The sequence below is a fragment of the Pseudomonas sp. LG1E9 genome, from assembly GCF_003290225.1.
Taxonomy (GTDB): Bacteria; Pseudomonadota; Gammaproteobacteria; order Pseudomonadales; family Pseudomonadaceae; genus Aquipseudomonas; species Aquipseudomonas cyclaminis.
This window is the reverse complement of record NZ_CP029983.1, coordinates 1079722-1137392: the sequence shown is the minus strand read 5'-3', so window position 1 is coordinate 1137392 and position 57671 is coordinate 1079722. Positions and strand designations below refer to the sequence as shown.

Here is a 57671-nt window from a genome sequence, read left to right as displayed (position 1 = left end):
GGCGTCGCTTCCATCAGGCGCACCAGGCTGGTCAGGCATTCGCCGCTCATCACGGAGTCCGCGTCGAGCACGACCATGTACTTATAGTCACCGCCCCAGCGACGGCAGAAGTCGTCGAGGTTGCCGCTCTTGCGCTTTACGCGGCGGCGACGGCGGCGATAGAAGATCTTGCCGAAGCCACTGGCTTCGCGGCACACGTCGAGCCAGGCTTGCTGTTCGGCGATGCAGATGTCGGCGTCATTACTGTCGCTGAGCACGAAGAAGTCGAAGCGGTCCAGGTCACCGGTAGCGGCCACCGATTCGAACGTCGCACGTAAACCGGCGAATACACGCGGCACGTCTTCGTTACAGATCGGCATTACCAGCGCGGTACGGGCGTCTTTCGGAATCGGCTCATCACCGGCACTTTTACCGGAGATCCGGTATTTATCGTGACCGGTAAGCAGCTCCAGGAAGCCCATCAACGCCGTCCAGAAACCGGCCGACACCCAGCAGAACAAGATGCCGAACATGATCAGGATGCTGGTTTGCAGAGCGTAAGGCAGTACTTGGGTGGCGGTTTGCAGCAGGGTCTGGTTGCGGATTTCGTCGAAGTCGACCAGCGACCAGCCTTGGTACGGCATGATGCCTTTCATGTACCAGCCGGCAACGATGGTCTGGCCGAGCATCAGCACCAGCAGGATGTAACGACGGATCGAACCCACGGTACGCCAGCGTGCAGCCGGCAATACGCGTTCATCCTTCGGCGGCGCCGGCGGGTTGCTGCGGCCAGTAATACGGCGCCAGCCGCGCACCAGGATATTGGTACGCCACGGCTCCGGCACCACGCGGGTGCGGCGGATCGGCGGCGTGGCCTTGAGGCACACGCGACCGCTGGCGTCGAGCGCCAGCATTTCGGCGTCTTGCAGCTCTTCGGCGGTGCTCAGGGTCAAGCGGCGGCCAACCGACGCCTGGGCGGCATCGACGGGCGCGTCAAAGGTTGCGGACGACAAACGCTCGTGCAACTCGGTGAAGGATGTGCAGCCCGCCAGTTCGGCGCGCTGCTCAGCGGTCATCGGGAGATGCGCCAGATACTCGGACAGAGTCTCTGGCGTGACTTGAGAATTACTCATCGGCAGGCAACTGATAGCTCCAGGTTTCGGTCAGGACTTGCTCGGTCTTGATCGGCTCCGGCGTGGCTGGGGCAGCTTCTGGCTGCTTGGCTTCCTTGTCCTTGGCGTCTTTCTTGGCCTGTTTCTCGTGTTGCTTGGCCAGGACCTTGTCAGCCTTGAGCACTTGGCTCGACACCTTCTCGGGCTCAGCCTGCGGGATGTCCTGGACCAGGGCCGCACGCATTTCGGTCGGCTTGCCCGCGTCCTTGATCTTCATGCGCAGGGTCAGGCGCCAGCCTTTGGTGTGTTCGTTGTAACGCACGCTGTTTTCTACCAGTTCAGCGTTGTCACCCACGCTCACCTGGCTGCGCACCGGGGCGTCCGGCAGCAGTTTCTTCAGGGACGGACCTTCGAAATCCACCAGATAGGCAACGCTGCCATCGGGCTGACGGATCAGGTTGGATTGCTTCACGTCACCCGTGGAACGCAGGGTCTGCTTGACCCAGGCGCTGTCCGGCGAGTGGAACGCGGCGTCGTCCAGGGTCCAGTGCAGGCGGTAGGCGACTTCCAGCGGCTCGCCGACTTTCGGCAATTCAGCCGGGCTCCAGAAGGCAACAATGTTGTCGTTGGTTTCATCGGCGGTCGGGATCTCGACCAGATCGACGGAACCCTTGCCCCAGTCACCTTCAGGCTCGATCCAGGCGCTTGGGCGCTTGTCGTAGTTGTCGTCCAGGTCTTCGTAATGGCTGAAGTTGCGACCGCGTTGCAGCAGACCGAAACCACGCGGGTTCTCTACGGTGAAGTTGCTGACCGACAGGTGTTTAGGGTTGTTCAGTGGGCGCCAGATCCACTCGCCGTTGCCGGCATGGATCGACAGACCGCTGGAGTCGTGCAGTTCGCGACGGTAGTTGAGCACCTTGGACGGCTGGTTCGCGCCAAACAGGAACATGCTGGTCAGCGGGGCAACGCCCAGTTTGCTGACCTTGTCGCGCAGGAACATCTGGGATTTCACGTCGACTACAGTGTCGGTGCCCGGACGCAGGATCAGGCGATAGGCGCCGGTCGCACGTGGGGAATCGAGCAGGGCGAAGATCACCAGGTGCTTGTCACCCGGTTTTGGACGCTCGATCCAGAACTCGGTGAAACGCGGGAACTCTTCACCAGACGGCAGCGCGGTGTCGATCGCCATGCCACGGGCAGACAGGCCATACACCTGGTCCTTGCCGACGACACGGAAATAGCTCGCGCCGAGCATGGTCATGATTTCGTCTTGCTTGTCGCTCTTGTTGATCGGGAACAAGACACGGAAACCGGCATAACCCAGTTGTTCGGTGGCTTTAGGATCAAATTTCACATCGCCGAAATCGAAACGCGACGGGTCGTATTTGATTTCCTGGACGCTGTCAGCCGTGACTTCGTTGATTTTCACCGGTGTATCGAAGTGCATACCCTGGTGATAGAAGGACAGCTTGAACGGGGTGTTCTGATCGGCCCACTCGGCTTTTTCATTGCGGAAACGAATCTTCTGGTAGTCCGCGAATTTCATCTCGCGGAATTCGTTCGGCAGATTGCTGCGCGGAGCTTCGTATTTCTGCCCGGCCAGCTCTTTTGCCTTGGCCGACACATCATCCAGACTGAATGCCCACAGTTGACCCGCGCCGAACAGGCAAAACAGGGCAGAGCCCGTTACCAGTGCGTTTCGTAACCGTTTGGCAGACAATTTTGGTGCATTACAGGGACTAACAATCACGAGCAACCCTCGCCGAAAACAGATCAAAAAACCAACGGCCAGCTATCTATATGCCAGGTTGGCGAGCATTGTTCCGACTCCCCTGGGTCAAAATGATTCCCCAATGGATGTCGGACAAGTCTGTACCTAAGTCAAAAATGGACCAAACAACGCTGATCCCCGTAGCGCGCGATTATCTAGTAGCCCGCGACACAACGCATCAGGGGCAGCGAAGTATTTGTAGCGAAATCCTGCGTTTTTAGGCATTAAGCGTCGTTTTTAATACATTCACACCTGTAACAAAAATGTCACAGGGCCATCATTGACTAAATGCACCTGCATGTCGGCGCCAAAACGCCCCGACGCCACCTTGTCATGCAATTGTTGCGCTTGTAACAGCAAGTGATCAAAAAGCGCCGCTCCCAGGGCCGGCGGGGCCGCTGTGGAGAAGCTTGGCCGCAGCCCGCTCTTGGTATCCGCCGCCAACGTAAACTGCGACACCAGCAGCAAACCGCCGCCGATATCCTTGAGAGACAGGTTCATCTTGCCTTCGTCGTCGCTGAATACCCGGTAGTTGAGCAATTTGTGCAGCAACTTATCGGCGCTCTCCGGCGTATCTGAAGGCTCAACGGCCACCAGCACCAGCAAGCCCTGGTCGATGGCGCCGACAACCTCGCCCGCCACCTCGACACGGGCGCCACGCACCCGTTGCAACAAGCCCTTCATGCTTCTTCTGGCGGCAGATCAAGCAGGCGCCGTGCCATCTCGCCGGTCGCGCGGACCAACGCATCGGTAATGCCGGGCTCGGACGCCGCATGACCCGCTTCGCGAATCACCTGCAATTCACTGTTGGGCCAAGCCTGATGCAACTCCCACGCGTTATCCAACGTGCAGATCATATCGTAGCGGCCATGGATGATTACGCCAGGCAGATGGGCGATCTTGTGCATGTCGCGAATCAGTTGGTTGGGTTCCAGGAAGGAATTGTTGGTGAAGTAGTGGCACTCGATCCGGGCGATGGACAAGGCGCGCTGCGGTTCGGAAAAACGCTCCACATGCTGCGGGCTTGGGCACAGGCCCAGCATGCGCCCTTCCCAGCCGGACCAGGCTTTGGCCGCGTGCATCTGGGCGATCTGGTCGTTGCCGGTCAGGCGCTTGTGATAGGCGGCGATCATGTCGTGACGCTCGTCCGCGGGGATCGGCGCAAGGTAGTCCTGCCAGTAGTCCGGGAACAAGCGGCTGGCGCCAGCCTGGTAGAACCATTCGATGTCCTGCGGACGCGCCAGGAAAATGCCGCGCACGATCAGGCCATGCACACGCTCAGGGTGGGTTTGCGCGTAGGCCAGAGCCAACGTGGAGCCCCAGGAGCCGCCAAACAGCACCCATTTTTCTATACCCAAGTGCTCGCGGATACGCTCAAGGTCGGCGACCAGATCCCAGGTCGTATTGTTTTCCAGGCTGGCGCGGGGCGTGGAGCGCCCGCAACCGCGCTGGTCGAAGGTGACGATGTGGTAGAGATTGGGATCGAAATAGCAGCGACTCTGGGCGTCGCAACCGGAACCAGGGCCACCGTGAATGAAGACGACAGGCAGGCCTTCGGGGGAGCCACTTTCATCGACATACAGGGTGTGGGTGTCATCGACTGCCAGATCGTGCCGGGCGTAGGGTTTGATCTGCGGGTACCAAGTCTGCATTGCGCGCTCCGTAGGGGGTCGGGTTCATCCCTGGGGGGACGTCTTTTATTGTGCCGTCTGGCACTATAAACCCGAATTGTGCAATGAGCATGTCCTTGAGCGCTTAGACCTGTGTCAGTCGTTCGCCACGTACACAAAACCTGTAGGAACGGGCTTGCTCCCACATTGGTTTTGTGGAGTGTCCAGGTTCAGCTGTAGCGCTTTTTCCCCCAGTTCAGCAGACCTTCCAGCAGTTGCTTCAACACCACCCGCGTCGGCTCAGCCAGATCCGCGCGATACCTAAACGGCTCGACCTCTTCCATATAAGTGCTCTGGCATAACTCCAACTGCACCGCATGGATATCCTGCGCCGGGTTGCCGTAATGCCGGGTGATATGCCCGCCCTTGAAACGCCCGTTCAACACATGGCTGTACTGCGGATACTGCGCGCAGATGACTTCCAGTTGGCTGGCCAGTTTCGGGTCACAGGCGGCGCCGTTGAAGGTGCCGAGGTTGAAGTCCGGCAGTTTGCCGTCGAACAGGTGCGGGATTACCGAGCGGATCGAGTGCGCATCGAACAGCAGCGCGTAGCCGAACTCGGCCTTGAGCCGTGCCAGTTCCTCTTGCAGCGCCCGGTGATACGGGCCCCAGATTTTTTGCAGGTAGCTGGCGCGCTCTGCCTCGCTCGGCTCCAGGCCTTCACGGAACAACGGCACACCCTCGAACAGCGTGGCAGGGTACAGGCCGGTGGTGGCGCCGGCGTACAGGGGTTTGTCGTCGGACGGCCGGTTGAGGTCGATGACAAAGCGCGAGTACTGCGCCGAGAGCGTGCTGGCGCCCAGTTCCTCGGCAAAGTCGTACAGCGCGGGGATATGCCAGTCGGTGTCCGGCAAGCTTTTTGCCTCGTCGATCAACCCGGCTTCCACCGCAGGCGTCAGGCGCAGGCCGGCGTGGGGCATGCTGATCAGCAGCGGCGTGCGGCCTTGTTTGAAGTTCAGAACCTTATCCACAACAGCACTCCTTACACAGTGACATCGACGCCATGGCGCACGACGCGTTTATCCAGATCGCCGCCCAGCCAGTAGGCCAGGTCGGCGGGTCGATCGATCTGCCACGCCACAAAATCCGCCACCTTGCCCACTTCCAGCGAGCCATGGGTCTCGCCCATGCCCAGCGCAGTGGCCGCATGTTGGGTGGCGCCGGCCAAGGCTTCTTCGGGGGTCATGCGGAACAGGGTGCAGGCCATGTTCAGCATCAGGCGCACCGAGAGTGCCGGCGAGGTGCCGGGGTTGAGGTCGCTGGCGATGGCGATTTTCACGCCGTGTTTGCGCAGGGCGTCCATCGGCGGCAGTTGGGTTTCGCGCAGGAAGTAGAACGCCCCCGGCAGCAGCACGGCGACAGTGCCCGACGCAGCCATGGCGATGGCATCTGCTTCGGTCATGAACTCCAGATGGTCCGCCGACAACGCGTGATAACGCGCCGCCAGGCTGGAGCCATGCAGCGACGACAGCTGCTCGGCATGCAGCTTTACTGGAAGGCCGAGTTGCTGAGCGACCTTGAACACCCGCTCCACCTGCTCGGTGGAAAACGCCAGGTATTCGCAAAAAGCATCCACGGCGTCTACCAACCCTTCGGCTGCCAGCTTCGGTAGCATCTCGCTGCAGATATGCTCGATGTAATCGTCGGCGCGGTCCTTGTACTCCGGCGGCAGGGCATGGGCCGCCAGGCAGGTGGCGCGCACGCTGACCGGCAGTTCGCCGCCGAGGCGCCGGGCCACCCGCAGCATCTTGCGTTCGTTGGCCAGGTCCAGGCCGTAACCGGACTTGATCTCCACCGTGGTCACGCCGTCGCGCAGCAGGCTGCGCAGGCGTTTTTCAGCACTGGCAAACAGTTCATCTTCTGTCGCAGCGCGGGTGGCGCGCACGGTGCTGGCGATACCACCGCCCTTGGCCGCAATCTCGGCATAGCTCACGCCCTCAAGGCGCTGCTCGAATTCGCCACTGCGATTGCCACCAAACACCGTGTGGGTGTGGCAGTCGATCAGCCCGGGGGTGACCCACGCGCCTTGCAGGTCATGCACCTGGGCGTAGTCCGCCGTCGGCACTTGGCTGCGCGGGCCGATCCACTCGATGAGTGAGCCGGCAGTGACCAAGGCAGCATCCTCGATGATCGAGTAGTGACCACCAGCCATGGTTGCAACGTGGCAGTGTTGCCAAAGGGTTTTCATCAACGCCTCCCTAAGTTATCGATGAGACACAGCCGGGTCGTAATGGACCTTGGCCGCTTGCCCGGCGGCGGGCTTGACCCACAGCAGGTAGGCAACGACCAGCAGCACGATCCACACGGCGCCGACCAACAAGGCTGCCTGGGTGTCCGGGAAGTAACCCAGCACACCAAATACAAACAGCATGAAGACGATGGCCGCCGCTGGCGCATAGGGCCAGAACGGCACCGGGAATTTCAGCTCGGCGACCTGTTCTTTGGTCATCGAGCGACGCATCGCGACCTGGGTGAACAGAATCATCAGCCATACCCACACCGTAGCGAAGGTCGCAATCGAGGCAATCACCAGGAACACGTTTTCCGGGATCAGGTAGTTGAGCAGCACGCCGCCGAGCAGCGCTGCGCCCATCACCACCACGGTCATCCACGGCACGCCCTGCCTGGACAGCTGGGCAAACCCCTTTGGCGCCTGCCCTTGTTGAGCCAGGCCGTACATCATGCGCCCGGCGCCGAAGATGTCACTGTTGATCGCCGAAACTGCCGCCGAGATCACCACAATGTTGAGGATGGTCGCCGCCGAGCCGATGCCCAGGTTGCTGAAGATCTGCACGAACGGGCTGCCCTGGCTGCCGATCTGCGGCCATGGGTAGATGGCCATCAGCACAAACAGAGTCAGCACGTAGAACAGCAGGATGCGCAGCGGCACAGCGTTGATCGCCTTGGGGATCACGCGCTGCGGGTCTTTGGCCTCACCGGCGGTGATGCCGATGATTTCGATACCGCCGAACGCGAACATCACCACCGCGAACGAGGCGATCAGGCCACCGACGCCGTTGGGCATAAAGCCGCCGTGGGCCCAAAGATTGCTAAGCCCGCTGGCCTGGGTCTCGCCTGCCGAGTGGATGCCGAACAGCATGATGCCGAAACCGCCGAGGATCATCGCCACGATGGCGCCAACCTTGAGCAGCGACAGCCAGAACTCCATCTCGCCAAACACTTTGACGTTGCACAGGTTCAGGCCGCCGATCAAAAACACGATGCCAAGCACCCAGACCCAGCGCGCCACCTCGGGAAACCAGAAGCCCATATAAATGCCGAACGCGGTGACGTCGGCAAGGCAGACGATGATCATTTCAAACGCGTAGGTCCAGCCGAGGATAAACCCGGCCATTGGGCCCAGGTAGGTGCTGGCGTACTGGCCGAAAGAGCCGGACACCGGATTGTGCACGGCCATTTCACCGAGGGCGCGCATCACCATGAAGACCGCGGCGCCGCCAATCAGGTAGGCCAGCAGCACGGCGGGGCCGGCCATCTGGATGGCTGACGCGGAGCCGTAGAACAGCCCGGTGCCGATGGCCGACCCCAGTGCCATGAAGCGAATATGTCGGGCGCTGAGGCCGCGTTTCAAACCCTTTTCTTGCTGGTGCATTTCTCGTCCTTAATTATTTTTATCCTGAGAAAATTAAAATCCGCGCTCGGTACAACTGCTTTTTTGTGGTGAGCGGGCTTGCCCGCTCACCACAGAGAGCGAGTGTCGCTTACAGGCTCGGCAACAACTTCGCCGGCACCAGCTCATTCAGACAGCGGCTGGCGAGCAGTTCGCTGGCGGCGATGATGTCCGGGGCGAAGAAACGGTCCTTGTCGTAGAACGCCACTTTGGCGCGCAGAATGCCCCGCGCTTTTTCCAGCTTTGGCGAGGTCTTCAGGCCTTCGCGCAGGTCCAGGCCCTGGCACGCGGCCAGCCACTCGACGGCGAGGATGCCACGGGTGTTCTCGGCCATTTCCCAGAGGCGCTTGCCCGCAGCGGGGGCCATGGACACGTGGTCTTCCTGGTTGGCGGACGTCGGGATGCTGTCGACGCTATGGGGATGGGCCAGCGCCTTGTTTTCGCTGGCGAGCGCAGCGGCCGTCACCTGGGCGATCATGAAGCCTGAGTTCACGCCGCCATTGCCCACCAAAAACGGCGGCAGTTGCGACATGTGCTTATCCATCATCAACGAGATACGGCGCTCACTGAGCGAGCCGATTTCGGCGATGGCCAACGCCATGTTGTCGGCGGCCATGGCGACCGGTTCGGCATGGAAGTTACCGCCGGAAATCACATCGCCTTCAGCCGCGAACACCAGCGGGTTGTCCGACACGGCGTTGGCTTCGACCACCAACACGTCGGCGGCCTGGCGGAATTGGGTCAGGCACGCGCCCATCACTTGTGGCTGGCAGCGCAGGGAATACGGGTCTTGCACCTTGTCGCAGTTCTGGTGCGACTGGGACACCTGGCTACTGTCGCCGAGCAGGTCGCGGTAAGCGGCAGCCGAATCAATCTGCCCGCGTTGGCCGCGAGCGGCGTGAATGCGGGCGTCGAACGGCGAGCGCGAGCCCAGCACCGCCTCTACAGTCAGGCCGCCACAGGCCAGGGCGCCGGCGAACAGATCTTCACCTTCGAACAGGCCGCGCAGGGCATAAGCGGTGGACACCTGGGTGCCGTTGAGCAACGCCAGGCCTTCTTTGGCGGCGAGGGTCAGCGGCGTGAGGCCGGCAACTTTCAGCGCTTCGGTGGCTTCCAGCCATTCGCCTTTGTAGCGCGCCTTGCCTTCGCCCAGCAGCACCAGGGACATATGGGCCAGCGGCGCCAAGTCACCGGACGCACCGACCGAGCCTTTCAACGGAATATGCGGATAAACCTCGGCGTTGATCAGCGCGATCAGCGCGTCGATCACTTGCCGACGAATCCCGGAGAACCCACGGCTCAGGCTGTTGACCTTGAGCACCATGACCAGCCGCACCAGCGCATCGCTGATCGGCTCACCGACACCGGCGGCGTGTGACAGCACCAGCGAACGCTGGAGGTTTTCCAGGTCTTCGCTGGCGATGCGGGTCGAGGCCAGCAGGCCGAAACCGGTGTTGATGCCATAGGCGGTGCGGTTCTCGGCGAGAATCTGCTCCACGCAGGCCACACTGGCTTCGATCTGGGCCGAGGCACTGTCATCCAGACTGAGCGTCACCGGCTGCTGGTAGATGGCCCGCAGTTGGGCAAGGCTCAGTTGGCCTGGAATCAGATTTAGCGCAGTCACGTTCGTACTCCTTGTAAATTATTTTTCGAATAAATAGGTGTTCAGTGCAAATTGGGTAACACGGTGTCTTTGAGCAGCTTGGCGGCGGCTTCGATGTCCGGTGCCAGCCAGCGGTCCTGCTCGTAAGCCGGGACCACTTCACGCAGCAATCGCCAGGCGCGGTTGGTGCCTGCGCCGAAACGCTGGTCCTTCAGGAATTCAAATGCCTGGGCCGCCAACAAGTATTCGATGGCGAGGATCTGGGTAACGTTGGCCAACAGTTGATGCAGCTTGAGCGCGGCGTTGGTGCCCATACTCAAGTGGTCTTCCTGCAGGCCCGAGGTGACAAAGTTGTCGAGCACCGCCGGCTGCGCCAGCTGACGGTTTTGCCCACACAGCGATGCGGCGACGTATTGCACGATCATCATCCCGGAGTTGACGCCTGGGTTGCTCACCAGGAAGGCCGGCAAGCCACTGACGTGGGGGTTGATCAAACGGTCGAGGCGGCGCTCGGCCACCGAGCCGATCTCGGCCATGGCGATGGCGAGCAGGTCAGCGGCCAAGGCGACGGACTGGCCGTGCGGGTTGGCCTGGGATACCACGCGGTAGCTGTCCGGCGTGCCGAGCAGCAACGGGTTGTCAGTGGCGCTGTTGAGCTCGGTCTCGATCTGGCGGGTGGCGTGCTCCACTTGGTCCCGCGCCGCGCCGTGGATCTGCGGGATCGAGCGGATGCTCAGGGCGTCCTGGGTGCGAATGCCTTTGCTGCTGGCGATCACTTCACTGCCGTCGAGCAACGCACGCAGGTTGAGGCCAACGCGCTGCATGCCGGGGTGCGGCTTGAGGGCGATGATTTCTTCATCGAAGGCGTCGATCTGACCGCGCTGGGCTTCGAAACTCATGGCACCGATCACATCGGCCCATTGCAGCAGGTGATGGGCATCAGCCAGGGCCAGGCAGCTCAGGCCGGTCATGCACGGCGTGCCGTTGACCAGGCACAGGCCGTCTTTGGCGCCAAGCACTACGGGTTGCAAGCCTTCAGCCTGCAAGGCGGCTTGTGCGGTCACGATCTGGCCGCGATAGCTCACTGTGCCGACACCCAACAACGTCACGCCGACATGAGCCATATGGGTCAGGTAACCCACCGAACCCTGGGACGGCACTTGCGGCGTAATGCCGTGATTGAGCAGCGCCAGCAACGCCTGCACTACCTGCGGGTGCAGGCCGGACTTGCCGTGGCTGTAGTTGATGATGGCCGCGCAGATGATTGCGCGGGTCTGCTCATCGCTGAGCACCGGGCCGACACCGCAGGCGTGGCTCAGCAGGGTATTGCGCGACAGTTGGCTGAGTTGCTCGCCCGCAAGCGACACATTGCACAGCGCGCCCAGGCCGGTGTTCACGCCATAGGCGCGTTCGCCGCTGGTAACGATGCGCTGCACGATGGCCTGGGCATTGTCGATCCGCGCCCAGGCCTGGCCGGAGAGTTCGAGGACGGCGCCGTGGCGGGCGACGGCGACGACGTCCTGCCAGTGCAGGAGGGTGTCGGCGATGGTGATTTTTGTTGCCTGGGACATCTTCATACCTTCTTTAATGCTTGTGCAGGCTTACCGGCCCTATCGGGGGCAAGCCCCCTCCCACATTTGGAATGCGATCCCCTGTGGGAGGGGGCTTGCCCCCGATAGGGCCAGCAGCCTCACCACCAAACCCGGATCAGACCACCGCCGCGCGCCGCTGAACAAACCGGTCCACATACTCATCCGCCGGCGAATGCAGGATTTCCCGAGGCGTGCCGACCTGGATCAGCTTGCCGTCCTTGAGGATCGCGATGCGGTTGCCAATGCGCACCGCTTCGTCGAGGTCGTGGGTGATGAACACGATGGTCTTGTGCAGGGTCTTTTGCAGCTCCAGCAACTGGTCCTGCATCTCGGCACGGATCAGCGGGTCGAGGGCGCTGAAGGCTTCGTCCATCAGGATGATGTCGGTGTCGGCCGCCAAGGCGCGGGCCAGGCCCACACGTTGGCGCATGCCGCCGGAGAGCTGGTGCGGGTATTTGTTTTCGTAGCCCTTGAGGCCCACGGTTTCGATCCAGTGCAGTGCACGTTCGGCGCACACCTGCTTGGTTTCGCCACGCACCTTGAGGCCGTAGGCGACGTTGTCGAGCACGCTTTTGTGGGGCAGCAGGCCGAAGCTCTGGAACACCATGCTGATCTTGTGCCGACGGAATTGACGCAGCGCGTCCATGTCCAGTTGCAGGATGTCTTCGCCGTCCACCAGGATCGCGCCGCTGGTGGGGTCGATCAGGCGGTTGAAGTGGCGCACCAGGGTCGACTTGCCGGAGCCCGACAGGCCCATGATCACGAAGATCTCACCGGTGCCGATGCTCAGCGACAGGTCGTTCACGCCGACCACGCAACCGGTCTCGGCCAGCACCTGGTCCTTGGTCTTGCCCTGCCCGACCATCGCCAGCGCGTCCTTGGAGCGGGTGCCGAAGATCTTGAAGACGTTTTTGACTTCGATTTTGCTGACAGTCGTCATTTGCTCGCCTCATGCCGTGGACGGCCATAGGCCTGGGTAATGCGGTCGATGACCACTGCAAGAATCACAATCGCCAGCCCCGCTTCAAGGCCACGGCCAACGTTGAGGGTCTGGATGCCGACCAGCACGTCTTCGCCCAAGCCACGGGCGCCGATCATCGAGGCAATCACCACCATCGACAACGCCATCATCGTGGTCTGGTTGATACCAGCCATGATGCTCGGCAGCGCCAACGGCAATTGCACACCAAACAGTTGCTGCCAGCGGTTGGCGCCGAAGGCGTTGATGGCTTCCATGACTTCGCCGTCAACCTGGCGAATGCCCAAGTCAGTCAGGCGAATCAGCGGCGGCGCGGCGTAGATCACTGTGGCGAAAATCGCCGGCACCTTGCCCAGGCCGAACAGCATCAGCACCGGGATCAGGTACACGAAGCTGGGCATGGTTTGCATGATGTCGAGCAGCGGCATCAACACCGAACGCAGGCGATTGCTGCGTGCCGAGAGGATACCCAACGGAATGCCGATCAGCACCGAGATCACCGTGGCAACCATCATCAAGGCCAGGGTCTGCATCAGCTTGTCCCACAGGCCAACCGCGCCCACCAGGAACAGCAAACCGACGATTACCGCCGTGGTCACTACCTTGCGCGTGGCGTGCCAGGCGACCGCGCCGACGATCGCCAGCATCAGCCACCAGGGTGCTGCGCGCAGCAGGCCTTCGAGGTTGACGATGGCCCACAGCAGCGTGTCGGAAATCTGCCGGAACACATCACCGTAGTTGGTGACCAGTGAATCCACCCAACCGTTGACCCAGTCGGCAATGGAAAACGTAAAACTCTCAGGAAACATAGCGTGCTCTCGATCCAATGGGTTGTGGCCAGTCGCCCGGCCACCCCTGAGGGTAGCCGGGCACACTTGACCTACAAGGCCGCGTCGATTTTCTTGGCTGCGTCTTCGCTTACCCAGGCGTGCCAGACTTCAGGATGTTCCTTGAGGAAGATCTTCGCCAGTTTCGGCGACTCAATGCGTTCCTTGGCCATGCGCCCCAGGTTCTGGTTCAGCAGGTCGATGGGCAGGTTGACCTTTTCCAGCACAGCCACCAGTTCCGGGGCTTGTTCGTGGAAGGTCTTGGACAGGCCGACCTTGATGCTCACGCTTTTATCCACACCGGGTTTTTCTTCGAGCTTGACCAGGTCGACCTGGCCCATCAGCGGCGTCGGCGACCAGTAGTAGAACAGGATCGGCTCGCCGCGCTTGTAGCTCGACAGCACCGCCGCATCCAGCGCCGGGCCGGTGCCTGGGCGGAAGTTGGTGTAGGTGCTTTCCAGGCCGTAGCTTTTGAGCATTTCGCTGTTGTCCAGCTCACAGGTCCAGCCGGCCGGGCAGTTGTAGAAGCGGCCTTTGGACGGCTCTTCCTGGTCCTTGAACACCGAGGCGTACTTGGCCAGGTCGGCGATGTGCTTGAGGTCCGGCGCTTTGGCTTCCAGCTTGCGCTTGGCGTCACCTTCGATCACATAGCGCGGCACGTACCAACCCTCGATGGCACCCACTACAGGTGCGCCGACGCCGACGACTTTGCCGGCCTTCTCGGCCTTGTTCCAGACTTCGCTGCGGCCGACCCATTCTTCGGCAAACACTTGGATGTCGTTGCTGCTCAGGGCGTTTTCCATGGTGATGGAGTTGCCTGGCAGGCTGTCGGTTTTGCAGTCGTAGCCTTTTTCCAGGACGGTTTGCAGGATGTCGGTGAGCAACATGCCGCTTTCCCAGTTCAGGCCTGCGAATTTCACCGGTTTACCCGACTCACACCAACCGGCCGCCTGGGCGCCAGCGCTGGCCAACAAGCCTGCAGAGAACAACGTGGTCAGCAGGGTCTTATGCATTTTCATTGTGTGACGCTCCCAATCATGAAATGGATTACGGCAGTCAAAAGGCGTCCTGCCTTGTCCACGTCCCATCAGGCCTGTGCAGCCAGCCCGGTTGTTGTTGGTGTAGCGCCCTGCTCTACCGGCAGGATCAATTGATCGGGCACCGTGCCGTGCCATTTTTTCGCACACAGGTAATACAGCGCGGCGGGCAGTACCAGGCCGATGATCCAGGAGATATCCACACCCCCAAGGGCGCTCACCAGCGGGCCGGTGTAGAACTTGGTGGCGATAAATGGCATCTGCACCAGCACACCGAAGACATAGACGCTGATACCCAGTGGGTTCCAGCGCCCGTAGCGACCCTTTGGATCAGCCAGTGCTGGCACGTCATAGCGCTCGCGCGTGATGCAGTAGTAATCCACCAGGTTGATCGCGCTCCAGGGCGTAAAGAACGCCAGCAGGAACAGAATGAAAGACTTGAACGCACCGAGGAACGAATGCTGGCCGAGCAACGCGATCAGGGTCGCCGTACCGACGATGGCCACCACGAACACCAGACGCTGCAGACGCGTAACCTCCAGGCGACCGCGAAAGCCGCTGATGATAGTCGCGATGCACATGAAGCTGCCGTAGGAGTTCAGCGTGGAGATGGTGACCTTGCCGAACGCGATGCTGAAATACAGCAACGCAGCGGTAGCGCCACTGCCGCCCAGGCCGACGATGTACGCCACCTCGTGACCGGCGAATTGCCCGTTGGCCATGGCCGCGGCAAACACGCCGAGAATCATCGCCACCTGTGCGCCAATCACTGAACCTGCGCCGGCGGCAAGAAAGGTTTTCACCGAAGACGTGCTGCTCGGCAGATAGCGCGAGTAGTCCGCCACGTAAGGCCCGAATGCGATCTGCCAGGAGGCGGCGAGGGATACCGCGAGCAAGAAACTGCTCCAGCTGAAATGGCGGATTTGCAGCAATGCACCAATGTCAGCCTGGCCCATCAGGCGACTGAACAGGTAAACGAAGGCAATCACACCAATGACGCTGGCGACGCGCCCGATGAAGTGGATCACCCGATAACCCAGCACCGTGACCAGCACGATGACACTGGCGAAAAGCAGGATGCCGATGCTGTCGCTGACCCCGAACAACTGGCCCAGCGCCTGACCGGACAGAACGGTGCCGGTTGCGGTGAAACCCAGGTACATCAGGCACACCAACACGATCGGAATGGCCGCGCCATACACACCAAACTGCACGCGGCTGGAGATCATCTGCGGCAGGCCCAGTTTGGGCCCTTGCGCCGCATGCAACGCCATGACGCCACCGCCGATCAGTTGACCAATCAACAGACCGATCAACGACCAGAACACATCACCGCCCAGCACCACGGCCAAGGCCCCGGTAACGATGGCCGTGATTTGCAGGTTGGCACCCAGCCACAGGGTGAACTGGCTCAAGAGACGACCGTGTCTTTCCGCTTCCGGGATGTAGTCGATCGAACGTTTCTCGATCAACGGGGTGGTGTCGTTTGCAGCCATGTCGATTCAACCTCTGATGGATTGTTTTGGTGTGCAATACCGTTCAAATGTGGGAGGGGCTTGCCCCCTCCCACATGGGGTTATTTGATCATCGGGAGATTGAGGCCCTGCTCCTTGGCGCAGTCGATGGCGATCTGGTAACCGGCGTCTGCGTGACGCATCACGCCGGTGGCCGGGTCGTTGTGCAGCACGCGGGCAATCCGCTCGGCGGCTTCGTCGGTGCCGTCGCAGACGATCACCATGCCCGAATGCTGGGAGAAGCCCATGCCGACGCCGCCACCGTGGTGCAGCGAGACCCAGGTCGCACCGCTGGCGGTGTTGAGCAAGGCATTGAGCAGCGGCCAGTCGGACACGGCGTCGGAACCGTCCTGCATAGATTCGGTTTCGCGGTTGGGGCTTGCCACCGAGCCGGAGTCGAGGTGGTCACGGCCGATTACCACCGGCGCCGACAGCTCGCCGCTGCGCACCATTTCGTTGAAGGCCAGACCGAGCTTGGCGCGCTGGCCCAGGCCGACCCAGCAGATACGCGCCGGCAGGCCCTGGAAGCTGATGCGTTCGCGGGCCATGTCCAGCCAGTTGTGCAGGTGGGCGTCGTCCGGGATCAGCTCTTTGACCTTGGCGTCGGTCTTGTAGATGTCTTGCGGGTCGCCCGACAGCGCAGCCCAGCGGAACGGGCCGATGCCACGGCAGAACAGCGGGCGAATGTACGCCGGTACGAAACCTGGGAAGTCGAACGCGTTTTCCACGCCTTCTTCCTGGGCCATCTGGCGGATGTTGTTGCCGTAGTCGAAGGTCGGGATACCTTGCTTCTGGAACTCCAGCATGGCTTTGACGTGGGCGGCCATCGACTGCTTGGCGGCCTTGATCACGGCAGCCGGCTCGGTCTTGGCGCGGGCGCGGTATTCGTCCCAGGTCCAGCCAGCGGGCAGGTAGCCGTTGAGCGGGTCGTGGGCGCTGGTCTGGTCGGTGACCATGTCCGGGCGCACGCCGCGCTTGACCAGTTCAGGCAGAATTTCTGCCGCGTTACCCAGCAGGGCGATGGAAATCGCTTTGCCTTCCTGGGTGTATTTGGCGATACGGGCCAGGGCGTCGTCGAGGTCAGTGGCTTGCTCGTCGACATAACGGCTGGCCAGACGGAAATCGATGCTGACCTGCTGGCACTCGATGTTCAGCGAGCACGCGCCGGCCAGTGTTGCGGCCAGCGGCTGTGCGCCGCCCATGCCGCCGAGGCCGGCAGTCAGGACCCAACGGCCCTTGAGGTTACTGTCGTAATGTTGGCGACCGGCTTCGACGAAGGTTTCGTAGGTACCTTGGACGATGCCCTGGCTGCCGATGTAGATCCAGCTGCCGGCGGTCATCTGGCCGTACATGGCCAGGCCCTTGGCATCCAGTTCGTTGAAGTGTTCCCAACTGGCCCAGTGCGGCACCAGGTTGGAGTTGGCGATCAACACACGCGGGGCGTTGCTGTGGGTCTTGAACACGCCGACCGGCTTGCCGGATTGCACCAGCAGTGTTTCGTCGTCGTTCAGGTTCGTGAGGCTCTCGACGATCTGGTCGTAGCACTCCCAGTTACGCGCAGCACGGCCAATACCGCCGTATACCACCAGTTCTTTCGGGTTCTCGGCCACTTGCGGGTCGAGGTTGTTCATCAGCATGCGCAGCGGCGCTTCGGTCAGCCAGCTTTTGGCGGTGAGCGTGTTACCGCGGGCGGCGCGGATTTCGACGTCACGGTATTTTGTAGGCCTAGTTTTCGAAAAATCGGTCACTGCTGGACTCCTCGGCATGGTGCGCGGACAGTGATGGTGCGAAGGAGAGTCTTACGCACACATCTTTACTTGTATGTACAAGCATATGCAATCGAGCGGCCAACTTGACGGGAGAGGTGTTGAGATTTTTTTAAAAAGCGCGTGCAAGCCTTGGAAATTAAGGCTTCGGGGCGTGTTGAAATTTCTTGCAGGGGGCTTTGGCAGCGAGGGCGGTTTGTCACGAGAGCATGGTTTTGCGCCACGCTGGGGCATTCGGTAACAAATTGGTGCGAGGGTTGGAAACAGATTTATGAGCGACACAAAAACAGATGTGGGAGGGGGCTTGCCCCCCTCCCATACTTTCTAACCGCGTGCGGTCAGTTCAATGATGCAACTGCGGCCACTGACCGAGATATCCAAAAGCCCAGTGTTACCGTCCACCTGCAGACAATCATGATGCCCGAGCTTCTCGCCCAGCACCCTCACCTCATCGGCAACACTGAACACCAACACCGTCTGCGCCGAACTGAAAAACCGCTGCACACCATCCACCCACTGCAAACGGGCGTGGTAACGCTCAGGCGAATAGATCAGGTTGAAATCGCGAATCGGCCCGGTGATCAATCGGCACGACACCTGGCTGTCACCCTTGAACGCGAACGGTTGCAGCGGTAACAGGCCGCGCTGCTCTTCACCGTCCACCGTCAACACCATGCCCGCGCCCTTGATTACGGTGATCACGCGCTGGTAGCCGGCGAAGGTCGAGAAGCCACCGGACTCGGCGATATCGGCAATCGACAGGCGCCAGCCGAAGCCATCCAAGCCGTCGCCGGCATCACGGCTGATTTCTTCGGTGCTGCCACCGCCGTTTTTCCACGGCATGCGGACGTAATCGGCGGCGCGCCAGACGGTGACTGCACTCATTTGCTGAACCGTCCTTCGAGGCTGTGACGGGAACCGGGGTGAATCAACCGTGCGGCAGTCACCGGCTGGCGACCGGACCAGGTACGGCGGCGAATCAACAAGCAAGGTTCATTGGGTTCGATCTGCAACAGCTGACATTCGGCAGCGTCAGCCAGGATCGCTTCAACCACGTGCTCGCCCTCGGTCAGCGGTGCGACCTGGTTGAGGTAGGCGTAGGGCGTTTGCTGGGTGAAATCCTGTTGCAGGTATTCCGGCGCGACCAGGGCGTTGACGAAACGGTCCTCGATTTGCACGGGAATGTCGTTCTCGAAATGCACGATCAACGAGTGGAACACGCGCCCGCCTTCACGCATTTCCAAGGCGACGGCGCGCTCGGAACCGGCGGCCTCTTCGCCCAGGTGGATGACTTGGCAAGTGTGTCGATGACCGCGGGAGGCGATCTCATCGGCAATGTTGTGCACTTCAAACAGCGCCGACTGGCTCTTGGGCTCGGCGACGAAGGTGCCGACGCCCTGCATGCGCACCAGCAAACCTTCTGCAGTCAGCTCGCGCAGGGCGCGGTTGATGGTCATGCGGCTGAAGCCCAGTTGGCTGACCAGTTCGCTCTCCGACGGCACGCGGTAATGGGGTGGCCAGTTGCCGTTGAGGATCTGCTGGCTGATCATCTGTTTGACACGGGCATACAAGGGCGCCGGACTTTCGTCCATGTGGGCAGCCAGCGAAGACTTGGCGGGCGGAGTCGGCACAGGGAATCCTTGCAGGGGGAAAAGATGCATAGATTGCCGGAGTTTACCGAGCAGGCAAACGTCTGTATATGTATATACAAATAAACACACGACCGGAGTGCTCTGAACATGTCCGCTTTTTTTGCCGAACGCGCACTGCTGCCTAATGGATGGGCCAACGATGTACGTCTTGAAGTCGGCGCCGATGGCCTGCTGACACAGGTGGTGGCCAATGCCAATGCAGAGGGTGCCGAACGGCTGAAAGGCCCGGTGTTGGCGGGCATGCCCAACCTGCACTCCCATGCATTCCAACGCGCCATGGCGGGTTTGGCCGAAGTGGCCGGCAACCCGAACGATAGCTTCTGGACCTGGCGTGAGCTGATGTACCGCATGGTTGGCAAGATCAGCCCGGAGCAACTGCACGTCATCGCACGCCAGCTGTATATCGAGATGCTCAAGGCCGGTTACACCTCGGTGGCCGAATTTCACTATGTGCATCACGCTGTCAGCGGCCAGCCTTATGCTGACCCCACGGAGTTGTCGCGGCAGATCAGCCTTGCGGCGGCCAGCAGCGGGATAGGCCTGACGCTGTTGCCGGTGCTTTACACCCACTCCGGTTTCGGCGGACAGGCGCCGAATGAAGGCCAGCGGCGCTTTATCAACAGCACCGAAAACTATCTGGACCTGCAAGCGCGCCTCAGCCCCATTCTGGCGACGCAGCCGGCGCAGCAACTGGGCCTGTGCTTCCACTCACTGCGCGCCGTGACGCCGCAACAAATCAATCAAGTATTGGCCGCCAGCGACAAGGCTTGCCCGATCCATATCCACATCGCCGAACAGCAAAAGGAAGTCGACGACTGCCTGGCCTGGAGTGGCAAGCGTCCGCTGCAATGGCTGTATGACAATGTCGACGTGGATGAGCGCTGGTGCCTGGTGCACGCCACTCACGCGGATGCGCAGGAGGTCACGCGCATGGCGGAAAGCCGGGCAATTGCCGGCTTGTGCCTGACTACCGAAGCCAACCTGGGCGACGGGATTTTCCCGGCGGTGGATTTCCTCGCCCAAGGCGGGCGCATGGGCATTGGCTCCGACAGCCATGTGTCACTGAGCGTGGTGGAAGAACTGCGCTGGCTGGAATACGGGCAGCGCCTGCGCGATCAACGGCGTAACCGCTTGTATCGCAATGACCAGCCGATGGTTGGCCGTACGCTGTTCGATGCGGCGCTGGACGGTGGAGCCCAGGCGCTTGGGCAGCCGATTGGTCGGCTGGAAGTGGGTAAGCGTGCGGATTGGATTGTGCTCGACGGCACAGATCCATACCTGGCCACGGCCAGCGAGGACGGCATTCTCAATCGCTGGTTGTTTGCCGGCGGTGATCGGCAGGTGCGGGATGCGTTGGTGAACGGTAAGTGGGTGGTGCGGGATGGGCATCATGCTGGCGAGGAAGAAAGCAGCCGGGCGTTTACGCAGGTCTTAAGGGATCTGCTAGGTTAAAAAATGTGGGAGGGGGGCAAGCCCCCTCCCACATTTCTAACAGTGGCGATCCTGGATTACTGCGAAGTCTTCGCCATCTGCTTGTCCGACGTCCGGTAGATCAACCGCGTGGTGTCATAGCCCTGCTGTCGCGCCCTGCTCAGCAGGTCTTCGCGGGTGTCAGCGCTGACCGTTGGCGTGCGCGACAGGATCCACATGTAGCGCCGGCTCGGGCTGCCGACAATGGCGGTCTTGTAGTCATCGCTGACGTACAGCACCCAGTAATCGCCCTTGGCGACGCCCGGAAGCAGTGACGTGAACCAGTTGTTGAATTCCACCCAGAGCTTGTCAGTCTTGCCAGCTACTTGCGGCGTGGCTGTGCCCTTGGCTTCTTCCCACTTCCAATCAGTGGTCAGGCAGCGGTTGAACACCGACATGTCGCCATCGGGCAGCAAGCTGTAGCGGGCTTCGGACTGCGCGCAGTTGCGCTGAAAGTACATCGGCAATCGGGCCAACTCATACCAGGTGCCCTGGTAACGCTTGAGGTTGACGCTGCCGGCGGTCTTGGGTTGCAGATCATCGCCAGAATGGCTGGCACAGCCCGCCAAAAACAGGCTGGCACAAAGGCACAAAACAAAACGCATCATTCTTCTTCTCCCGCAGGCTCTCGCCCCGGTTTACTTCAGGCCTTGCCCGGAAAACATCAGAACTTTGTCACCGGCATATTGAACGCTGATAAAGCTGGTTTTATCGCCCCAGGTGCAGCTGGACATGCCCAGTGCGCCGGAACAATCGGTCGGTTTGCCCAACAACGATTCCACATCGGCCTTGGCCATGCCGGCCGACAACTTCGCGTAATTTTCCTGGTTGACCTTGCTGCAAGCGGCCAACAGCACGCAAAAAGCCAGCAAAGCGAGACGGCGTAACGACATGGAATAACTCCTGGAGGGACAAGGCAGCGTGGGTATCTGCCAGAAGCTTAGAAGGGAAAACAGGTGTCTGGTTCCCGACGAGCAAAAACAAAAAAGCCCCGAAAACGCTGAAACGTTTCGGGGCTTCTTTAAGGGTGAACCGGCTCACAACAACGCCGATCACTTATCGCCGCAACTTACTTCTTGTGATAGGCCGTGACGCGCTCAACTTCTTCCTTCGAACCCAGGAACACCGCCACACGCTGGTGCAGGCCTTCCGGCTGGATGTCGAGGATACGCTGGTGGCCGTCGGTGGACGCGCCGCCCGCTTGTTCAACCAGGAACGACATCGGGTTGGCTTCGTACATCAAGCGCAGTTTGCCCGGCTTGGATGGCTCGCGGCTGTCACGTGGGTACATGAACAAGCCACCACGGGTCAGGATACGGTGCACGTCGGCAACCATCGCGGCAACCCAGCGCATGTTGAAGTTTTTCTTCAACGGGCCTTCTTCACCGGCCATCAACTCGCCCACGTAGCGGGTCACCGGCTCTTCCCAGTGACGCTGGTTGGACATATTGATCGCGAATTCCTGGGTCGATGCAGGAATGGTGATGTCTTCGTGGGTCAGTACGAAGCTGCCCATTTCGCGGTCCAGGGTGAAACCCTTGACGCCGTCGCCCAGGGTCAGCACCAGCATGGTCTGCGGGCCGTAGATCGCGTAACCGGCAGCGACCTGCTCGGTACCTGGCTGCAGGAAGGCCTTTTCGTTCAGGGCTTCGTTCTGGCTCAGGTATTCGTTCGGGCAACGCAGCACGGAGAAGATGGTGCCGACGGGGGCGTTGATGTCGATGTTGGACGAACCGTCCAGTGGGTCGAACACCAGCAGGTAGGCGCCTTTCGGGTACTTACCCGGGATCTGGTAGGCATTGTCCATTTCTTCGGACGCCATGCCGGCCAGGTGACCGCCCCACTCGTTGGCTTCGAGCAGGATCTCGTTGGAGATCACGTCGAGCTTCTTCTGCACTTCGCCCTGCACGTTTTCAGTGCCCATGCTGCCCAGGACACCACCCAGTGCGCCTTTGGACACGGCATGGCTGATTTCCTTGCAAGCACGCGCAACCACTTCGATAAGGAAGCGCAGATCGGCAGGCGTGTTGTTGCTGCGGGTCTGCTCAATCAAATAGCGACTCAAGGTAACGCGGGACATGTAAGGCTCCGGAGAATGGGGGGCTTGAAAACCCGCGCAGTTTAACGCGAGTCGGGGCGTATTTCCTCCTATCAGAGGATTTAAACCCAATAGAGTTCATGGACTTTATTTAACGTGCCGCCGGTGGCTTGCGCAGCAAACTGTAGGCCATGGCACCGAGTGCCGCCACGCCGAGCAGCAAGACCGCCCAGAGTCCGAGTTTTTTCCAGTTCGGCCCGTCGTCGACAGCCGCTACCACCGCCGGCGACGCGACCGTCATTTCCCCGGCGACCTTGGCCTGCCCCAACGTGTCGAGGCGCTCCGCGCTGTAATCGGGGATCAGGGTCGACAGCGGCAAGTTTGCGGCCTTAACCGACGCATTGCCCAACGCCAGGCTGAACGGCGGCTCACCCCGTGCCAGGAACACCAACTGCGTAGCGCGCACCGCAAAGCCCAGCGCCGGGGCATCCGCGCCCAACCCGCCACCGCGCTCGTCCACCTGCAATTTGAGTTCAGTCACGACCTGGCCCGGCAACTGCAATTCATCCTGCACCACGTCCTGGCCGTTTTGCGTCAGGCGGTACAGCAAGCCATTGCTCAGCGGCTGCCACGTTTGTTTGGCATCGCTACGTCCCGACAAGGTCACTGGTGCCAGCGTGTTGGGCTGCTTCAGCTCGATGCGCAGGCGCTCGACACTCAGCCCCGTCGGCAACTGCCAGCTGTACTCCCCGGCCTTGAGTCGCGTGCCCGCCACTGGCTGCGACCACACCAGCGGCATTGGCAGACTGCTGCGCGTAGCGCTCACCAGTTTGGCCGAAGTCAGCAGCGGCGCCGCCTGCCCCTTCCACACCAGGCGCAGGTAGCGCGCCGGGCGCCCTGGCAGGCTGACGTCATGCTGCTCCACCCGTTCGTCGGCGAACGACAAGCGCGCCACTTGCCCCTCGCCCCAAGGCTCCCAACGTTGCAAATCATCGCTGGCTTCAATGCTGAAACGCTGGAAGCCCTCTTGCTCGCGGCTCCAGTCCAGGCTCAGTTGCTGCAACGGCGCCTTGATCGCACTGGCGTCCAGCACCCAGCCGCGCAACACCTGCTTGCCGGGTTTGGCGGCGGATGAAGGTTTGATTTCCACCAGGGTGCCTTCGCTGGTGGTTTTCATCACCACACCGGGCAGGGTTTCCTGAGTGTCGGCGGCGTACAGCGGAAACCACTTCACATCGGCGACGTTGCGACTTTCGGTGCGCTGGGAAGATTGACGCGACAGCGCATACGCCTGGGGCTCACCGGCGGCATTAAACACGCGCACGTCACTGAGGTCGGCCTGGCGTGCGTTGAGTTGCACAGCCAGCGGCAATTCAAGGCGATACCAGGGGCCGTTGCCGCTGACGCTCAGCGGCACACGGTGGGTGAAATCAGCCGGACCTTCCTGAGCCGATGCCACCAACGCCGCACACATGCCCACCACGGCCACGCTCAACTTACCGATCAAGAGGATGCTCCTTCAGTTTCGATCACAGGTTCGGCCCGCTTGGGCGGCAGCGGCGCGAAATAACCCACCACCAGCAACAGCCCGCCCACGCCGATAAACGACACGATCCGCGCCAGCCCGCCACGGTTGCTCAGTTCAACAAAAAACAGTTTGGCCACCACCACCGCAATCAACGCCGCGCCGATCAACCACACTTCGCGACGATGGCGCAGATGGCCGCCGATCATCAGGCCGAGCGCGATCAAGGTCCACACAATCGACAAGCCGGCTTGCACCAGCATCGACTCCAGCAATGCATCCAGCTGGAACGGCACGCCACCCCAGTGGTGCGCGGTGCGCATGACCAGCGCCGTGAAGAACGCAAACAGCGAGAGGCCCGCGACACCCTGGGCGACCGACTCGGCACGCGGCCCGCGTTGCGGCGCCACACTTCGGGACCACAGGTAAATACCCAGCAGCGCGAACAGCAGGCCCAGGTCCAGCGGGTTGAGCAGTGGCACATAAGGCAACGGATTGGCGGTGCCATCGCTGAAGGTATTCGCCAGCCAGAACCAGCCGAGCATCAGCACGGCCAATGGCAACGCAGCCAGGACTCGGTACTCCCTCGGGTACGCCGACACCGGCCACGGCCAGGTGCGCGGCGCCGCAGCCAGCACCAGGTACAGGCTTGGCAGGATCGCCCAGCCCAACCAGCGCCAGGCGTTGTATTCGGCCGACAGCCGCAAGAGTCCATAGCGCAACTCCAACGCCAGCACGCCGATCAACATCCAGCAGCCGAGAACGTGGGCAATACTCAGCATCCTGGCCGCAACCACAGGCGCCAAACGGCGTAGCGAGATGAAATGCACCACGAATACCGCCAACCAGGCCAGCCAGCCGTACTGTGCCGCCGGGTGATAGTAAGCGTGGGCAGACACCAGCAACGCCACGCCCGCCGCTGGCATCAGCAAGGTGCACAGCACACCCAGGGATGCCCAGCGCAGTCGCGCCGCGAGCAGCGCCCAAATCGCCACGCTCAACGCCGCAAGACCCAGCAGGAAAGCCCCCAGCAACGCCTGCGCAACAAAGCGCAAGACTTCGCCGCCCAGCGCCAGTGTCCACCACGCCGCCCCCCACACCAGCAACAGGTCGGACAAGCGTTGCAGCTTCAGCACCGCGAACACCGGCGCATGGGGTTCACGTTGCAAGCGCCACGCGCCGATCAAGGCGGCCAGTCCCAACACCATCGGCGTCCAGAAACCACTGTGCGCCATCGGGCTCAAACCTTCGCCGGTCAATGGTCCGAGCAATTGCGGCACCGCCAGCAGGAACGAACCACCACCGACCAATTGCAGCAGCAACCCGAACACAAAACTGACACGCTGTTGCAAGTACAGGCTCAGCCAGATGATCAACAACCCACTGGCCGCCCAGACGCCGCTGGCGCTTTCCCATGGCAGCACAAACAGCACCGCCAGATTGATCAGCACCAGACCGGCGAGCAGCACCACCGATAACCCACGTAACAGCCGCGCATCGCTGCGCACCATTTCGTCGCGTGCCGCGAGCAGCATGCCGCCAATCAAGGCCAGGCCGATCAGTGAGGCCGTGAGCAAACCACTCCAGCCCGCATTGAATACCGCCGCGCCCTCCCCGCCCTGCAAGCGCAGCAGGAACAACGCGCCGCCCAGCAATTGCACCGCAAACGCAGTGAACACGAAGGTACGCGAACCGATGCGCAGGCCAATAAACAGGGTCGCCAGACCGGCAATGGCCCAACTGATCGCGGTACCTTGGGTCAGCAACAGCAACGGCGCCAGCAGGTACAAAAAGCTCAGGCCCAGGCACGCCAACACCGGCTGGCCTTTGCGCTCCCAGCCTGCCGCCTGTTCTGCCGATGCCTTGCGCAACTGAGCGAAGCTGAACAGCAACGCTGCGCCAAGCAACAGCGCACCCAGCGGCGCACCGGTAAGCAGGCTGTGTTCGCCAATGCGCAGCTCGCTGAGGAAGGCCAGCGCCGAGCCTAATTGCAGCAACAAGCCAAACGCCCGCGCCAGCGGCCGCTGCTGGCGCAAACCGAGCCAGAAAATCCCGGCGCCTTCCACGGCCCACGCCGCAGCCGTCCAACGCGCATCAAGCCCCAGCGGAATCGCCAGGCTGGCAAAGATCACGCCCAGGGCCAGGCAGGTTTCCGCCAGCAGCAACGCGCGCCCGCCACTGAGCAACCGCGCCAAGCCCATGTAAATGATGCCCAGGCCCAACGCGCTGAAGGCCGCAGCGAATTCCAGGTGCTGCACCAAGGCGAACTGCAAGCCAAAGCCCACCAGCGGCGGGCCAAACAGCATGCTGCCGTCAACGTAATCACCTTTGGCGGCCGACCAGCGCAACAACGCATCCCGGCCCTCGGGCGCGTCGCCCATCTCCAGCAATTTGCGGCGGGCGAACAACAGGCCGATGGCCAGGTACATCAGGAAGAACAGGATCAGGAACGGTTCGGTACTCCACAACAGTTCCGGTGTGTAGGAACGCATGCCCCAGGCGAAGCCGATGCCGAAGGTGCCGACAAAACCGATCAGGTTGAGCAAGCGCCAGGCCTTGAACCAGGCGATGGCGAGGATGCCGGTGTTGAGCAAGGCAAAATAGCTGAACAGCGCGACATGGTTGCCAGCGCCGGTGGACGTGAGGATCGGTGCCGCAAAACCGCCGAGGGCTGCCGCGCAGGCCAGGCCCAAGGCGTCCTGGGTAATCGCCAGGATTGCCGAGAACACCGTGACTGCCACCAACAGCCCCAACGCCGCGCTCGGGTCGATCAGCGGGTGCAGGCGCATCGCGGCAAACACGGTCAGGTACAGCACCGCGATGCCGGTGCCTTGCAGCATCAGCCCGTAATTGCTGTTGCGCAATCTCAGCCACCAGCCCAGGCCCAGCAGGCCGACAGCGGCGCCAGCCACACCGGCGTAACGCAGCTCGATCGGCACCACCATGCCTTCGGTGGCGTAGCGCAGCAGGAAGGCCAGGCCGAGGAACAACAGCACCACGCCGACACGCAGCACGGTGTTGCCGCCAAACAACCAATTGCGTGCGCCAACGATGGCGCGCTCGATCAGGTTGGGGCCGCGAGGGATAGCAGATTCTTTAGGTTGTGGGGTTGGAGCGGGCGCCCACACGTCAGCCGGCAGAGGCTGGCTCGGTTCGGCGACGATGGCGACAGGCGCCAATTCCGCCGGCAGTTCCCAAACAAGTTCGGGCGCCTTGGCGACGGGTGTCGGCTCAGAGATGGAGGGCTCGACAATCACAGGGCTGGTCGGCGCGGGCACTTCCAGTTGCCGCAGGCGATCACCCAGAGCGATCAACGCCTTCTGCGTGGTTTCCAGCTGACGCGCTTGCTGATCCGCTTGAGTCGCAAGCTTCGACAGACGAATCGCCTGGCCAATGCCCAACCCCAGCAGTGCGCCGATGCCTGCGTCATAGAACGACTCATCGAGCGTCCAGCCGAGCACGAGGCCAATCAGCATGAAAATCCATTGCATGGTCGATATTCCCTAAGCAAACCGGCGCTCAGTATATCGACGCGGACCTAATGTGGGAGGGGGGCTTGCCCCCGATAGCGGTGTGCCAGTCGACATATTTAGCAACTGATGGTGCGCCATCGGGGGCAAGTCGAATCGTCGCACCGCCCCTCCCACATTTAGAACAACGGGGCTTAGTCGAGTGCTTTCCAGATTTCGGTCGCGTACTCCCTGATGGTACGGTCCGAAGAGAACCAACCCATCCGCGCCGTATTGAGCACCGCCGAACGCCACCACGCCTTGGAATCATGCCAATGCGCTTCGACTCGTGCCTGGGCGTCCCAGTAGGAATCGAAGTCGGCACACACCAGGAAGCGGTCGTAGTCGATCAGCCCGTCGATCAAGCCCACATAGCGGCCCGGATCATCCGGCGAGAACACCCCGCCACGGATCGCTTGCAGCACATCGTTGAGGCGATGGGACGCGGCGATATCCAGCCCGGCGTTGAACTCACCCGCCTGCTTGCGCGCTTCCACCTGCTGCGCGCTGAGGCCGAAGATAAACATGTGGTCGGCGCCCACGCGCTCGTGCATTTCCACGTTGGCGCCGTCCATGGTGCCGATGGTCAGCGCGCCGTTGAGGCCGAACTTCATGTTGCTGGTGCCCGACGCTTCAAAGCCGGCCGTGGAGATCTGCTCCGACAAGTCCGCCGCCGGAATGATGCTTTCGGCCAGGCTGACGTTGTAGTTGGGCAGGAACACCACTTTGAGCAAACCGCGCACAGTCGGGTCATTGTTGACGGTGCGGGCGATGTCGTTGGTCAACTTGATGATCAACTTGGCCTGGTGATAACTGGCCGCCGCCTTGCCCGAGAAGATCTTCACGCGCGGCACCCAGTCGGTGCCCGGCTCGGCACGGATCGCCTGGTACAGCGCCACGGTGTGCAGCAGGTTGAGCAGTTGGCGTTTGTATTCGTGGATCCGTTTGACCTGCACGTCGAACATCGCAGCCGGATTCACCGAGATGCCCAGGCGCTCGTGGATGATCTCGGCCAGTGCACGCTTACTGTGCAAGCGCTGGTCGGCGAAGGCTTTGCGGAAGGTCTGTTTCTCGGCGAAGGTTTCCAACTCGCCCAGACGGGTTTCCATGGTGTCGAGAATGTCCGGCCCCAGGGCTTCCACCAGCATCTGGGTGAGCTTGGGGTTGGCCTGGTACAGCCAGCGGCGGAAGGTAATGCCGTTGGTTTTGTTGTTGATACGGTCCGGGTAAAGCTTGTGCAGTTCGGAGAACACCGTGCTGCGCATCAGTTGGGTGTGCAAACCCGACACGCCGTTGACGCTGTGGGAGCCGAGGAACGCCAGGTTACCCATGCGCACGCGGCGGCCGTTGTCTTCTTCGATCAGCGACACGGCGCGCAGCACGTCAAAGTCGTGGATGCCTTTGGCGCGCAGCGAGTCGATGTGCTGGGCATTGATCAGGTAGATGATCTGCATGTGCCGGGGCAGCATGCGTTCCATCAGCCCTACAGGCCAGGTTTCCAAAGCCTCGGGCAACAAGGTGTGGTTGGTGTAGGACAAGGTTTCGACCGTGACCTGCCAAGCGGCGTCCCAGGCGATGTCGTGCAAGTCCACCAGTTGACGCATCAACTCGGCCACGGCAATGGACGGGTGGGTGTCGTTGAGCTGGATGGCGGCGTGTTCGCCCAGGCTCAGCACCGAGCCGTGCATATTCTTGTGGCGGCGCAGCAGGTCTTGCAGGGAAGCGGAGACGAAGAAGTATTCCTGGCGCAGGCGCAGTTCCTGCCCTGCTTCGGTGCTGTCAGCCGGGTAAAGCACCCGGGAGATGCTTTCGGCACGGGCCACTTCGGCGACGGCGCCCAGGTGGTCACCGGCATTGAAGCGCTCCAGGTGCAGGTCTTCCACCGCCCGCGCACGCCACAGGCGCAGGGTGTTGACGCTGGCACCGCGCCAACCGACCACCGGCGTGTCGTAGGCCACGGCGCGCACGGTTTCGTTGGGCGTCCACACCTGGATCAGCTTGCCGGCGGCGTCCGGCAGGGTTTCCACGCTGCCGCCAAAGCCGATCGGGTAGATCACCTCGGCGCGCTCGAACTCCCACGGGTTGCCGAAATCCAGCCAACGTTCGGTCTGCTCCTGCTGCCAACCATCGACAATCGCCTGGCGGAACAGGCCGTGTTCATAGCGAATGCCATAACCGTGGCCGGCAATGCCCAGGGTCGACATGCTTTCCATAAAGCAGGCGGCCAGGCGGCCCAGGCCACCGTTGCCAAGCGCCGCGTCGGGCTCCAGCAGGCGGATGCGCTCAAGGTCGACGCCCAGTTCGCTGAGCGCCTCGCGGGCAATCTCCAGCACACCGAGGTTGCTCAAGCTGTCGTAGAGCAAACGGCCGATGAGGAATTCAAGGGACAGGTAATACACCCGTTTCTGACCTTTGCGGTAGATACGCCGCGTATGGTCCATCCAGTGGTCGACCATCTGGTCGCGTGCGGCCAGGGCAATGGCTTCGAACCAATCGTGGTCGAAGGCGTGATCCGGGTCCTTGCCCACCGCGTAGGTGAGTTTGGTCAAGACGGCATCGCGAAATGCGGCTACCTCTGCTTCTCGTGCAAGTGGTTCCTGAGACATCAAATGCGACCTCGGGCGAGATAGAAGGAGTTGCTAGAGCCTAGACGGTCTGACAGACGGTGACTGCTCTGGTTCGGCACTTTTTTAACGCATTTACCTTTGCAGGGTTTTGATGCATTGGCCGTGCCTGCTTTCGCCCAACGCACCGTTGGGGATGAAATACGCAAAATATTGTTCAAAAAACCACCAATCCCGGTATGATCCCGCGCCCGGATACAGCCCCACCTTTTGGAACCTTGATGAAGCCTCAACTGATCGCCGCCGCGGAACTAGACCGTCTTGAGACCTGGCAGAAATATTCCGCCCACATGTGCGGCGGTTGCGTGTCCAGCTGCTGCACGCTGCCGGTCGAAGTGAAGATCAAGGACCTGATCCGCATTGGCATCGTCGATGAGTTCGAACGCGGCGATCCGCCGAAGAACATCGCCAAGCGGTTGCAAAAGGAAGGCATCGTCGAACGCTACAACAACAAATCCGAGATTTTTACCCTGCAGCGCATGAGCAACAACGACTGCCTGTATCTGGATCGTAAGACGCGCTTCTGCACTATTTATGACAAGCGCCCGGATACCTGCCGCAATCACCCGAAGATCGGGCCGCGTCCGGGGTATTGCGCGTATAAGCCGAAAGAAGTGGTGCGCGAGACCAAGTTCAAGACCCTCGACAAGTTCTGATCCAAGATTTGTGGAGCTTCCTAGGGCCTCATCGGGGGCAAGCCCCCTCCCACCTTTGAATGTATTCACAGATCAAAATGTGGGAGGGGGCTTGGCCCCCGATGGGGCCAGTACAGCCACCACAGAAACTGCAGACATAAAAAAACGCCCCCGGCCTTTCGACCGGGGGCGTTTTTCATTCAGCCTGAGTTAACTCAGTTCTTGGCTTTCTTGGCAGCGCGGGTACGCTCGCCTTCGTCCAGGATCTTCTTACGCAGGCGGATCGACTTAGGCGTAACTTCGCACAGCTCGTCGTCCTGGATGAATTCCAGGGCCTGTTCCAGGGTGAAGCGAACAGGTGGGACCAGAGCGATGGTTTCGTCTTTGCCCGAAGCACGCATGTTGTCGAGCTTCTTGCCTTTGGTTGGGTTGACGCCCATGTCGTTGTCACGGCTGTTCAGACCAACGATCTGACCGTTGTAGATCTCTTGACCGTGTTCAACAAACAGCTTGCCACGCGCCTGGAGGGTTTCCAGGGAGTAGGTCAGTGCCTTGCCGGTTTCTACCGATACCAGAACACCGTTCTGACGGCCGGACATGTCGCCGGACTTCATGGTGTCGTAGCGATCGAAGATCGAGGTCAGGATGCCAGCACCGTTGGTCAGGGTCAGGAACTGGTTACGGAAACCGATCAGACCACGAGCAGGGATGTTGTATTCCAGACGCACACGGCCTTTGCCATCCGGCACCATGTTGGTCAGGTCGCCTTTACGCAGACCCATCTCTTCCATCACCTTGCCCTGGGATTCTTCCGGGGTGTCGATGGTGACGTTTTCGAACGGTTCCTGCTTCACGCCGTCAACCTGACGGATGATCACTTCTGGACGACCAACGCCCATTTCGAAGCCTTCGCGACGCATGGTTTCGATCAGTACCGAGAGGTGCAGCTCACCACGGCCGGAAACCTTGAACTTGTCAGCCGAGTCGCCTTCTTCAACGCGCAGTGCAACGTTGTACAGCAGCTCTTTGTCCAGACGTTCCTTGATGTTACGGGAAGTCACGAACTTGCCTTCTTTACCGCAGAAAGGCGAGTCGTTTACCTGGAAGGTCATGGAAACGGTTGGCTCGTCAACGGTCAGAGGCTTCATCGCCTCAACGTTGTCCGGCTGGCACAGGGTGTCGGAGATGAACAGGGAGTCCATGCCGCTGACGCAGACGATGTCGCCGGCGAAAGCTTCTTCAACGTCGATACGGTGCAGACCGTGGTGACCCATCAGCTTCAGGATACGACCGTTACGCTTCTTGCCGTCGGCGCCGATAGCAACAACCGGGGTGTTCGGCTTGACGCTACCACGAGCGATACGGCCAACGCCGATAACACCCAGGAAGCTGTTGTAGTCCAGCGCCGAGATTTGCATCTGGAACGGGCCATCACGGTCAACTTTTGGAGCCGGTACGTTGTCGACGATCGACTGGTACAGCGGGGTCATGTCTTCAGCCATGTCGGTGTGTTCCAGACCGGCAATGCCGTTCAGGGCCGAGGCGTAGACGACTTTGAAGTCCAGCTGTTCTTCGGTGGCACCCAGGTTGTCGAACAGGTCGAAGATCTGGTCCAGAACCCAGTCCGGACGCGCGCCTGGACGGTCAACCTTGTTGATGCACACGATCGGACGCAGGCCGGCTTCGAAAGCCTTCTTGGTCACGAAACGAGTTTGCGGCATAGGGCCGTCCTGGGCATCAACCAGCAGCAGAACGGAGTCAACCATCGACATTACGCGTTCTACTTCGCCGCCGAAGTCGGCGTGGCCCGGGGTATCCACGATGTTGATGTGGTAGCCGTTCCAGTTGATAGCGGTGTTTTTTGCCAGGATGGTAATACCGCGCTCTTTTTCCTGGTCGTTGGAGTCCATCACGCGCTCGTCGTTGAGCTCGTTGCGCTCCAGGGTGCCGGATTGACGCAGGAGTTTGTCTACCAGGGTGGTTTTACCATGGTCAACGTGAGCAATGATGGCGATGTTACGTAGATTTTCGATCACTTGTGTATCTCGATCAGAGGATTCGGTGTGCTGACAGGTCGTGGCAGCGATTAACAGTAGAGTCAGGCCTTGCCGTTACAGCTTGACGGCAGAGTCGGGGGGCCGGTGACGCAGGCCACAGGCAAACAGCCCCGGGCTCTTAGCTCGGTCGATAAACGCGCACATTGGCATGCCCCTCACTGAGCAAATGGTGGGCATGCAGGCGACTCATCACGCCTTTGTCGCAATACAGCAGGTACTGACGGCTGTCATCCAGTTCCTTGAAACGCGCGTTCAATGCATAGAACGGCAGCGTTTGTACGTCGATGCCAGGAATCTCCAGCGGCTCATCTTCAGCGGCATCCGGGTGACGGATGTCGACAACGATCTGACCGGCCAGGGCTTCACTGACTTCTTCGATCTGCACATCCTGGCCCAATTCGTCGATCACTCGATCGATCGGGACCAGCTTGGCGTTCTGGAGCGCACGCTCCAGAACGGCCATATCAAACTGTTGTTCTTCATACTCCACGCGGTTGCGCTTGGCGTGGGTCTTGGGGTTCACCGAGATGACCCCGCAGTATTCAGGCATATGCTTGGCGAAGTCGGCGGTGCCGATTTCTTCTGCCAAATCGATGATGTCCTGCTTGTGGCTGGCGATCAGCGGGCGCAATACCAGCTTCTCGGTGACGCAGTCGATCAGCGACAGGTTCGGCAGCGTCTGGCTGGAAACCTGGGAAATCGCTTCGCCGGTCACCAGGGCGTCGATCTGCAACTGATCGGCAATCCGGGACGCAGCGCGCAACATCATACGCTTCAATACTACGCCCATATGACTGTTATCGACTTTACCGAGAATTTCGCCCAGCACTTCCTCGAACGGTACGCTCACAAATAGCACGCGTTGGGAGCTGCCGTACTTCTTCCAGATAAAGTGCGCGACTTCCATCACGCCCAATTCGTGTGCACGCCCGCCCAGGTTAAAGAAGCAGAAGTGACTCATCAGGCCGCGACGCATGATCTGGTAAGCCGCCACCGTGGAATCGAAACCGCCGGACATCAATACCAGGGTCTGTTCCAGGGCGCCCAGCGGGTAGCCGCCGATGCTGTTGTGCTGGCTGTGGATCACAAACAACCGTTGGTCGCGAATTTCCATGCGCACTTCAATTTCTGGCGCTTTCAAGGAAATTCCGGCGGCGCCACACTCGCGACGCAGCTTGCTGCCGACGTATTTCTCTACATCCATGGAGCTGAATGGGTGCTTGCCGGCGCGCTTGCAGCGCACCGAAAAAATCTTGCCCTCGATCTCATTGCCGAAGTGCTGCTTGCACTTCTCGGTGATGTCGTCGAAGTCGCCCAGCGGGTACTCGTCCACCTGCAGGAAATGCGCGATGCCCGGCATGCAGCTCAGGCGCTCGGTCATGTCCTTCAAGGCTTTGGCGTCGGTGACACGGGTTTCCAGTTCGAGGTTGTCCCACACACCGTTCACCACCACAGCCGGGTCCAGATCGCGGAGCACGGCACGGATGTTCTTGGCCAACTGACGGATGAAACGCGTCCGTACCGGTCGGCTTTTAATGGTGATCTCGGGGAAGACTTTAACGATTAATTTCATGGAAACAGCGCGCGCCGGGCCTGCTGAAAAAGGGGGGCGCGGATTATAGCGGAAATCGCTCAAGGTTTAACCAGTTAATATGCACAGCACTCAACTCGCACTAAAGCGGTGCATTTGTGAGCGCATGCGCCACATTGCGGTGCGCCAATTTCGGGCTTTTGTCGCAATGCACCTTTATAGGGGCGTTTTTGGAGCAGAAAACCCATGTTGGCGCACTGGCATGCAATTTGCTCTCTTGTGAGGCAGGTTGCCATGGCGGACTATCCGCGCCGGCATCACCCACATTCTAAGGGCTAACTCCACTACCCCAGCCCGAAGCCACCCGGAGGACACTATGTCGAAGTCGGTTCAACTCATCAAAGATCATGACGTTAAATGGATTGATCTGCGCTTCACGGACACCAAAGGCACACAGCACCACGTGACCATGCCGGCTCGCGATGCGCTGGATGATGCTTTCTTCGAAGAAGGCAAAATGTTCGACGGTTCCTCCATCGCTGGCTGGAAAGGCATCGAAGCCTCCGACATGATCCTGATGCCGGACGACAGCACTGCCGTGCTCGACCCGTTCACCGAAGAAGCCACCCTGATCCTGGTGTGCGACGTGATCGAGCCTTCGACCATGCAAGGCTACGACCGCGACCCTCGTGCGATCGCCAAGCGCGCCGAGGAATACCTGAAGTCGACCGGTATCGGTGACACTGTATTCGTAGGCCCGGAGCCAGAGTTCTTCATCTTTGACCAAGTGAAGTTCAAGTCCGACATCTCCGGTTCCATGTTCAAGATCTACTCCGAACAAGGCTCCTGGATGTCCGACCAGGACGTGGAAGGCGGCAACCATGGCCACCGTCCAGGCATCAAAGGCGGTTACTTCCCGGTTCCACCGTTCGACCACGACCACGAAATCCGTACCTCCATGTGCAACGCCATGGAAGACATGGGCCTGGTCATCGAAGTGCATCACCACGAAGTGGCGACTGCCGGCCAGAACGAAATCGGTGTGAAGTTCAACACCCTGGTAGCCAAGGCTGACGAAGTTCAGACCCTGAAGTACTGCGTACACAACACTGCCGTTGCCTACGGCCGTACCGCTACCTTCATGCCTAAGCCGCTGTACGGCGATAACGGTTCGGGTATGCACGTTCACCTGTCCATTGCCAAAGATGGCAAGAACACCTTCGCTGGCGAAGGTTATGCCGGCCTGTCCGACACTGCCCTGTACTTCATCGGCGGTATCATCAAGCACGGTAAGGCCCTGAACGGCTTCACCAACCCGTCGACCAACTCCTACAAGCGTCTGGTCCCAGGTTTCGAAGCGCCAGTAATGCTGGCCTACTCGGCGCGCAACCGTTCCGCTTCGATCCGTATTCCTTACGTGTCCAGCCCTCGCGCTCGCCGTATCGAAGCCCGCTTCCCGGATCCAGCAGCCAACCCGTACCTGGCCTTCGCTGCCCTGGTAATGGCCGGCCTGGACGGTATCCAGAACAAGATCCACCCAGGCGACGCCGCCGACAAAAACTTGTACGACCTGCCGCCTGAAGAGGCCAAAGAGATCCCACAAGTGTGCGGCAGCCTGAAAGAAGCCCTGGAAGAGCTGGACAAGGGCCGTGCGTTCCTGACCAAAGGCGGCGTGTTCAGCGACGACTTCATCGACGCTTACATCGGCCTGAAAAGCGAAGAAGAAATCAAGGTTCGCACCTTCGTACACCCACTGGAATACGAGCTGTACTACAGCTGCTGATCCGGTAGCGCTGCTTGACGTAGCGTGATGAAAAGGGCCTCCTTCGGGAGGTCTTTTTTTGCCTGGGGATTGTCAGATGGCCGCTTGGCGGTCGAGCATACGGCTAACCATCAGCGCCCCCCCTCCCATAAGGAGATATCCATTGAAACGTCGATTTGTATTCGCTCTGTTATTTGTCAGCGCCAGTGCGAGTGCCGCGCCGCCCACGCTTGAGCCGTTGCTCAACAGCATCGCCGAGCGCCTGGAAATCGCCGACCAAGTGGCCCTGAGCAAATGGGACAGCCACAAACCGGTGGAAGATAAGAAACGTGAACAAGAGGTGATCGCCAGCGTCGTCGCCCAGGCCCCAAGCTACAAACTCGACCCCGCCACCGCCGAACAGTTTTTCTCGGCGCAGATCGAGGCGAACAAGCTGGTGCAATACACCCACCTGTCCGACTGGCAGTTCCAGGGCAAGGCACCCGACGATCCGCGCCCGGACCTGGTAAAGCAGATTCGACCGCAGCTGGACCAATTGCAAAAACGCCTGCTGCAACAACTGGCGGACTTCACGCCCCAGCGCAAAGACCCACAATGCCCGCAATGGCTGGCGGCAGCCGTACACGAACCACTGAATGACCCGCTTCGCCAACTGGCCATGATCCGCGCTACGGCCGAGCTGTGCATCTACCCCGGCTAAAGCTTTTTTCGGCTACCTGAACAGATTGCAGCAAATCGCACTATATTGGTGCGATGAGCTGCACCCTTCCCACCTGTCCAGCCCATTTTGGTTCGAAACTTCCCGCGCAGGCTGGCAGAACGCCACAGTTTCGCGCCTCAAACCCCTATTTCAAGGCTTTAACGCTTCTTTTCGGAGCCTTGGTTTGGTTTTTGCATTTTCCTTGTATCAGCGTGTGCCTCAAGCCCGCGCCTTGCTCCAAAAGAGGTCCTGATGACCATCAGCGATGCACTGCACCGTTTGCTACTCGACAACCTGACCACCGCGACCATCCTGCTCAATGACGATTTGCGTCTTGAGTACATGAACCCGGCGGCGGAAATGCTCCTGGCCATCAGCGGCCAGCGCAGCCATGGGCAGTTCATCAGCGAGCTGTTCACCGAGTCGGCCGAAGCCTTGAGCTCGTTGCGCCAGGCCGTGGAGCAGGCACACCCGTTCACCAAGCGCGAAGCGATGCTCACGGCGCTTACGGGCCAGACGCTGACTGTCGACTACGCCGTGACCCCGATCCTGAGCAACGGCACTACCTTGCTGCTGCTCGAAGTGCATCCGCGTGATCGCCTGCTGCGCATCACCAAAGAGGAAGCACAGTTGTCCAAGCAGGAAACCAGCAAGATGCTGGTGCGCGGCCTCGCCCACGAGATCAAGAACCCGTTGGGCGGCATCCGTGGCGCAGCGCAGTTGCTGGCCCGCGAGCTGCCGGAGGAGCACCTCAAGGACTACACCAACGTCATCATCGAAGAAGCCGACCGCCTGCGTAACCTGGTGGACCGCATGCTCGGTTCCAACAAGCTGCCGTCCCTGGCGATGACCAACGTGCACGAGGTGCTGGAGCGCGTCTGCCAACTGGTCGACGCCGAGAGCCAGGGCTGCATCACCCTGGTGCGCGACTACGACCCAAGCATTCCTGACGTGTTGATCGACCGCGAGCAGATGATCCAGGCGGTGCTCAATATCGTGCGCAACGCGATGCAGGCCATCAGCAGCCAGAACGAACTGCGCCTGGGCCGCATCAGCCTGCGTACCCGCGCCCTGCGCCAGTTCACCATCGGCCACGTGCGCCATCGTCTGGTGACCAAGGTCGAGATCATCGATAACGGCCCGGGCATTCCTGTGGAACTGCAGGAAACCATTTTCTTTCCCATGGTCAGCGGCCGCCCGGACGGTACCGGGCTGGGCCTGGCCATTACCCAGAACATCATCAGCCAGCATCAGGGCTTGATCGAGTGTGAGAGCCATCCGGGTCACACCACGTTCTCGATCTTTCTGCCACTGGAACAAGGAGCCCCTTCGACATGAGCCGTAGTGAAACCGTCTGGATCGTCGATGACGACCGTTCCATCCGCTGGGTCCTCGAGAAAGCCTTGCAACAGGAAGGCATGACCACCCAGAGCTTCGATAGCGCCGATGGCGTGATGAGCCGCCTGGCGCGCCAGCAGCCCGACGTGATCATCTCCGACATCCGCATGCCCGGCGCCAGCGGCCTGGACCTGTTGGCCCGGATTCGCGAGCAGCACCCGCGCCTGCCGGTAATCATCATGACCGCGCACTCGGACCTGGACAGCGCTGTCGCGTCCTACCAGGGCGGTGCGTTTGAATACCTGCCCAAGCCGTTTGACGTGGACGAGGCCGTCGCGCTGGTCAAGCGCGCCAACCAGCACGCCCAGGAACAGCAGAACCAGGAAGCCCCACCGGCCCTGACCCGCACCCCGGAAATCATCGGTGAAGCACCGGCGATGCAGGAAGTGTTTCGCGCCATCGGGCGCTTGAGCCACTCCAACATCACCGTGCTGATCAACGGCGAGTCGGGTACCGGTAAAGAGCTGGTGGCCCATGCCCTGCACCGTCACAGCCCACGGGCGGCGTCGCCGTTTATCGCATTGAACATGGCGGCGATTCCCAAAGACTTGATGGAATCCGAGCTGTTCGGCCACGAAAAAGGCGCGTTTACCGGCGCGGCCAACCTGCGTCGCGGCCGCTTCGAACAGGCCGACGGCGGCACCTTGTTCCTCGATGAGATCGGCGACATGCCGGCCGATACCCAGACCCGGCTGCTGCGCGTACTGGCGGACGGCGAGTTCTACCGCGTCGGCGGCCACACGCCGGTCAAGGTTGATGTACGCATCATCGCGGCGACCCACCAGAACCTCGAAACCCTGGTGCATGCGGGCAAGTTCCGTGAGGACTTGTTCCACCGCCTCAACGTGATCCGTATCCACATTCCACGCATGTCGGACCGCCGCGAGGACATCCCGACCCTCGCCCGCCACTTCCTCAGCCGCGCCGCCCAGGAGCTGGCCGTCGAGCCGAAGCTGCTCAAAAGCGAAACCGAGGAATACCTGAAAAACCTGCCGTGGCCAGGCAACGTGCGCCAGTTGGAGAACACCTGCCGCTGGATAACCGTGATGGCGTCCGGGCGCGAAGTGCATATCAGCGACCTGCCACCGGAGCTGTTGAGCCTGCCGCAAGACTCTGCCCCCGTGACCAACTGGGAACAAGCGCTGCGCCAATGGGCCGACCAGGCGTTGGCGCGCGGCCAGTCGAACCTGCTGGACAGCGCCGTGCCGGCGTTTGAGCGGATCATGATTGAGACTGCGTTGAAGCACACTGCCGGCCGCCGCCGCGACGCTGCTGTGTTGCTCGGTTGGGGCCGTAACACCCTGACACGCAAGATCAAGGAGTTGGGGATGAAGGTAGATGGTGGGGATGATGACGAGGGCGACGACGCCTGATTCTGGACCTCACCACTATCCAATGTGGGAGGGGAGCCCCCTCCCACACTTGCAATCTGGTTTCGGGGCTGTGCACCGCTTCAATGCACCATGAACCGGCATTGGGCACGGGTCAGATACCTGAAACACCGCTATCGCTGAAAAACTCTCGCCAGCCGAAACCACCAAAGCCCCGTATTCCGGGGCTTTGCGCTTTGTGGTGAAATTATTTGGCAAAACTTGACGAGTCTGGCACGCGCCCTGCAATAACCCCAGTACAACCCAGTTTCGGGGACCTTGGTACAGGCAGGCCGAGAATCCCCTCTTTAACACCGAAGCCTTTGGCTTCAACCGTTTTGGGAGCCCTGGTACAGGCAGGCCGGGAACTCCCTCTTTTATTGCTCCTGGAGATGGATCTCCAACCGCCAGCGGTCATCGACCTCCTCCCCCTTCCACTCTCCGCGCAATGGCCGAGCCGCCACCAGGTTCAGCAGCAGGCCGCCATCGGTCTTGCGCACGCGCCAGTTCACGTCTTTGTCGTTGACCTTGAGTTGCCCGGTACCGGCCTTGCCTTGGGCGTCAAACAGCAACGCCACGGTGCCATCGATATGCTCGCCGTGCAGCTTGGGTTCGCTGTTGAACCACACCACGACGCCGTCCGCGGTCGTTTCCACCTGTTGCAGTTCGACCGGGTCCGCCGTGGTCAGGCGGCCGATCATCAGGCCCACCATCAGGCCGACAATCGCCAGCGAGCCCATGACTCTTGGCAATAGCTTCGGTCTTGGGTCTTCTTCAGGGGTAGAATGCAGCGCATCTTTGCCTTCGGAGCCGTGCATGTTTCACGTCATCCTTTTTCAACCAGAAATTCCGCCGAATACCGGCAACGTTATCAGGCTGTGCGCCAACAGTGGCTGCCACCTGCATTTGATCGAGCCCCTGGGCTTCGACATGGACGACAAGCGCCTGCGTCGTGCCGGGCTGGACTACCACGAGTACGCTACGCTCCAGCGTCACGCCGACTTGGCCAGCTGCCTGGAAAGCCTGGGGCATCCACGGTTGTTCGCGTTCACCACCAAAGGTTCGCGGCCATTCCATGATGCCAGCTTTGCCGAGGGCGATGCCTTCCTGTTCGGCCCGGAAAGCCGTGGCCTGCCGGCCGAGGTACTCGATGCCCTGCCCGACGGCCATCGCCTGCGCCTGCCGATGCGCGAGGGCTGCCGCAGCCTGAACCTGTCCAACACCGTGGCCGTCGCTGTTTACGAAGGCTGGCGCCAGCTCGGCTTCAAGTAACACACATAACAAATGTGGGAGGGGGCTTGCCCCCGATGGCGGTAATCCGTAGCAGCTGCCGAGCCTTGGCGAGGCAGCTGCTACACACCGCTATCGGGGGCAAGCCCCCTCCCACATTGGGTTCTGCGTCGGGTTCGAGATTACTGAACCGTCGGCGCGCCTTCCGATTGCATGCGCTGCAGCTCTTGAGCATACAGGGCATCAAAGTTCACCGGTGCCAGCATCAGCGCCGGGAACGAGCCACGGGTGACCAGGCTGTCCAGGGTCTCACGGGCATACGGGAACAGGATGTTCGGGCAGAACGCACCCAGGGTGTGGCTCATGGACGCTTCGTCCAGGCCCTGGATCAGGAAGATACCGGCCTGTTGCACTTCAGCGATGAAGGCCACTTCTTCGCCGTTCTTGACCGTGACCGACAGGGTCAGCACGACTTCGTGGAAGTCGCCTTCCAATGCTTTTTGACGGGTGTTCAGGTCCAACGCAACGCTTGGGGTCCATTCCTGGCGGAAGATGGCCGGGCTTTTCGGCGCTTCGAACGACAGGTCACGCACGTAGATACGCTGCAGCGAGAACTGTGGGCCTTGAGCTTCTGCTGCTTCGGTGTTCTGTTGGTCAGTCATCGCAGATCCTTCTTGATCTTGGGGTCTTTTAGGGTTTAGGAGTCAGACGAGCAGCAGCGCATCGAGTTTACCGGCGCGCTCCAGGGCAAACAGGTCGTCGCAACCACCGATGTGCCTGGCGCCGATCCAGATCTGCGGCACGGACGTGCGCCCCGCCTTCTGGGCCATTTCGGCGCGCACCTGGGGCTTGCCGTCGACCTTGATCTCTTCGAAGGCAACGCCCTTCTTCTCCAGCAAGGCCTTGGCCCGCATGCAGTAAGGGCACCAATCGCTGGAATACACGACAACCTGGCTCATATCACTTCACCAGCGGCAGGTTATCGGCGCGCCAGCTGCTGATGCCACCGGACAGCTTGGCGGCGGTGAAACCGGTCTTGAGCATTTCGCGGGCGTGGGTGCCGGCGTGCTGGCCCTGGGCGTCGACCAGGATGATGGTCTTGGCCTTGTGCTTTTCCAGCTCGGCCAGGCGCGCAATCAGCTTGTCCTGTGGAATGTTCAGGGCACCGACGATATGGCCGGCAGCGAATTCCTTGGCGGGGCGGATATCCACCACGATGGCCTCATCCTTGTTGACCAGTGCGGTCAGCTCCGATGTGCTCAGGCTGCGGCCACCACGGCTCAATTCGTGAGCGATCAGCAGCGCCAGCAGGATGACGAAGGCACCCACGAGCAGATAGTGGGCAGTGGCAAATGCAATCAGGTGATCAACCATCAAGGAGGTTCCAGGGCGTTAAAATGGCGGTAAGTATACACAGCCGTCAGGGGGGGCCAACCCCCGTAAAGCGGTGACGTGGTCGGAACTTCGCTTTAAACTGCCACTCACTTTTCAATTGCCTTCCTTTATTACCGCCGCGAGAGGATCTATGACTACCACGCCTAAACCTTTGGTCCTGATAATTCTCGATGGCTTTGGACACAGTGAAAGCCACCACGACAACGCCGTGTACGCGGCCAAGAAGCCTGTACTGGACCGCCTGACCGGCAGCGTCCCCAACGGCCTGATCTCCGGCTCGGGCATGGACGTTGGCCTGCCGGACGGCCAGATGGGCAACTCGGAAGTCGGCCACATGAACCTCGGCGCCGGACGAGTGGTATATCAGGACTTCACCCGTGTGACCAAAGCGATCCGCGACGGCGAGTTCTTCGAGAACCCGACCATCTGCGCCGCGGTAGATAAAGCAGTGGCCGCCGGCAAGGCCGTGCATTTCATGGGCCTGCTGTCGGACGGCGGCGTACACAGCCATCAGGACCACTTGGTGGCCATGGCCGAGCTGGCCTTCAAGCGCGGCGCCGACAAGATCTATCTGCACGCCTTCCTAGACGGTCGCGACACGCCGCCGAAAAGCGCGCAATCCTCCATCGAACTGCTGGACACCACCTTCGCCGCCCTGGGCAAGGGCCGTATCGCGAGCATCGTCGGCCGTTACTTCGCCATGGACCGCGACAACCGCTGGGACCGCGTGTCCCAGGCCTACAACCTGATCGTCGACGGCCAGGCCGAATTCAACGCCGCCACCGCCCAGGAAGGCCTGGAAGCCGCCTACGCCCGCGGTGAGAGCGATGAATTCGTCAAAGCCACCACCATCGGCGAGCCGGTGAAAGTTGCAGACGGCGACGCCGTAGTGTTCATGAACTTCCGCGCCGACCGCGCCCGCGAGCTGAGCCGCGTGTTTGTCGAAGACGGCTTCAGCGAGTTCGAACGCGCCCGCCAGCCAAAAGTGCACTACGTCGGCCTGACCCAATACGCGGCCAGCATCCCGGCCCCCGCCGCGTTTGCTCCGGGCAGCCTGGACAACGTACTGGGTGATTACCTGGCGAAAAACGGCAAGACCCAACTGCGCATCGCCGAAACCGAAAAATACGCCCACGTGACCTTCTTCTTCTCGGGCGGGCGTGAAGAACCGTTCCCCGGCGAAGAGCGCATCCTGATCCCGTCGCCAAAAGTCGCCACCTACGACCTGCAACCGGAAATGAGCGCGCCGGAAGTCACCGACAAGATCGTCGACGCCATTGAGCACCAGCGCTACGACGTAATAGTGGTCAACTACGCCAACGGCGACATGGTCGGCCACAGCGGTAACCTGGAAGCCGCGACCAAGGCCGTGGAATGCCTGGACCTGTGCGTCGGCCGCATCGTCGACGCCCTGGAAAAGGTCGGCGGCGAAGCGCTGATCACCGCCGACCACGGCAACTGTGAACAGATGTCCGACGAATCCACCGGCCAGGCACACACGGCCCACACCACCGAGCCGGTGCCGTTCATCTATGTCGGCAAGCGCGATTTCAAAGTGCGTGACGGCGGCGTGCTGGCGGATGTGGCGCCGACCATGTTGATGCTGATGGGGCTCGATAAGCCGGTTGAGATGACGGGCACTTCGATCTTGGTCTGACGTCAGCCTCACTGAAAATCAGTGTGGGAGGGGGCTTGCCCCCGATAGCGGAGTATCAGTTTGCAGCTATGTCGACTGGTACACCGCCATCGGGGGCAAGCCCCCTCCCACATTTTGATCCTCTGGGTTTGGTAGATGTCTTTTTGCCATACCACCGCCACTCGGCACCTATCTTGCCCGCCAGCCCGAATTGGGCGTTTTTTTTGCTGCGCTTGGCGGGCATACTAGGCCGTCCCTTTCCCTGGTGTCGCCCGCCTCTATGCTTCGCGCCTTGATTACCCTTGCTCTTGTCTGCCTGCTCCAACCGGCGTTTGCCGACGAGCGTGCACAAACCCAACAACAGTTGGACGCTACGCGTCAGGACATTACCGAGCTGAAAAAACTGCTTGGCAAGCTCCAGGAAGAAAAATCCGGGGTGCAGAAAGACCTGCGCGGTACTGAAACCGAAATGGGCAAGCTGGAGAAGCAGGTCCAGGAGCTGCAAAAGGAACTAAAGAAGAGCGAGTCGGAACTGGAGCGACTCGACGCTGAGAAAAAAAAACTCCAGAGCGCACGCGTTGAACAGCAACGCCTGATCGCGATCCAGGCCCGCGCCGCCTACCAGAGCGGCCGCCAGGAATACCTCAAGCTGCTGCTCAACCAGCAGAACCCCGAGAAATTCGCGCGCACCCTGACCTACTACGACTACTTGAGCAAGGCCCGCCTGGAGCAACTTAAAAGCTTCAACGAGACGCTGCGCCAGTTGGTCAACGTGGAACAGGAAATTGCCAACCAGCAGTCGCAGTTGCAGGATCAGAAACTCGCCCTGGACACTCAGCGCAACGAACTCGACAAGGTCCGCAAGGAGCGTCAACTGGCACTGGCCAAGCTCAACGACGACGTGAAGGCCCGTGACGCCAAGCTACAGGCCCGCGAGCAGGACCAGGCCGACCTGGGCAAAGTCCTCAAGACCATCGAGGAAACCCTGGCACGCCAGGCACGCGAGGCTGAAGAGGCGCGGCAAAAAGCGCTGATCGCCCAGCAGGAAGCCGAAAAAAAGCGCCAGCGTGAGGCCGAACTGGCAGCCACCACAGACGCTCCGGCCCCCCGTAAACCGGCGCATGCAGCGCCTGGCCCGCTGGTTTCCAGCGCCGGCGAATCCTTCGGCGGCCCTTTTGCTTCAGCGCGGGGCAAACTTCCATGGCCAGTTGATGGTCGATTACTGGCACGCTTCGGTGAAACCCGTGGTGATGACACCCGCGCCAAGTGGGATGGCGTGATGATCAGCGCCTCCGCCGGCAGCCAGGTCCACGCTGTCCACGGTGGGCGCGTGGTGTTTGCCGATTGGCTGCGGGGCGCCGGTTTGTTGGTGATTCTCGACCACGGTAATGGCTATTTGAGCCTTTACGGCCACAATCAGACTTTACTCAAGTCGGCAGGTGATGTTGTAAAAGCCGGTGAATCCATCTCCACTGTCGGTAACAGTGGTGGCCAGGACACCCCGGCGCTGTACTTCGCTATTCGTCAGCAGGGTCGCCCGAGCGATCCCGCACAATGGTGCCGTTCCCAAGGATAGGGCCGCATCTACATTAGGAGTTCGTTCGACATGCTGCATTTGTCCCGCCTCACTTCGCTGGCCCTGACGATCGCCCTGGTGATCGGCGCGCCTCTGGCTTTCGCCGACCAGGCCGCTCCGGCTGCACCTGCCGCCAGCTCTGCCGCGACCACCAAGGCACCGTTGCCGCTGGACGAGCTGCGTACCTTCGCGGAGGTCATGGACCGGATCAAGGCAGCCTATGTCGAACCCGTAGACGACAAGACCCTGCTGGAGAATGCCATCAAGGGCATGCTCAGCAACCTCGACCCGCACTCCGCCTACCTGGGCCCTGAAGATTTCGCCGAGCTGCAGGAAAGCACCAGCGGTGAATTCGGCGGCCTGGGCATTGAAGTCGGCGCCGAGGACGGCAACGTCAAAGTGGTGTCCCCCATCGACGATACCCCGGCGTCCAAGGCCGGTATCCAGGCTGGCGACTTTATCGTCAAGATCAACGGCCAGCCGACACGTGGCCAGACCATGACCGAAGCCGTCGACAAGATGCGCGGCAAGATCGGCCAGAAAATCACCCTGACCCTGGTACGCGACGGCGGCAACCCATTCGACGTGACACTCACCCGCGCGACCATCGTGGTCAAGAGCGTGAAGAGCCAGCTGCTGGAGTCGGGCTACGGTTACATCCGCATCACCCAATTCCAGGTCAAGACCGGCGACGAAGTAGCCAAGGCCCTGGCCAAGCTGCGCAAGGACAATGGCAAAAAACTCAACGGCATCGTCCTCGACCTGCGCAACAACCCAGGCGGCGTGCTGCAGTCGGCGGTGGAAGTGGTCGACCACTTCATCACCAAAGGCCTGATCGTCTACACCAAGGGCCGTATCGCCAATTCCGAGCTGCGTTTCTCGGCCACCGGCAACGACCTCAGCGAGAACGTGCCATTGGCCGTGCTGATCAACGGCGGCAGCGCCTCGGCCTCGGAAATCGTCGCCGGCGCCCTGCAAGACCAGAAACGCGGCGTGCTGATGGGCACTACCAGCTTCGGCAAAGGCTCGGTGCAGACTGTGCTTCCGCTGAACAATGACCGCGCACTGAAGATCACCACCGCGCTGTACTACACGCCGAATGGCCGTTCGATCCAGGCCCAGGGCATCGTGCCGGACATCGAAGTGCGCAAGGCCAAGATCACTAACGAGATCGACAGCGAGTACTACAAGGAGGCCGACCTGCAAGGTCACCTGGGCAATGGCAACGGCGGCGCCGACCAGCCGACCGGCAGCAGCAAGAAAGCCAAGCCGATGCCGCAGGACGACGATTACCAGCTGGCCCAGGCGCTGAGCCTGCTCAAAGGCCTGAGCATTACGCGCAGCCGTTGATATGCGTTTTGCCCTGATCATCGCTGTGCTGTGCAGCCTGGCAGGGGTCGCCCAAGCGGCCCCTGCCAGCGAATCCCACAAAGCCTACCTGACCCTCATCATCGACGACCTCGGGCAAAACCTGCCCCGGGATCGGCGCGTGCTGGCCCTGCCGGGCCCGGTCACCACGGCGATCATGCCCGACACACCCCACGCCGCCGAATTCGCCCGCGAAGCGCACAAGGCCGGCAAAATCGTAATCCTGCACATGCCCATGGACCCAGCCACCGGCCCGTTCGCCTGGCACCCTGAGCTGCCCATCGAAGAACTCGGCAAGCGTCTGGACGCCGCATTCAACGCCGTGCCCTACACCGCCGGCATCAACAACCACATGGGCAGCCGCATGACCGCGCAACCGGCCGCCATGGCCTGGCTGATGGCGGAGCTGCAACGGCGCAACAAGTTCTTCGTCGACAGCCGCACCAGCGCGCAGACCGTGGCCGCCGCCGAGGCGCAGAAGATCGGGCTGGCGCATGTTTCGCGGGATGTGTTCCTTGATGACGAACGCACCGAAGCAGCGATCACCGCGCAACTGCAAACCGCAATCAAGCTGGCGCACAAGCAGGGTTCGGCGGTGATGATCGGGCACCCTTACCCACAGACCCTGGCGGTGCTGGAGCGCGAATTGCCCAAGCTCAAGGCCCAAGGCGTGGAGTGGATTGATATCAAGTTGATGATCAGTGTGCGCAGTAATCAGGCCATGAGCGGACACGGAAAAAACGGTACCTACCAACCGGTGCGCAAGTAAGTACCACATAGGACGTAGTTGCTCCTGAATAGTAGACCTTTACGGCCTACACTTTCAGGACGCGACACGCCATGGACTCTATCTGCTACTCAAACCTGCTGATCAACTTCACCAGCGAATTCACGCCACTCTGGAACGATAAAGGCGCCGGCAGCACAAAGCCTGTCAGCTTCTGGCGACCCGTAGCGTCGTCGGACTTTTTGAATGGTTTCTACCCCCTCGGGGACCTGGCGGTTGGCAACTACGACAACATCAACCGAAAACGCATCGTCGCAGTGGCCAGTGAAGCGCCACTAATCCCCGGGGCGCCTCGCCTGGAAAAGGCTCTGAGCGCGCCCGTGGAGTATGAATTGATCTGGAATGATTCCGGCTCCCGCGCTCATACCGATGGTGCCATCTGGCGACCGATTCCACCCGAAGGCTATGTGGCGCTGGGGCTGGTGTGCGGCACCGGCCACGACAAACCATCGCGCAACGCCATTCGTTGCGTACGAGCAGACTTGGTCATCGCCTCCTACATCAGCGACCTGATCTGGAACGATAGGGGCAGCGGAGCCCAGAAGGATTTCAGCGCCTGGAGCATTTCACCGCCTGGCGCCGCCTCCGGGGAGGCGTACTTTTCGGCAGGTACCTTTGTCGGCGCCGACAGCTACACCAAACCGTCAACCCATGTCGCCGCCTACTCTCTGCGCATGCAAATCCGGCAGACCGTCAGCTCCGCTCCACCAGCGCCGGCGCTACCCGATTACCGGCAGCCCTCGCCGTTCGAAGCGGCGCACATCACCCATACCTGTGAGATCCCGTGGTTTACGGTGAAGGACCCCAACCTGCGCCCGGCCGAACAGTTGTTCACCTCACCCACCTATCGCCTGGAACGAACGGATCGCTATGTGCTGGTCGGCTTCGGACACAACAAGACGTCAATCAACCAGACCTTCAAATGGACTGCTACCCGTGGAGAGAATGGTGGAAAATCCAAGACACTTACCGAAACAACATCCATCGAAGTTGGCGGTGAGTGGCAGTTCAATCTTTGGGGCACGTCGATCATGTTTTCAGCCAAGTTAAGCAAAGGCCTTACCCACACCGAAACCTCATCCAGCGGCTGGGTCACCTCGACTGCGTTTGAAATTGCTGCGGCTGTGCCGGCCAACAAGGCAGTGGCGGTCTACCTGATCCAGAGTGACTACCGGCTGCTACGTGAAAACGGCACACAGGTAGCAACCGATGTCAGCTACACCGACGGCGACAGCGTCTATTGGAGTGAATACCCGCCCACCAGAGAATGCCAGGTCACCTGCAACGCATTACCTGAGCCAACAACAAGCACTAGAGGTAGCGCGCCATGATCTGATCGACGACACCGTCCTGACGCAACTGATCCAACGCCGCCTGCAGCTTGGTCACAAGTTCGTCCGGTACGTCCTTGTTCAATGCCAGATAGAGCTGGGCACTGTTGAACCGTAACACCGTCTTGAGCCCGGTCACGCCGACCTGACGCGCCAGGTAACGCCCGGCAGGATCACCCGTGGCCCACAGGTCGATCTGCCCATCCAGCAGCTTTTGCGCGTTGTCCTGGTCGCGTAACACCACCACCGGGTTGAGCCCCTGTTTCTCCAGAGTCTCAGCGATGGCATCGCCCTTGTAAGCGCCGATCTTGTAGCGGCGCGCGTGTTCCAGGTCATCCAGTTGGATCTTGCTGTCGGCCTTGGCCAGCAGCACCCAATCATCCGGGCCGATGGGGCCGACCCACTTGAACAGCGCCTCACGATCCGGCAGGCGCGCCATCACGAAGACGCCATAGCCGGGTTTCTCCAGGGCGAGTTTGTAGATTCGCTCCCAGGGAAAACGCAGGGTGAGGTTGTAGGAAATGCCGGCACGCTTGAAGGTTTCGCGCACGATGTCCACGGCGATGCCTTCGATATTCTCTTCCTTGGCGAAGTTCTTGCCATTTTTCGCCATGTTGTACGGCGGGAAGTTTTCCGTCAGCAACACCAGGGAGGCGTCAGACGGTTCGTTGGCTTGGGCGTTACCGACCATTAACACGCAGGTAGTGGCGAGGGCGAGCAGCAGGTGTTTGAACATGAAAGTTACCGGAATCCATGGCAAGCGCAGAGAGTGCCGCGCGCCTGCCATGCTGTCCAGCAACGTTTAGCGAACGACGATACCGCGCGCCGCCATGTAGGCCTTGGCCTCAGGCACGGTGTATTCGCCAAAGTGAAAAATGCTCGCCGCCAGCACTGCGCTGGCATGGCCTTCGATCACGCCGTCGGCCAGGTGCTGCAGGTTGCCGACACCGCCGGAAGCGATTACCGGAATGCCCAGCGCATCGCTGATAGCACGGGTTACGCCCAGGTCGAAGCCGTTTTTCATGCCGTCCTGGTCCATGCTGGTCAGCAGGATTTCCCCTGCGCCCAGGCCTTCCATCTTCATCGCCCACTCCACCGCGTCCAGCCCGGTGGGCTTGCGACCGCCGTGGGTGAAGATCTCCCAGCGCGGGGTTTCGCCCGGCCCGGAAACTTTCTTGGCGTCGATGGCGACGACGATGCACTGCGAGCCAAAGTGCTGCGCGGCTTCGCCGACGAACTCGGGGTTGAACACGGCGGCGGTGTTGATCGAGACCTTGTCCGCACCGGCGTTGAGCAGGTTGCGGATGTCTTGCACGGTGCGCACGCCACCGCCCACGGTCAGCGGGATGAACACCTGGCTGGCCATGCGCTCAACGGTATGCAGCGTGGTGTCGCGGCCATCGACGCTGGCAGTGATGTCGAGAAAGGTAATCTCGTCGGCACCCTGCTCGTCGTAGCGACGGGCGATTTCCACCGGGTCGCCGGCGTCACGGATGTTCTCGAACTTGACGCCCTTGACCACGCGACCATTGTCGACGTCCAGGCAAGGGATGATGCGTTTGGCCAGCGCCATGGTCAGTCCTCAGCCGTTGTAGGCATCGCAGTAAGCCTGGGCTTCGGCGACGTCCAGGGTACCTTCGTAGATCGCACGGCCGGTGATGGCACCGATGATCCCTGGCGCCTTCGCGTCGAGCAGCGACTTGATGTCGCCCAGGTTGTGAATACCGCCGGAAGCGATCACCGGAATCCTGGTGGCCGCAGCCAGCGCGGCGGTGAACGGTACGTTGCAGCCCTGCATCATGCCGTCTTTGGCGATGTCGGTATAAACGATGGCGGACACGCCGTCGGCTTCGAACTGCTTGGCCAGGTCGATCACTTGGATGGTGCTGATTTCAGCCCAGCCGTCGGTGGCGACGAAACCATCCTTGGCGTCCAGGCCCACGATGACTTTGCCTGGGAACGCGCGGCAGGCTTCAGCAACGAAGGCCGGATCTTTCACAGCCTTGGTGCCGATGATCACGTAGCTCACGCCTGCCTTGACGTAGTGCTCGATGGTTTCCAGGGAGCGGATACCGCCACCGATCTGGATCGGCAGGTTCGGGTAGCGCTTGGCGATGGCGGTAACCACTTCGCCATTGACCGGCTGGCCTTCGAAGGCGCCGTTCAAGTCCACCAGATGCAGACGACGGCAGCCCCCTTCCACCCATTTGGCAGCCATGCTCACCGGGTCATCGGAGAACACTGTGGAGTCTTCCATGCGGCCTTGGCGCAGACGGACGCAAGCGCCGTCCTTGAGATCGATAGCGGGGATAATCAGCATCTGGCAAACCTTATTCGATATTCAGCAATGCTTGGGAAATCAGGGTTTCTCAAGCGACCACAGGTCGCTTTCGATGCTTTCGAACCTTTCTTTAAGGAGCGTCTGCGTGTCGAAAATCGCCCTGTTGTAATAGTGCGGAGCCACTTCGGTGGTAAACAGCTCAAGAATCTCGGCGACCTCGAACGAGCCCAGCCTGAGCTCGAAGCGATCCTCCATGAAGCGCTTGATCTTGAGGGTAGCCTCACTCTCCTGCTCGGGCGTGAGATTCAAGATCGGCGGCTTCGGCTTCCTGGCCATTTACCAGCGCCCGTCCCAGGCGGCGAAGTTCTGCAGCAATTGCAGGCCATGGGTATGGCTCTTCTCAGGGTGGAACTGCACGGCAAAACGCGACCCTTCGGCCAGCGCTGCGGCAAAATCCACGCCGTAGTGCCCGCCACCCACTACCTGGTCCGGTTTACCGGCGGCAATGTAGTAGCTGTGCACAAAGTAGAAACGCGCCATGTCGGGCACTTCGTGCCACAGCGGGTGATCCACCGTCTGGCGGACTTCGTTCCAGCCCATGTGCGGGACTTTCAGGTGTTCGCCGTCTTCATGCAGGTCCTTGCCGAAGAACTTCACCTGGCCGGGAAACAGACCGATGCAGTCGACGCCGTCGTTCTCTTCACTGCTGTCGAGCAAGGCTTGCATGCCCACGCAGATCCCGAGAAACGGACGATCCTGGCTGACTTCGCGCACCAGGCTGTCAAAGCCCAGGCGACGGATCTCGGCCATGCAATCGCGAATCGCACCAACGCCGGGGAACACCACGCGGTCGGCTTCGCGAATCACGTTGGCGTCGCTGGTGATCAGCACCTTGCCGGCGCCCACGTGTTCGAGGGCCTTGGCCACCGAGTGCAGGTTACCCATGCCGTAATCGATAACCGCGACCGTCTGCATTACAGAACGCCCTTGGTCGAGGGCATTTGCCCGGCCATGCGGTCGTCCAGCTCTACAGCCATGCGCAGCGCACGGCCGAAGGCCTTGAACACGGTTTCGATCTGGTGGTGGGTGTTGGTGCCGCGCAGGTTGTCGATGTGCAGGCTGACCAGTGCATGGTTGACGAAGCCCTGGAAGAATTCCTGGAACAGGTCGACGTCGAAGCCGCCCACGGTGGCGCGGGTGTAGGGCACGTGCATCTGCAGGCCTGGGCGGCCAGAGAAGTCGATGACTACGCGCGACAGTGCTTCGTCCAGCGGGACATAGGCATGGCCGTAGCGACGGATGCCTTTTTTGTCGCCGATGGCCTTGGCAAATGCCTGGCCGAGGGTGATGCCTACGTCTTCCACCGTGTGGTGGTCGTCGATATGCAGGTCGCCCTTGCTGACGATATCCAGGTCGATCAGCCCGTGACGGGCGATCTGGTCCAGCATGTGCTCAAGAAAAGGTACACCGATATCAAATCGGGCCTTTCCGGTGCCATCCAGGTTAATCGAGGCTTTGATCTGGGTTTCCAGAGTGTCGCGCTCGACGGACGCCTTACGTTCGGCCATCACCAGCTCCGCAAAATCATTGGGCGAAAAAGGCAGCCATTATAGGGGCGCGGGCGCTAAACAGAAACATCGAAGGGGATAAGACTGATGGAGTGTCGGGGATAGACATGTGCATACATGTGGAGGGGGCTTGCCCCCGACAGCGGCGGATCAGTCATTGCATCATCGACTGAGCCAGCGTTATCGGGGGCAAGCCCCCCTCCCACACTTGATGTTAGTGGAACAACACCGCCGTCTTCTGCAGGGTCACCCACACACCCCACGCCAACGGAATACCCACCACCAGCCAGGCGGCGATCGCCAAAGGCTTGCTGCCAGCGGAGGCTTTCCATTCCAGCACGGTAGTGGCGTCAGCGCCTTTGTCATGGCCCAGCGCTTGCTCGGCGGCCAGTTCAGCGTCGGTCATGAAGTACTTGTCCGCCACCGGACGGACCAGCAGGTTGCAGATAAAGCCCAGCACCAGCAAGCCGGCGAGGATGTACAACGTGATGTCATAGGCCGCAGCACGTTCAACGCCGATGCTCAGTTGATACTCACGCAAGTAGTTCACCAACACCGGGCCCAATACGCCCGCCGCAGCCCAGGCGGTCAAAAGGCGGCCGTGGATCGCGCCGACCATCTGGGTGCCGAACAGATCGGCCAGGTAAGCCGGGACGGTCGCAAAACCGCCGCCGTACATCGACAGGATGACGCAGAACGCCGCCACGAACAGCGCCACGTTGCCCAGGTGACCCAGGTTCGGGATCAGCGCGTACAGGGCAAAGCCCAGGGCGAAGAACACGAAGTAGGTGTTTTTACGGCCCAGGTAGTCGGAGAACGACGCCCAGAAGAACCGGCCACCGATGTTGAACAGGCTCAGCAGACCGGTGAAACCCGCCGCGATTGCCGCGATCGACGCCAGCTGCCCGGCGTCCAGCTGACCGAAGGGCACGTCCACACCCAGCAACTTGCCGCCAAACACTTCCTGCAGCAGCGGCGAAGCCATGCCGAGGATGCCGATACCGGCCGATACGTTCAGGCACAACACCAGCCATACCAGGCGGAATTGCGGGGTTTTCCAGGCCACGTTCACGTGCACGTGACGGTGGGTGATCATCGCATTGCTGGCTTTTTTCGCCGGCGCGGTCCAGCCCTCAGGCTTCCAGCCGGTTGGTGGCACGCGGTAGGACAGTGCGCCGCCGATCATGAACACGAAGTAGATCGCCGCCATCACCAGGAAGCTCTGCCATACGCCCACGCTGGTCGGCGAAGCGAAGTGACCCATCAGCGCCGCGGCCAACGGTGCACCGACCATCGCGCCGCCACCGAAACCCATGATCGCCATGCCGGTGGCCATGCCACGCTTGTCCGGGAACCACTTGATCAGGGTCGACACGGGCGAGATATAGCCCAGGCCCAGGCCGATGCCGCCAATCACGCCGGAGCCGATCCACATCAACCAGATCTGGTGGGTATAGATGCCCAACGCCGAGATCAACAGGCCACCGCACCAGCACAGCGCCGATACAACGCCGGCCTTGCGTGGCCCGGCATGTTCCAGCCAGCCGCCCCAGATCGCTGCCGAGCAGCCCAGGAAGATGAAGAACAGAGTGTAGATCCAGCCCAGCATGGAGATAGGCCAGTCACACTGGGACGAGAAGACTTGGGCGATAAAGCTCATGTCCGGCGCGCAGGCAACCGGCTTGGTGATACCCAGCGCCTTGGACAGCGGCAGCCAGAACACCGAAAAACCGTAGGCCATGCCGATGCAGAGGTGGATGGCCAGGGCGGCCGGTGGAACCAGCCAGCGGTTGAACCCGGGCTTGGCGATGATGCGTTCCTTGGACAGGAACGCCGGCTGTGCGGCGGCAGAACCGGCCACAGTGCTAGTGCTCATTGGTGTTTCCCCCAGTTATTGGTATGCGTCCGTCAGGCGCTCTCCCCCTCGGCCTAGCACGCAGAGCGTGGCCGTTTTTGTTGAGTGAAGCTCCATTTTGGCGCGACGATACGTCGCAGAAGGCGGACGAACGCGCAGAGATTAGCACCTGCGGACGCGAGAAAAACCAAACTGATATCACTTTTTCAGGAAATTCTCTTTTATTGACGCCAGAATCCCGCCCTCCGCGCCCGTAGATACAATGTAACGATCGGTGACCTGACGCCGGCCATCGGGCGTTATACTCTTCGGCTAAATTTTGAAATCGACATACAAGGACTCGCCCATGAAAGCGTTCGGCAAAATCCTGGGTCTGGTACTTCTCGGGCTGTTGCTGATCATCGTGGCTCTGGGCTTTGCCCTGACCCATCTTTTCGATCCCAACGACTACAAAGAAGAGATTCGCCAGATTGCCCGCGACAAGGCCCACATCGAGCTGACGCTCAATGGCGATATCGGCTGGAGCCTGTTCCCCTGGCTCGGCCTTGAACTGCACGAAGCCAGCGTGGCGACCCTGACCGCGCCAACCCAGCCCTTCGCCGACCTGCAGATGCTCGGCCTGTCGGTGCGCGTACTGCCGCTGCTGCGCCGCGAAGTGCAGATGAGCGATGTACGTGTCGAAGGCCTCAACCTGCGCCTCAACCGCGACAAGCAGGGCCATGGCAACTGGGAAGACATCGGCAAGAATGTGCCCGATGCCACCGCCAGCACTGCGCCAACTCCAGCAGAGCCGGCACCCGAAGCCAAGCCGGAGAAGCCTGCACAGCCGATCCGCCTGGACATCGACAGCCTGACAATCAACAACGCCCGCGTTGAATACAACGATGAGCAGACCGGCAAGCAATTCAGCGCCGAAAGCATCCAGCTGAGCGCCGGCGCCGTGCACGAAGGCGCCAGCATTCCGGTGAAGCTCACCGCATTCTTCGGCAGCAACCAGCCGGTGATGCGTGTCAAGACCGAGCTCAACGGCAATCTGCGCATTCAGCGCGCCCTCAAGCGCTACCAGTTTGAAGACATGCGCATCAGCGGCGAAGCCACCGGCGAACCGCTGCAAGGCAAGACCGTGACCTTTTCCACCCAGGGCCAGTTGCTGGTGGACCAGGCGGCTAACATCGCCGAATGGACCAACCTGAAACTCTCGGCCAACCAATTGCGCGCACTGGGTGAGCTGAAGGTCAATGATCTGGACAAAACCCCGCAGCTCAGTGGCGCGCTGTCCATCGCCCAGTTCGACCTGGCCAAGTTCCTCGACAGCGTCGGCAACCCCCTGCCACCCATGGCCGAAGGCAGCCTGAGCAAGGTCGAACTGGTCAGCCGCCTCCAGGGCACGCCGACCAGCCTGGCCCTGGAAGACCTGAACCTGAAGCTCGACGGCAGCACCTTCACCGGCCGCGTCGCCGTGGATGATTTCGCCAAGCAGTCGCTGCGCGTGCAACTCAAGGGCGATACCTTCAACGCCGACAACTATCTGCCGGCCAAGTCCGAATCCGCCAAGGGCGCGACCGCCGCCCGCCAGGCTGAAGTACAGAACAGCGAAGCCGGCGCCATGGCGGCTGGCGGGACCACACCGCTGCCGGATGCACCGACAAAAGGCGCCTGGAGCACTGACAAACTGCTGCCCCTGGCCCATCTGCGCAAGCTGGACGTGAATGCCGACCTTGCGTTCGGCCAACTGACCCTGAGCAAATTGCCGATCCAGGATGCCGTGCTCAAAGCGTCCGGCATCGACGGCCAACTCAAGCTCGACACCCTGAGCGGTGGCCTCTACAACGGCAGCTTCCAGGCCAACGGCACGCTCGATGTGCGCCAGGACATTCCAGTGCTGGCACTGCAAAGCCGGATCAAGCAGGTCCCGGTCGAACGCATCCTGCAAGCCCAGGGGCAAACGCCGCCCGTGAAAGGCCAGGTCACTCTCGACAGCAACCTGAGCGGCCGTGGCAATAGCCAAAAGGCGCTGATCGACAGCCTCAACGGTACCGCCAGCTTTGTGATCAACAACGGTGTGCTGCTCAATGCCAACCTTGAACAGCAACTGTGCACTGGTATCGCCATGCTCAATCGCAAAACCCTGAGCGGCGAACAGCGCGGCAAAGACACGCCTTTCCAGGAGTTGAAGGGCAACCTGAGCTTCCGTAACGGCGTGGCCAATAACCCCGACCTGAAAGTGCGCATCCCCGGCCTGGCGGTCAACGGCAACGGTGATATCGACCTGCGCGTACTGGGCATGGACTACCGCGTCGGCATCATCGTCGAAGGCGACCAGCGCGAAGTGCCGGACCCGGCCTGCGAAGTGGGCTCCAACTTCCGCAACATCGAAGTGCCGCTGCGCTGCCGTGGCCCGCTGGAACTGGGCGCCAAGGCCTGCCGCCTGGACAAGGACGGCTTGAGCCAGGTCGCGATCAAGGCGGCGGGTAACAAGCTCAGCGAGAAGCTGGAAGAGAAGCTCGACAAGGTAAACCCGCAATTGAAAGATGCATTGAAGGGCCTGTTCAAGCGATGAGAAACGAGCAGTTTTCACAGGCGGTGCTCGACTGGTACGACCGCCACGGTCGCCATGACCTGCCCTGGCAGCAGGGCATCACGCCTTACCGGGTGTGGGTCTCGGAGATCATGCTGCAACAGACTCAGGTGAGCACCGTGCTCAATTACTTCGACCGGTTCATGGCGTCTTTGCCAACGGTCGAAGCCCTGGCCGCTGCGCCGGAGGACGAAGTGCTGCACCTGTGGACCGGCCTTGGCTACTACACCCGGGCGCGCAACCTGCAAAAGACCGCGAAGATCGTCGTGGCCGAATACGGTGGCGAGTTTCCCAGGGATGTCGAAAAGCTCACC

The 57671-nt window shown here is 60.9% G+C and carries 48 protein-coding genes and 1 pseudogene (2 of these 49 only partly in view); 14 read left to right on the top strand and 35 right to left on the bottom strand.

From position 1 onward, the window contains the following. From mdoH to hutC, 16 genes and pseudogenes are all read right to left on the bottom strand, one after another. Positions 1–1112: pseudogene (mdoH, locus tag DNK50_RS05415) on the bottom strand (glucans biosynthesis glucosyltransferase MdoH) (its annotated part extends 1461 nt beyond the left edge of the window); the annotation flags it as partial. Beyond that, the gene (locus tag DNK50_RS05410) at positions 1105–2784 is read right to left on the bottom strand and encodes a glucan biosynthesis protein G (RefSeq protein WP_177411593.1); all 1680 of its coding nucleotides are present in this window, start codon (positions 2782–2784) and stop codon (positions 1105–1107) included. The pseudogene mdoH and the gene DNK50_RS05410, both read right to left, overlap by 8 nt. 324 nt (positions 2785–3108) lie before the next feature. Further along, complete coding sequence (dtd, locus tag DNK50_RS05405) at positions 3109–3546, bottom strand: D-aminoacyl-tRNA deacylase (RefSeq protein WP_112193036.1); 438 nt, start codon at positions 3544–3546, stop codon at positions 3109–3111. Next, positions 3543–4514 (bottom strand): prolyl aminopeptidase, encoded by a 972-nt coding sequence (gene pip, locus DNK50_RS05400; RefSeq protein WP_099583838.1) that lies wholly within the window; start codon positions 4512–4514, stop codon positions 3543–3545. The genes dtd and pip overlap by 4 nt, the downstream gene beginning before the upstream one ends. Positions 4515–4702: 188 nt before the next feature. Further along, positions 4703–5503 (bottom strand): N-formylglutamate deformylase, encoded by an 801-nt coding sequence (hutG, locus tag DNK50_RS05395; RefSeq protein WP_112193035.1) that lies wholly within the window; start codon positions 5501–5503, stop codon positions 4703–4705. Positions 5504–5514: 11 nt separating this feature from the next. Beyond that, a complete protein-coding gene (hutI, locus tag DNK50_RS05390) occupies positions 5515–6720 on the bottom strand; it encodes an imidazolonepropionase (protein ID WP_112193034.1) in 1206 nt (401 codons plus the stop codon). 15 nt (positions 6721–6735) lie between these two features. Continuing rightward, positions 6736–8145 carry an amino acid permease gene (locus tag DNK50_RS05385; RefSeq protein WP_099583843.1) on the bottom strand — a complete coding sequence of 470 codons (1410 nt, stop codon included), beginning with the start codon at positions 8143–8145 and terminating at the stop codon, positions 6736–6738. Between the two features lie 109 nt (positions 8146–8254). After that, on the bottom strand, positions 8255–9787 hold the full coding sequence (hutH, locus tag DNK50_RS05380) for a histidine ammonia-lyase (RefSeq protein ID WP_112193033.1): 1533 nt from the start codon (positions 9785–9787) through the stop codon (positions 8255–8257). Between the two features lie 41 nt (positions 9788–9828). After that, entirely contained in the window at positions 9829–11337 is a 1509-nt protein-coding gene (hutH, locus tag DNK50_RS05375; RefSeq protein WP_112196895.1) for a histidine ammonia-lyase, read from the bottom strand. A gap of 136 nt (positions 11338–11473) precedes the next feature. Further along, the gene (locus DNK50_RS05370) at positions 11474–12298 is read right to left on the bottom strand and encodes a glycine betaine/L-proline ABC transporter ATP-binding protein (RefSeq protein ID WP_112193032.1); all 825 of its coding nucleotides are present in this window, start codon (positions 12296–12298) and stop codon (positions 11474–11476) included. Further along, positions 12295–13146 (bottom strand): proline/glycine betaine ABC transporter permease, encoded by an 852-nt coding sequence (locus DNK50_RS05365; protein WP_053140441.1) that lies wholly within the window; start codon positions 13144–13146, stop codon positions 12295–12297. The genes DNK50_RS05370 and DNK50_RS05365 overlap by 4 nt, the downstream gene beginning before the upstream one ends. 71 nt (positions 13147–13217) lie before the next feature. Continuing rightward, on the bottom strand, positions 13218–14183 hold the full coding sequence (locus tag DNK50_RS05360; RefSeq protein WP_112193031.1) for an ABC transporter substrate-binding protein: 966 nt from the start codon (positions 14181–14183) through the stop codon (positions 13218–13220). 68 nt (positions 14184–14251) lie between these two features. Further along, complete coding sequence (locus DNK50_RS05355; RefSeq protein WP_099583849.1) at positions 14252–15697, bottom strand: cytosine permease; 1446 nt, start codon at positions 15695–15697, stop codon at positions 14252–14254. Between the two features lie 80 nt (positions 15698–15777). Then, a complete protein-coding gene (gene hutU / locus DNK50_RS05350) occupies positions 15778–17481 on the bottom strand; it encodes a urocanate hydratase (RefSeq protein WP_112193030.1) in 1704 nt (567 codons plus the stop codon). Positions 17482–17805: 324 nt separating this feature from the next. Further along, positions 17806–18366, bottom strand: a complete 561-nt coding sequence (locus DNK50_RS05345; protein ID WP_112193029.1) for a HutD family protein — start codon at positions 18364–18366, stop codon at positions 17806–17808. Next, positions 18363–19073, bottom strand: a complete 711-nt coding sequence (gene hutC, locus DNK50_RS05340; RefSeq protein ID WP_244653868.1) for a histidine utilization repressor — start codon at positions 19071–19073, stop codon at positions 18363–18365. The genes DNK50_RS05345 and hutC overlap by 4 nt, the downstream gene beginning before the upstream one ends. 147 nt (positions 19074–19220) lie before the next feature. Between hutC and DNK50_RS05335 the strand changes: the two genes are divergently transcribed. Then, positions 19221–20585 (top strand): formimidoylglutamate deiminase, encoded by a 1365-nt coding sequence (locus tag DNK50_RS05335; protein ID WP_112193028.1) that lies wholly within the window; start codon positions 19221–19223, stop codon positions 20583–20585. Between the two features lie 56 nt (positions 20586–20641). Here the strand turns inward: DNK50_RS05335 and DNK50_RS05330 are convergent, their stop codons facing one another. The 6 genes from DNK50_RS05330 to DNK50_RS05305 form a co-directional block, all read right to left on the bottom strand. Then, the gene (locus DNK50_RS05330; protein WP_099583855.1) at positions 20642–21211 is read right to left on the bottom strand and encodes a lipocalin family protein; all 570 of its coding nucleotides are present in this window, start codon (positions 21209–21211) and stop codon (positions 20642–20644) included. Between the two features lie 30 nt (positions 21212–21241). Continuing rightward, entirely contained in the window at positions 21242–21496 is a 255-nt protein-coding gene (locus DNK50_RS05325; RefSeq protein ID WP_099583856.1) for a hypothetical protein, read from the bottom strand. 176 nt (positions 21497–21672) lie between these two features. After that, positions 21673–22683: a class 1 fructose-bisphosphatase gene (locus DNK50_RS05320; protein WP_003237460.1), complete on the bottom strand. Its 1011-nt coding sequence runs from the start codon at positions 22681–22683 to the stop codon at positions 21673–21675. A 109-nt stretch (positions 22684–22792) separates the two neighbouring features. Then, complete coding sequence (locus DNK50_RS05315; RefSeq protein ID WP_112196894.1) at positions 22793–24145, bottom strand: DUF3999 domain-containing protein; 1353 nt, start codon at positions 24143–24145, stop codon at positions 22793–22795. Further along, positions 24145–27657 carry a DUF2339 domain-containing protein gene (locus DNK50_RS05310; protein ID WP_112193027.1) on the bottom strand — a complete coding sequence of 1171 codons (3513 nt, stop codon included), beginning with the start codon at positions 27655–27657 and terminating at the stop codon, positions 24145–24147. Before DNK50_RS05310 ends, DNK50_RS05315 begins: the two co-directional genes overlap by 1 nt. A 173-nt stretch (positions 27658–27830) precedes the next feature. Then, positions 27831–30281, bottom strand: coding sequence for a glycogen/starch/alpha-glucan phosphorylase (locus DNK50_RS05305; protein ID WP_099583858.1), 2451 nt, complete (start codon positions 30279–30281; stop codon positions 27831–27833). Between the two features lie 239 nt (positions 30282–30520). On the opposite strand from DNK50_RS05305, the gene DNK50_RS05300 reads away from it, so the two are divergent. Then, the gene (locus DNK50_RS05300; RefSeq protein WP_024072902.1) at positions 30521–30955 is read left to right on the top strand and encodes a YkgJ family cysteine cluster protein; all 435 of its coding nucleotides are present in this window, start codon (positions 30521–30523) and stop codon (positions 30953–30955) included. Between the two features lie 194 nt (positions 30956–31149). On the opposite strand, the gene typA is transcribed toward DNK50_RS05300, so the two are convergent. Together typA and thiI are read right to left on the bottom strand one after the other, a co-directional pair. Then, on the bottom strand, positions 31150–32970 hold the full coding sequence (typA, locus tag DNK50_RS05295) for a translational GTPase TypA (protein ID WP_032890153.1): 1821 nt from the start codon (positions 32968–32970) through the stop codon (positions 31150–31152). A gap of 139 nt (positions 32971–33109) precedes the next feature. Then, positions 33110–34564, bottom strand: coding sequence for a tRNA uracil 4-sulfurtransferase ThiI (thiI, locus tag DNK50_RS05290; protein WP_112193026.1), 1455 nt, complete (start codon positions 34562–34564; stop codon positions 33110–33112). 334 nt (positions 34565–34898) lie between these two features. On the opposite strand from thiI, the gene glnA reads away from it, so the two are divergent. From glnA to ntrC, 4 genes are all read left to right on the top strand, one after another. Beyond that, positions 34899–36305 (top strand): type I glutamate--ammonia ligase, encoded by a 1407-nt coding sequence (gene glnA, locus DNK50_RS05280; RefSeq protein WP_032890148.1) that lies wholly within the window; start codon positions 34899–34901, stop codon positions 36303–36305. Between the two features lie 142 nt (positions 36306–36447). Further along, a complete protein-coding gene (locus DNK50_RS05275; protein WP_099583860.1) occupies positions 36448–36984 on the top strand; it encodes a chorismate mutase in 537 nt (178 codons plus the stop codon). A 252-nt stretch (positions 36985–37236) separates the two neighbouring features. Then, on the top strand, positions 37237–38322 hold the full coding sequence (gene glnL, locus DNK50_RS05270) for a nitrogen regulation protein NR(II) (RefSeq protein ID WP_099583861.1): 1086 nt from the start codon (positions 37237–37239) through the stop codon (positions 38320–38322). After that, positions 38319–39755: a nitrogen regulation protein NR(I) gene (gene ntrC / locus DNK50_RS05265; protein WP_048723367.1), complete on the top strand. Its 1437-nt coding sequence runs from the start codon at positions 38319–38321 to the stop codon at positions 39753–39755. The genes glnL and ntrC overlap by 4 nt, the downstream gene beginning before the upstream one ends. 374 nt (positions 39756–40129) lie before the next feature. On the opposite strand, the gene DNK50_RS05255 is transcribed toward ntrC, so the two are convergent. Continuing rightward, entirely contained in the window at positions 40130–40570 is a 441-nt protein-coding gene (locus DNK50_RS05255; protein ID WP_112193024.1) for a hypothetical protein, read from the bottom strand. Here DNK50_RS05255 and DNK50_RS05250 point away from each other — a divergent pair. Then, a complete protein-coding gene (locus DNK50_RS05250) occupies positions 40569–41024 on the top strand; it encodes a tRNA (cytidine(34)-2'-O)-methyltransferase (RefSeq protein ID WP_010563141.1) in 456 nt (151 codons plus the stop codon). The two genes, DNK50_RS05255 and DNK50_RS05250, sit on opposite strands and share 2 nt — an antisense overlap. 140 nt (positions 41025–41164) lie before the next feature. Here DNK50_RS05250 and secB read toward each other — a convergent pair whose 3' ends face one another. Genes secB through DNK50_RS05235 form a run of 3 tightly spaced genes read right to left on the bottom strand, consistent with a single transcriptional unit; the run spans position 41165 to position 42356 of the window. Beyond that, positions 41165–41644, bottom strand: a complete 480-nt coding sequence (secB, locus tag DNK50_RS05245) for a protein-export chaperone SecB (protein ID WP_112193023.1) — start codon at positions 41642–41644, stop codon at positions 41165–41167. A gap of 42 nt (positions 41645–41686) precedes the next feature. Further along, positions 41687–41941, bottom strand: a complete 255-nt coding sequence (gene grxC, locus DNK50_RS05240) for a glutaredoxin 3 (protein ID WP_033896917.1) — start codon at positions 41939–41941, stop codon at positions 41687–41689. 1 nt (position 41942) lies between these two features. Beyond that, the gene (locus DNK50_RS05235) at positions 41943–42356 is read right to left on the bottom strand and encodes a rhodanese-like domain-containing protein (protein WP_032890134.1); all 414 of its coding nucleotides are present in this window, start codon (positions 42354–42356) and stop codon (positions 41943–41945) included. A gap of 151 nt (positions 42357–42507) precedes the next feature. Here DNK50_RS05235 and gpmI point away from each other — a divergent pair, with 151 nt between their 5' ends. The 5 genes from gpmI to DNK50_RS05210 all read left to right on the top strand — a co-directional run bounded on the left by gpmI (position 42508) and on the right by DNK50_RS05210 (position 49075). After that, positions 42508–44034: a 2,3-bisphosphoglycerate-independent phosphoglycerate mutase gene (gene gpmI / locus DNK50_RS05230; protein ID WP_112193022.1), complete on the top strand. Its 1527-nt coding sequence runs from the start codon at positions 42508–42510 to the stop codon at positions 44032–44034. Positions 44035–44293: 259 nt separating this feature from the next. Next, positions 44294–45589, top strand: coding sequence for a murein hydrolase activator EnvC (locus DNK50_RS05225; RefSeq protein WP_112193021.1), 1296 nt, complete (start codon positions 44294–44296; stop codon positions 45587–45589). Positions 45590–45619: 30 nt separating this feature from the next. Next, a complete protein-coding gene (locus DNK50_RS05220) occupies positions 45620–46939 on the top strand; it encodes a S41 family peptidase (RefSeq protein ID WP_112193020.1) in 1320 nt (439 codons plus the stop codon). Position 46940: 1 nt separating this feature from the next. Continuing rightward, a complete protein-coding gene (locus DNK50_RS05215) occupies positions 46941–47726 on the top strand; it encodes a divergent polysaccharide deacetylase family protein (RefSeq protein WP_112193019.1) in 786 nt (261 codons plus the stop codon). A 71-nt stretch (positions 47727–47797) separates the two neighbouring features. Continuing rightward, on the top strand, positions 47798–49075 hold the full coding sequence (locus tag DNK50_RS05210; RefSeq protein ID WP_256595498.1) for a Vps62-related protein: 1278 nt from the start codon (positions 47798–47800) through the stop codon (positions 49073–49075). Here the strand turns inward: DNK50_RS05210 and DNK50_RS05205 are convergent. The 7 genes from DNK50_RS05205 to DNK50_RS05175 all read right to left on the bottom strand — a co-directional run bounded on the left by DNK50_RS05205 (position 49056) and on the right by DNK50_RS05175 (position 54800). Beyond that, positions 49056–49811 (bottom strand): ABC transporter substrate-binding protein, encoded by a 756-nt coding sequence (locus DNK50_RS05205; RefSeq protein ID WP_099583868.1) that lies wholly within the window; start codon positions 49809–49811, stop codon positions 49056–49058. The genes DNK50_RS05210 and DNK50_RS05205 overlap by 20 nt on opposite strands. 66 nt (positions 49812–49877) lie before the next feature. Then, positions 49878–50648, bottom strand: coding sequence for an imidazole glycerol phosphate synthase subunit HisF (gene hisF / locus DNK50_RS05200; RefSeq protein WP_003171107.1), 771 nt, complete (start codon positions 50646–50648; stop codon positions 49878–49880). 9 nt (positions 50649–50657) lie between these two features. Further along, complete coding sequence (hisA, locus tag DNK50_RS05195) at positions 50658–51395, bottom strand: 1-(5-phosphoribosyl)-5-[(5-phosphoribosylamino)methylideneamino]imidazole-4-carboxamide isomerase (RefSeq protein WP_048723388.1); 738 nt, start codon at positions 51393–51395, stop codon at positions 50658–50660. Positions 51396–51434: 39 nt separating this feature from the next. Continuing rightward, complete coding sequence (locus tag DNK50_RS05190) at positions 51435–51692, bottom strand: DUF2164 domain-containing protein (protein ID WP_112193018.1); 258 nt, start codon at positions 51690–51692, stop codon at positions 51435–51437. Next, the gene (gene hisH / locus DNK50_RS05185; protein WP_112193017.1) at positions 51693–52331 is read right to left on the bottom strand and encodes an imidazole glycerol phosphate synthase subunit HisH; all 639 of its coding nucleotides are present in this window, start codon (positions 52329–52331) and stop codon (positions 51693–51695) included. Next, a complete protein-coding gene (gene hisB / locus DNK50_RS05180; RefSeq protein WP_003218037.1) occupies positions 52331–52924 on the bottom strand; it encodes an imidazoleglycerol-phosphate dehydratase HisB in 594 nt (197 codons plus the stop codon). The genes hisH and hisB overlap by 1 nt, the downstream gene beginning before the upstream one ends. A 214-nt stretch (positions 52925–53138) precedes the next feature. After that, positions 53139–54800: an OFA family MFS transporter gene (locus DNK50_RS05175; protein WP_112193016.1), complete on the bottom strand. Its 1662-nt coding sequence runs from the start codon at positions 54798–54800 to the stop codon at positions 53139–53141. A 325-nt stretch (positions 54801–55125) separates the two neighbouring features. Between DNK50_RS05175 and DNK50_RS05170 the strand changes: the two genes are divergently transcribed. Further along, positions 55126–57339, top strand: a complete 2214-nt coding sequence (locus DNK50_RS05170; RefSeq protein WP_112193015.1) for an AsmA family protein — start codon at positions 55126–55128, stop codon at positions 57337–57339. After that, positions 57336–57671 carry the 5' end (the start) of an A/G-specific adenine glycosylase gene (mutY, locus tag DNK50_RS05165; RefSeq protein WP_099583872.1) on the top strand. It continues 732 nt past the right edge of the window, so the window shows 336 of its 1068 coding nt (coding positions 1–336); it begins with the start codon at positions 57336–57338; its stop codon lies beyond the right edge, outside the window. Before DNK50_RS05170 ends, mutY begins: the two co-directional genes overlap by 4 nt.

What these genes read in the sequence shown, in the direction of transcription:
- hutC (WP_244653868.1), bottom strand. Translation starts at nt 19,073, where the DNA reads ATGGACGAAAGTCCGGCGCCCTTGTATGCCCGTGTCAAACAGATGATC.
- DNK50_RS05205 (WP_099583868.1), bottom strand. Translation starts at nt 49,811, where the DNA reads ATGTTCAAACACCTGCTGCTCGCCCTCGCCACTACCTGCGTGTTAATG.
- DNK50_RS05370 (WP_112193032.1), bottom strand. Translation starts at nt 12,298, where the DNA reads ATGACGACTGTCAGCAAAATCGAAGTCAAAAACGTCTTCAAGATCTTC.
- glnA (WP_032890148.1), top strand. Translation starts at nt 34,899, where the DNA reads ATGTCGAAGTCGGTTCAACTCATCAAAGATCATGACGTTAAATGGATT.
- DNK50_RS05225 (WP_112193021.1), top strand. Translation starts at nt 44,294, where the DNA reads ATGCTTCGCGCCTTGATTACCCTTGCTCTTGTCTGCCTGCTCCAACCG.
- DNK50_RS05255 (WP_112193024.1), bottom strand. Translation starts at nt 40,570, where the DNA reads ATGCACGGCTCCGAAGGCAAAGATGCGCTGCATTCTACCCCTGAAGAA.
- DNK50_RS05345 (WP_112193029.1), bottom strand. Translation starts at nt 18,366, where the DNA reads ATGAGTGCAGTCACCGTCTGGCGCGCCGCCGATTACGTCCGCATGCCG.
- hisH (WP_112193017.1), bottom strand. Translation starts at nt 52,331, where the DNA reads ATGCAGACGGTCGCGGTTATCGATTACGGCATGGGTAACCTGCACTCG.
- DNK50_RS05335 (WP_112193028.1), top strand. Translation starts at nt 19,221, where the DNA reads ATGTCCGCTTTTTTTGCCGAACGCGCACTGCTGCCTAATGGATGGGCC.
- grxC (WP_033896917.1), bottom strand. Translation starts at nt 41,941, where the DNA reads ATGAGCCAGGTTGTCGTGTATTCCAGCGATTGGTGCCCTTACTGCATG.
- DNK50_RS05235 (WP_032890134.1), bottom strand. Translation starts at nt 42,356, where the DNA reads ATGGTTGATCACCTGATTGCATTTGCCACTGCCCACTATCTGCTCGTG.
- hisB (WP_003218037.1), bottom strand. Translation starts at nt 52,924, where the DNA reads ATGGCCGAACGTAAGGCGTCCGTCGAGCGCGACACTCTGGAAACCCAG.
- DNK50_RS05385 (WP_099583843.1), bottom strand. Translation starts at nt 8,145, where the DNA reads ATGCACCAGCAAGAAAAGGGTTTGAAACGCGGCCTCAGCGCCCGACAT.
- hisA (WP_048723388.1), bottom strand. Translation starts at nt 51,395, where the DNA reads ATGCTGATTATCCCCGCTATCGATCTCAAGGACGGCGCTTGCGTCCGT.
- DNK50_RS05365 (WP_053140441.1), bottom strand. Translation starts at nt 13,146, where the DNA reads ATGTTTCCTGAGAGTTTTACGTTTTCCATTGCCGACTGGGTCAACGGT.
- DNK50_RS05355 (WP_099583849.1), bottom strand. Translation starts at nt 15,697, where the DNA reads ATGGCTGCAAACGACACCACCCCGTTGATCGAGAAACGTTCGATCGAC.
- DNK50_RS05360 (WP_112193031.1), bottom strand. Translation starts at nt 14,183, where the DNA reads ATGAAAATGCATAAGACCCTGCTGACCACGTTGTTCTCTGCAGGCTTG.
- hutI (WP_112193034.1), bottom strand. Translation starts at nt 6,720, where the DNA reads ATGAAAACCCTTTGGCAACACTGCCACGTTGCAACCATGGCTGGTGGT.
- hisF (WP_003171107.1), bottom strand. Translation starts at nt 50,648, where the DNA reads ATGGCGCTGGCCAAACGCATCATCCCTTGCCTGGACGTCGACAATGGT.
- DNK50_RS05310 (WP_112193027.1), bottom strand. Translation starts at nt 27,657, where the DNA reads ATGCAATGGATTTTCATGCTGATTGGCCTCGTGCTCGGCTGGACGCTC.
- DNK50_RS05305 (WP_099583858.1), bottom strand. Translation starts at nt 30,281, where the DNA reads ATGTCTCAGGAACCACTTGCACGAGAAGCAGAGGTAGCCGCATTTCGC.
- DNK50_RS05190 (WP_112193018.1), bottom strand. Translation starts at nt 51,692, where the DNA reads ATGGCCAGGAAGCCGAAGCCGCCGATCTTGAATCTCACGCCCGAGCAG.
- DNK50_RS05330 (WP_099583855.1), bottom strand. Translation starts at nt 21,211, where the DNA reads ATGATGCGTTTTGTTTTGTGCCTTTGTGCCAGCCTGTTTTTGGCGGGC.
- DNK50_RS05320 (WP_003237460.1), bottom strand. Translation starts at nt 22,683, where the DNA reads ATGTCCCGCGTTACCTTGAGTCGCTATTTGATTGAGCAGACCCGCAGC.
- DNK50_RS05325 (WP_099583856.1), bottom strand. Translation starts at nt 21,496, where the DNA reads ATGTCGTTACGCCGTCTCGCTTTGCTGGCTTTTTGCGTGCTGTTGGCC.
- pip (WP_099583838.1), bottom strand. Translation starts at nt 4,514, where the DNA reads ATGCAGACTTGGTACCCGCAGATCAAACCCTACGCCCGGCACGATCTG.
- dtd (WP_112193036.1), bottom strand. Translation starts at nt 3,546, where the DNA reads ATGAAGGGCTTGTTGCAACGGGTGCGTGGCGCCCGTGTCGAGGTGGCG.
- DNK50_RS05220 (WP_112193020.1), top strand. Translation starts at nt 45,620, where the DNA reads ATGCTGCATTTGTCCCGCCTCACTTCGCTGGCCCTGACGATCGCCCTG.
- DNK50_RS05215 (WP_112193019.1), top strand. Translation starts at nt 46,941, where the DNA reads ATGCGTTTTGCCCTGATCATCGCTGTGCTGTGCAGCCTGGCAGGGGTC.
- DNK50_RS05250 (WP_010563141.1), top strand. Translation starts at nt 40,569, where the DNA reads ATGTTTCACGTCATCCTTTTTCAACCAGAAATTCCGCCGAATACCGGC.
- DNK50_RS05170 (WP_112193015.1), top strand. Translation starts at nt 55,126, where the DNA reads ATGAAAGCGTTCGGCAAAATCCTGGGTCTGGTACTTCTCGGGCTGTTG.
- DNK50_RS05210 (WP_256595498.1), top strand. Translation starts at nt 47,798, where the DNA reads ATGGACTCTATCTGCTACTCAAACCTGCTGATCAACTTCACCAGCGAA.
- gpmI (WP_112193022.1), top strand. Translation starts at nt 42,508, where the DNA reads ATGACTACCACGCCTAAACCTTTGGTCCTGATAATTCTCGATGGCTTT.
- thiI (WP_112193026.1), bottom strand. Translation starts at nt 34,564, where the DNA reads ATGAAATTAATCGTTAAAGTCTTCCCCGAGATCACCATTAAAAGCCGA.
- hutH (WP_112196895.1), bottom strand. Translation starts at nt 11,337, where the DNA reads ATGTCCCAGGCAACAAAAATCACCATCGCCGACACCCTCCTGCACTGG.
- ntrC (WP_048723367.1), top strand. Translation starts at nt 38,319, where the DNA reads ATGAGCCGTAGTGAAACCGTCTGGATCGTCGATGACGACCGTTCCATC.
- DNK50_RS05300 (WP_024072902.1), top strand. Translation starts at nt 30,521, where the DNA reads ATGAAGCCTCAACTGATCGCCGCCGCGGAACTAGACCGTCTTGAGACC.
- DNK50_RS05175 (WP_112193016.1), bottom strand. Translation starts at nt 54,800, where the DNA reads ATGAGCACTAGCACTGTGGCCGGTTCTGCCGCCGCACAGCCGGCGTTC.
- secB (WP_112193023.1), bottom strand. Translation starts at nt 41,644, where the DNA reads ATGACTGACCAACAGAACACCGAAGCAGCAGAAGCTCAAGGCCCACAG.
- hutU (WP_112193030.1), bottom strand. Translation starts at nt 17,481, where the DNA reads ATGCCGAGGAGTCCAGCAGTGACCGATTTTTCGAAAACTAGGCCTACA.
- glnL (WP_099583861.1), top strand. Translation starts at nt 37,237, where the DNA reads ATGACCATCAGCGATGCACTGCACCGTTTGCTACTCGACAACCTGACC.